Genomic DNA, 57,194 nt, shown 5'->3' on the forward strand with positions numbered 1-57,194 from the left:
GTGGGGGTCGGCCACTCGGCGGCGGTGGTCGCCGCTCCTGCCGGGGAGAGCAGCACGTTGGCGCCGATGGTGGCGCCGGTCAGCAGGAGCGCGCCGCCGGCCGCGCCGACGACGCGGCGTCGGGTGAGGCGGCGCTTGCGGCTCTTGCGGCTCTTGCGGCTCTTGCGCGGTTCGGCTTGTTGCGTGGTCATGGGGACCGCTCTTTCGCTGGGGGGATGACCTTGCGTCTGCTGGTCTCCGCCCGCGTGCGGAAGGTTGCCGGGGTGCGGGAGATTTCCGCGGGGCCCTATGAAGTGCGGGCGAAGTCACCGCGCACCGCCGCCAGTTGGCCCGAAGCGGTCGCCTCGGCCTCCGCCGCGTACGTGTCCTCGCCCGCGTCCCTGCCGCCTTCGGCATGGTTGTACTGGCCCGCGAAGACGTGCTCACCCGCCGGTACGGTCCGGCCCGCCCGCAGCGTCCAGCGGTAGACCAGCTCACCGCCCTGCTCTCGTACGGAGACGGTGAAGTCGTCGGCGGGCAGAGAGCGCCAGTTGCCCGTCTCGGCGACTCCGCCGGTCTGCGCGATCCGTAGTTCGACGGTGAGCGCGGTGAGCGGTCTGCCGGTCTTGAAGGTGAGGGTGCTCTGCGCCCAGAAGTCGTTGCTCTGGGGGTCGACGGAGCCGTCACTCCAGAGGTAGCCGTCCTCGATGCTCCTGGCGTCCGGGGCCACGCGCCGTGGGGCGGGCGGGGGGCCGGACTTCTTGGGCGGCCGGTTCGCGTCCTGGCCCTTGTCCCTGTCCGGCGTGCCCTTCGTGGTCCTGTCCGACGGTTTCGCGGGCTCGGCCGGTGAGCTGGGCCCGGCGTTCTCGTCGTCCGGTGCGGATGCGGAGGGGCTCGGCCCGGACGGGGAGTCGGGGGCGGCAGGCGTGCCCACGGTGCGGGGCGGTGGCTTCTCGCCCTGGACGACGGAGGCGACGGCGTATCCGCCGAGCGCGAGGACCCCGGCCACGGCGGCCGTCGCGCCGGCGATCCGCAGCCAGGGGGCGGGCCGCGGCAACCTGCCGCGGGACGAGGCACCGAGGTCGACGCCGTCGTGCCCCATGCCGCGCTCGACCCGGGCGAGCATCCGCTCCCTGTCGGGCCGGTGCTCGGCCGCGGCATCGCGCAGCTGCTCGCGTACGTCGTCCATCACTGCCTCCCTCCCACGAGTTGCGACGCGGCACGGTCGCCCAGGAGCCGTTGCAGCTCCGCCATTCCCTTGGACGTCTGGCTCTTCACCGTACCGACCGATATGCCGAGGGTGAGCGCGGTGTCCTTCTCCGACAGATCGAAGGCGTGCCGCAGGACCACACAGGCCCGCTTCCGGAACGGCAGCGTACGCAACGCCTCCTGGACGTCGACGACCGCCGGTACGTCGGGATCTTCCACGCTCTCCGGGCGCTGCCCCCAGAACAGGGCCACGCGGCGGCGCTCGCGGACGGCGCTGCGGATGCGGCTGCGCGCCATGTTGGCGACGACGCCCCGGGCGTACGCGGCAGGGTGGTCGGCAGCCCTGACCCGGTCCCAGCGGTTCCAGAGCGCGACCAGGGCGTCCGCCGCCAGATCGTCCGCGGCGTCCTTCTCGCCGGTCAACATGTGGGCGAGGCGGGCGAGTTCGGCGTAATGCCGCTCGAAGAAGTCATGGAACTCCGCGGCGGCTGCGTCATCGACGGCTGTCCCCACAGATGACCTCGTTTCTGTGCTCGCGCGGCTCGCACACGCCAGGTGACCCCCGTGCCGCCGAAGCGCGGTGCGCGAGCATAGCAACGTCTGTGCGAGACATCGAACAACGTACGGAATCCCAGTCGGAGGCGAACGGCAACCTTCCGCGCGCCCCGCGGCGACTCAGCCGCGTAACTGTCCCTCTCCTCGTTCCTCTCCCCGCAGGAGCCCCCATGGCCGAGCACCCGTACACCGAACTCCACCGCCGAAGGGGCCGAAGAGCACGGCGGGCTCGCGGACGGGTTCTGGGCACCGCCTACGTCGCGGGCGCCATCGCCGCCGGTGGGCTCTTCGCCCTGTCGTCGGCCTCGGCCGCGGCGACCGCCCGGCAGGCCGAGGCGCTCGACCGGGGCGTGGTCAGCGTGCACACCGATGCCGGGAATCTGGTCAGCTGGCGCTGGCTCGGCACCGATGACGACGACGTGGCCTTCAACGTCTACCGAGGGGGTACGAAGGTCAACTCCTCCCCGGTCACCGGCTGGTGTGGCGGACGGCGGACAACAAGGCCCTGCGCATCTACTCGACCCCGCACGCGACGAACACGAAGATCACCACGCTGCTCCACGACACCCAGTACCGCACGGCACTCGCCTGGCAGAACGCGGCCTACAACCAGCCACCGCACCCGAGCTTCTCCATCGGCTCCGGCATGGCGAAGGCACCGCGCCCGGTGGTGTCCACTCCCTGAGCCGGGCGCCCACCCCGTATAACAGAATGTCCGTCACCTCGCGCCACCGTCGCGAGGTCCGTGACCGCGAGGAATGGCGCCTGTGATGCTGATCGCCCTGTACCTTCCCGGAGCTGGTGCTCTCCCGCGATGGGCACAGATCACAGTCGGCATCGTGGTCCTGGGTCTGATCGCAGCCCGCCTCTGGCTGCACTTCCGCAGACGGCGGTAGAGACCGCTTCACCAGCTCCTGTTGGCGCCTGTCATTTCGGGGTTGCTCGTTCCCGTCCCATTTCCGTTGCCACAGCGCGACGTTCACCGTTTCCGCTTTGGGCGTGGGCTCTCCTGTGGTTGCGTGCTGTGTGGCTTTCGCTCTTGAGGGACGTGTGTGATGACTGGTCTGTGTCTGGATGCTGCTCGCCGGGTATGTGAGGCGGCGGCGGGTGGTTCGTTGCCAGGGGGTTCGTCGGTGGTGGAGGTGGAGGCGCGAGGTGTTCCGGCCGTGCTTGCGGTGCGGGTGAACGCCGCGGAGGTGGAGCGCCGGGTCCGGGAGGGTGTGGGCCCGCTGCTGGATTTGACGGTGTTGAGCGGGCTGTTGCAGTTGCCGACTGGACTACCGGTGCCGGCGGAGTCGTTGACGTCGAAGGAGCGGTGGCGGCTAAGGCATTGTCCCAAGAACGCGGTGGAGCGGAGTGGCGGACAGTTGGTGCGCCGTCTGGTGTCGCCGCTGGAGGTGGACTTAGCGGTCTCGAGGACGCGGCGGCCGGGTCGGCAAGCGCTGCTGCGGGCGGGCCGCTTCGGGCCCTTCGCCGCATCTGCGGTGTGGCTGGACGGTCCGGCCACCGGGGCAGAGCTGATGGTGATCGAGGCCGGCGTCTACGGTCTGGGGGTGGTACGCCAGTCTGGCAGTGAGGCATCGGAGTTGCTGGTGGCGCCTCGGTCGTCGCGGCGCTTTACACATACGGCTGCTGGCTGGCTGTTCCATGAGCAGGTGTACGAGCGGCTGCTCGCGTCTAGTCGGGGTCTCCTGCCCACACCCTGAGCCAGCGCGGCGTTTCGAGGGCTCCGGGAGCGGCGAGCTGCTCGCGGAGTTCTTGGTGAGCGTTGCGGGCGTCTTGGCAGAGCCGCTGCCATGCTGATCGCCGCGCCGCTCCGGGTTCGGCGTACTGCAGGTCGTCGGCCCAGGGCAGCCAGGTCGCGATGTTGTGCCGGTTGGCTTCCGCCTGGTCGCCGGGGTTGTGGTCGAACCGGAGCAGACTTTCGCCTGCGCAGACGGTGCACTGGCACAGCGGCTCCGGCATCTTGCCGTAGAGCTCTCGGAGCGTGTCGGTCCTGTAGTAGTCCATGAGCTGCGGGTGCAGCACCATCGTCGTGGCGGTGCTCTTCCTGGGCCGGGGCGGCGGTGCGCTGCCCGGCTTTCGGACGTGCCGCATCGCGGTCTGCATGCCGATCGCGGTGAAAAGCGCGCCGTGCGCGTAAACGTCGAGGCCGGCGAGGTCGGTGCGGATGAGGGCGACCCGGTCGAGGCTGCCGACCAAGTTGCGCAGCGCGGTGATGGTGCCCTTGACTGCGAGCGGGTTACGGGCGGCCCCGAGAGCGATGGCTTTGATGTGGTGGACGTCGGCGAGTTCGGTGATGAGGTGGTCGAGATCGCCGGGTTCGCGTAGCCATTGCTGGTCGAGTGGCAGGGTGAGTATGGCCTGCTGTGGGTCGAGGTCGCGGACAGCCCGGACTGCGGCGGCTATCGCGCGGCGGTCTCCGCCGCGGATGTAGCGGGTCGGGGTGAGGCCGGCCACGGTGCCGTTGTGGAGCTGGAGCTGCTGGTGGTGGCGGAGTTCGTCGGCCTCGGTGTCTTCGAACAGGCTGTGTTGGCCGTGGCGGATGTGGCTCTCGAGCTGGAAGGGCTGGTCGGCGGTGGCGAAGTCGCCGTAGCTGTCGGGGTCGACGAGCTGGAGCCGGTGGCGGCCGCCTTGCCGGTGGTGAGTACCTGCGGCCGGTAGGGCGTCGGCGCCGCAGAGGATGATTCCGTCGTGCTCAGCGGTTGAGGCTGTGTGGCTGGTGCCGTCTCTAGTGCCGGCCCTGGTGTGCACAAGGATCGTGTCCTGCAGCAGTTTCCATGCGGGTTCTGTTCGGCGTAAGTGATCGCCTGACTGTTCTGTCATCCGCCCCTCCCCGATTACCGATCGCGAGCTCCCCATTTCAAAGAGTGCAAGCTGCAGCTAGGGGCAGCAAGAGGGCGTTCGCGACGAGATCGGGGCGTGGGCCACGAGTCCGCTCGACGTGTGCAACGGACCGCGGAGGTCGGTGGGCTGCGAGCGCCGCTACCCGTTGGGCGAAGGTCGCGGGGGCGGTGGTCGCCTTCGCGACGTCGAGGTAGATCCTGAAGACTCGTCAGCCTCTCGACCCAGCTGTCACCCCTTCCCCGGACCAGGCCCCGAGCTCCCCCGCACGGTCAACTCCGGTGCGAGCAAGGCGACTTCATCCACGCCCCGCCCCCGCAGCTTGGCGACGACGCGTTCCACCGCCTGTCGGCCCATCTCCTGGGCGGGGATGGCGACGGAGGTGAGCCGCACCGAGGCCTGGGTGGCGACCTGGTCGGGGCAGATGGCGATGACGGATACGTCTTCCGGTATGGCGCGGCCCTGCTGACGCAGGAGGCTCAGGAGCGGCTCCACCGCCGACTCGTTCTGTACGACGAACCCCGTGGTGCCGGGGCGTTCGTCGAAGATCCGGGCCAGGGTCGCGGCGAGCGCGTCGTACGTCCCCTCGCAGGGTCGGTGCAGCACCAGCACGCCGAGCTGCCCGGCCCGCGTGCGCAGCCCGTCCAGGGTGCGCTCCGCGAAGCCGGTGTGCCGCTCGTACACGGCGGGCGCCTCGCCGATCACGGCGATCTCCCGGTGGCCGAGACCGAAGAGGTGCTCCACGCACTGGGCGCCGGTCGCCACGAAGTCGAGGTCGACGCAGGTCAGGCCCGTGGGGTCGGCGGGGAGGCCGATGAGGACGGCGGGCCGGTCGGTCTCGCGGATCAGGGGGAGCCGCTCGTCGTGGAGCTCCACGTCCATCAGGATCATCGCGTCGGCGAGCGCGCTGCCCTCGATGCGGCGGACCGCCTCGGGGCCCTCCTCGCCGGTCAGGAGCAGCACGTCGTACCCGTGGGTGCGTGCGGTGGTGGCGACGGCGATGGCTATCTCCATCATCACCGGCACGTACATGTCGGTGCGCAGCGGCACCATCAGCGCGATGATGTTGGACCGGCTGCTCGCCAGGGCGCGGGCGCCGGCGTTCGGGTGGTAGCCGAGCTCCCGGATGGACCGTTCGACGCGGTCCTTGGTGGAGGCGGAGATGGACCGCTTGCCGCTGAGTACGTAACTCACCGTGCTGGCCGAGACTCCGGCGTGGTGGGCTACCTCGGCGAGGGTGACCATTCAACTCTCCTAGAGGGGCATGGACGGGTCGGGCGGCGGGTGCGAAGCGCTTCGACTCGGGGCCGTCTTGACCTTAGATCGGCCCCCGTGCACTGTCCATAGTTCTGTCGAAGCGCTTCGACTCGCCTTGTCACCCTGGAGAGTTGTCATCCCCGTACACGATGCCACGGCCGTTCGTGGACACGTACACCCGCCCGAAGATCCGGGGATCGCCGGTGATGGCCGCTCCGGTCCAGCCCCACTGGTGGGCGTCGTCGTTGACACGCACCCAGCTCTTCCCGACGTCGGTGGAGCGGAAGATGCCGCGCACCCCGTCGACCTTCGCGCTGGTGTAGAGCGTCTGGTGGTCTGAGCCCGGCGCGGCCTTGCCGAAGCCGATCGTGTCGGCCTCCTCGACGCCCTGGACACGGGTGAAGCTCCCACCGGAGTCCGTCGAGTGCCACAGGCCGTACGTCCCGCCGGCCTTGCCGCCCGCGAGCCAGATGTCGCCCTTGGAGCCGGGTACGGCCTGGAAGCGCACCGCGCCCTCGGCAGGAAGGCCGGTGGCCGTCTTCGCGGTGAAGGCCGCCCCACCGTCCGTACTGACGTAGAACGTCCCGGACTTGAAGCCGTAGAACGTCTTCGGGTCGGCCCGGTCGGACTCGACGACCGCGCCCTGCGGGATGCCGGTGGACGCGGTCCACGACGCGCCCGCGTCACCACTGGTGTGCACGCCCGTGCCGTCCGGGCTCCACACGAAGCGGCTGCCGTCGGCGGACGCGGCGACCGTGCCGCCGCCGGATACCCCCGAAGGCTCTTTGCCCGCCCACCAGTTGGCGCCGTTGTCCCCGGAGAAGGCGATGCGCGGCCCGCTGTCGAGCCGGCCGACGCGCACCACCGTGTCCGGGGCGGACTCGGCGTAGTCGAGGCTGATCGTGGTGGTGAAGTTGGGCGCGGTGTACATCAGGGGCGGCACCTTGGTGACGTCCGTGTGCCGGAAGCCGCCGATGTCGCCGAGCGCACTGAGCAGCGGCGCTCCGGATGCCGGTGTGGCCAGGTCGTGGACCGCGGTCTCCTCCAGGCCCTTCACCATCGGGGTGACAGTGAACTTGCCTCCGCTGTCCCACTGTTGGAGGTTCCTGGTGCCGTGGACGGTGGCCCCGGTGCCATACATCATCCGGTCGGAGTCGAAGGGGTCGATCTCCAGGGCCTCGGTCATCCAGCCGAGCTTCGGGCTCTGTTCGGGCGGCGCCGGGTTCGCGCCCCACGACAGCCAGGGCACGGACGAGATGTCCATGGTGTAGCGGTTGGTGCGCTCGGGGTAGGCGGCGTAGTTCCAGGCTCCTGTCCAGCTGCCGCCGCTGTCGGTGGAGCGGAAGATCTGGGTGTCCGGGAACCACGAGCTGTAGCCGGTGACCATCACGGTGCCCGGCCGCTGCCGGTCGATGCTCAGTCCGCTGTAGCCGTAGTACGTGTCGGCGTCGGTGGCGGGGCTGATGTTCTTCCACTCGCCGGTGCGGGTGGCGTACCGCCACACCTGCCCCTTGGAGCCGTCGTAGGGGCCGCCCTTGTCGCTGTAGGCGAGGTAGAGGTAGCCGTTCTCCGCGTCGAGCACGCCCTTGTGGGCGAGGTGTCCGGTGGGCTGGCCCGCGAGCCGGGACCAGGTGACGCCTGCGTCCGTCGAGCGGTAGACGGCGTTGCTCTTGTCGGCGACGCCGACGTAGACGGTCTTGGTGCGGTTGCCCGAGGTGCCCGTCGACTCGTCGAAGGCGACCCAGGCGATGCCCTGGTTGTCGGAGGCGTAGCCGGTCGAATCGCCCGGATCCTGCTGGTAGTTGCCGGGGTTCGGGAACGCTGCCACCTTCGACCAGGTGGCTCCGGAGTCGGTGGAGCGCCACAGGCCGTGGCCGCTCGGCGCACCGAGGTACAGGACCCGGTTGTCGTGCGGGTCGACGGCGAGGCGTTCGCCCATCCCGCGGCCCGGCATGTTGCCGCCGAGCTTGAAGGGCAGGTCGGCCTTCTCCCAGGTCTCGCCCCGGTCGGCCGAGCGCATGACGGCGCCCTTTCCGGGGTCCCAGTCGTTGGTGTACGTGCCGACGGCCGCGTACACGTTGTCCGGTTCGACGGCATCTGACGCGATGCTGACGACCCCGGTGTGGCCCCAGTCGTCCCAGCCGACCGAGTCGAGCAGCGGGGTCCAGGTCTGCGAGGACTCCTGCCAGCGGTACGCGCCGCCGATGTCGGTGCGCGCGTACGCGAGGTTCTTCTCCGTCCGGTTGAAGACGATGCCGGGTACGAAGCCACCGCCGTCGATACGGACGTTCTTCCAGGTGTAGGCGGCCGCTGTCCTCTCCCTGGCGTCCTCAGCCCCGGAGGACGGGGCGCCCACGAGCAGCAGACCCGGCATCAGGCAGAGGGCGGCGAGCAGTCTCCGGCCGCGCGTCGCGGCGGCGATCACCGCGACCCCGGCCCCGGTTCGAGGAGCTCCGCGTACGCGCCCATGGCGAGCGCGATGTCGGCCTGCGCCCAGAAGCGGTGGTAGGTGAACTGCGGCGCCGCACCTCCGGCCAGATAGGCCTCGACCTTCGGCCAGTCCGGGTCGTCGCGGTAGAAGGAGCGGATGGAGGTGAAGTCCGATCCGGAGTTGATGGAGTCGCCGTTCGGCATGGTGCCGGTCCAGCCGTTCGGGACGTACACCCCGTCGTCGAACCGGTTGTAGTCGGCGCGCGTCTCGGGCACGGCGATGCCCAGGGGGTCCTGGTGGTGCTTCCACATGCCGTCCAGGAGCGCCTTGGCCGTGGTGGCGGCCTGGGTGTGGTGGGTGGCGGCGGCGTAGTACGTGAGGGTCTTGGCGTAGGCGGCGGCCACACCCACGTCGTTCGTGCGGTCGACGACCGTGACGTGAAGTCCCGTGTTGGCGCCGGGGTTTGACGGGACCCAGGGGTAGCCGTTCCTGCCGCCGTGCTCGAACTCGTCGCGGGTGGGGTGCGGGACGGTCTCCCAGACCGACTCCTGGGGGCCGCGCTGGAAGGTGTTGATGTGGACGGGGCCCGCGGCGTCGCCGCCGTAGCCGTAGACGTTGTCGACGTCCTGGAGCCAGTGCATGCCGTAGATGTCGTCGCTGCCGTAGGCGCTCTTCAGCTCGGCGGCGATCGGGTCGGCGCCGGCCTGGACGGCGGGGTCGAGCCGGGCGGGGTACTGGGACGGCTGGTCGTGTTCGGGGGCGTACGTGGCTGGTTTCGCGTCATTGTAGAAACTGTTCGTCGGCTGGTCGGCGTGGGTCGGGATCATGAATTTCTCCATGGCTTCCCAGGCCGAGTTGAAACGTGTCCAGTCGCCGCTGACCTTGCCGTACATGGCCTGCAGCCAGAGAAGATAGCTGTATGCCTCGGATGTCGTCTCGTGCCCGTGGTCCGGGGCTTCGACAATGAGGGTTTCGACGGAGTGGTAGGGAATACCGTCCGGCGAGAAATAGCCGTTCGCGGAATCGGTGATCTTCGCGTACAGGTCGAGGAAGCGTTGTTCGTACTCGGTGGCGGATGACGCGGCCTGGGCGGTTTGACCTGCAGGGTTGAGCGCCACGATGGCGGGAGCCAGTGCGGCTCCGGCACCCAGGGCCAGTAAGTTGCGACGGCTTATTTCCGGTCTGTAGGGGCCGGAGCGGGGGGAACGGGGGAATGCGGACATGCGGAGATGTCTCCTGACGACTCGATGGGGATGGGCTCCGGTCGGGGAGCCGGGGAACCAGTGGGAGCATCAGCGGAAGCGCCAGTGGGAGCACGAGTGGGAGCGCTCCCAAAATTCAGCTGGACGAGCTCGCTGTCAAGAGCCCGCACAGGAAAGGGAGTTGTCGAATGAATTCGACAGCGACGATCCGGAGATTCTGAGAAACCCGCCAACCTTTCTGTTCTCGGCGGCGACTTCCTGCTAGCTTCCACGGCACCAGTGGGAGCGATTCCGGTTCAATCCGAGGAGTCGCTCATGCCCCGCCCCCCGCGTCTGCTCCGCACCCTGCGCTTGCCCCGCCCCCCGCGTCTGCTCCACCCTCCGCGTCTGCCGCGCGCCTTTGCCGTGCCGGCGGTCGCCGTCCTCATCGCCGCCGGATTCGCGATGCCCTCCGCCGTGCCGACGGCGGGCGCGGCACCCGCCGCGACGGCGCCACCGCCCGTGCTGCACGCCGAGGGCAACCGGCTCGTCGACGCCGAAGGCGCCGCGCACCGGCTGCTCGGAGTCAACCGCTCCGGTGGCGAGTTCGCGTGCGTCCAGGGCTACGGCATCTTCGACGGACCCGTCGACGACGCCGCCATCCGAGCCATCGCCGACTGGAAGGCCAACACCGTACGCATCCCGCTCAACGAGGAGTGCTGGCTGGGAACCGACAACATCGACCCGCGGTACGCGGGTGCCAACTACACATCCGCCATCGAGACGTTGGTCCGGCGCGTCCAGGACCACGGCATGACCCCGATCGTCGAACTGCACTGGTCCCACGGCCAGTACACCGGCAACTCGGCGGGATGCTCGGACGTGCACGCGAGCTGCCAGAAGCCGATGCCGAACGCGCGGTACACCCCGGCGTTCTGGACTTCCGTCGCCGACACCTTCAAGGACGATCCGGCCGTCGTCCTCGACCTCTTCAACGAGCCATACCCGGACCGCGCGACGCCTACCGCCGAGCAGGCCTGGGACTGCTGGCGGGACGGCGGCACCTGCCCCGGCATCGACTACGAGGTCGCCGGCATGCAGGACCTGCTCGACGCGGTCCGCGGCACGGGCGCCGAGAACCTCGTGCTCGCGGCCGGCATCGCGTACTCGAACGATCTCAGCGGCTGGCTCGAGCACGCGCCGACGGACCCGGCGGGCAATCTCGCCGCGGCCTGGCACGTCTACAACTTCAACTCGTGTTCCAACGAAAGCTGTTGGGACGCGCAGCTCGCGCCGGTCGCAGCCCAGGTGCCCCTGGTTGCGGGCGAGATCGGCGAGAACACCTGCTCCCACGGCTTCATCGACTCCGTCATGGAGTGGCTCGACGCCTATCAGGCCTCGTATCTCGGCTGGACCTGGAACACCTGGAACTGCTCGTCGGGGCCCGCACTGATCAGCTCCTACGACGGCACGCCCACCGCGTTCGGCGCGGGCCTTCGCGACCATCTGGCCGCGCTCGACACCTGATTCATCCATCCCCGACCGAAGGGACCACCCCCGCCATGAGCCGTACAACCACCCGGCACCGCAGATCCCGCACCCTCTTCCTCGCCGCACTCGCCACCGTCCTGGCCACCACCGGCGGCACCGCGCTCGCCGTGAGCGGCAGCGACAGCGGCACCGGCGCGACCCGGGCAGCCGCCGCCCGCGTCGACAATCCGTACGCGGGCGCCAAGCCCTATGTGAACCCCGAGTGGTCGGCGAAGGCCGCTGCCGAGCCGGGCGGTAGCGCCATAGCGAACCAGCCCACCGGCGTGTGGCTCGACCGGATCGCCGCGATCGAGGGCGCGGGTGACGCGATGGGCCTGCGCGACCACCTGGACGAAGCGCTCCAACAGGGCGCGGGAGTCATCCAGTTGGTTATCTACAACCTGCCGGGCCGGGACTGTGCCGCGCTCGCATCGAACGGCGAGCTCGGCCCCACCGAGATCGGCAGGTACCAGACCGACTACATCGACCCGATAGCGGCGATCCTCGCCGACTCCAAGTACGCGAACCTGCGCATCGTCACGACCGTCGAGATCGACTCGCTGCCCAACCTCGTCACCAACACCGGTGGCCGCCCCACCGCGACGCCCGAGTGCGACGTGATGAAGGCCAACGGGAATTACGTGAAGGGTGTCGGGTACGCGCTGCGCAAACTCGGCGCCGTGCCGAACGTCTACAACTACGTCGACGCGGGCCACCACGGCTGGATCGGCTGGGACGACAACTTCGCCGCGTCCGCCCAGGTCATGCACCAGGCGGCGACCGCCGACGGTGGCAGCGTCGACAACGTGCACGGCTTCATCACCAACACCGCCAACTACAGTGCCCTGAAGGAGAACAACTTCAAGATCGGCGACACCGTCAACGGCCGGTCGGTCCGCGAGTCCAAGTGGGTCGACTGGAACCGCTCCGTAGACGAACTCTCCTTCGCCCAGTCGTTCCGCAACCAGCTCGTCTCCACCGGCTTCCGGTCCGACATCGGCATGCTGATCGACACCTCCCGCAACGGCTGGGGCGGCTCCGCCCGGCCCGCGGGCCCCGGACCCACCACGGACGTCAACACCTATGTGGAGGGCGGGCGTTACGACCGGCGCATCCACATCGGCAACTGGTGCAACCAGTCGGGTGCGGGCCTCGGTGAACGCCCGACGACGGCGCCGGAGGCCGGCATCGACGCCTACGTGTGGATCAAGCCGCCGGGCGAGTCCGACGGGTCGAGCAAGGAAATCCCGAACGACGAGGGCAAGGGCTTCGACCGCATGTGTGACCCGACCTACGAGGGCAATCCCCGCAACGGCTTCAACCGCTCCGGCGCGCTGCCCGACGCGCCGATCTCCGGGAAGTGGTTCTCGGCGCAGTTCCAGCAGCTCCTGAAGAACGCGTATCCCTCGCTGTAAGCGCCGCCGGTTCGCCACCCGCGGGTTCGCGTGGCTGTTCGCGCAGCTCCCCGCGCCCCGCCGGGGTGCCACCGCGCACCGGTAGCGACCAGGACGTGGACCCGGGCACTCGATGCCCGGGTCCAACCGCGCTCCCGTTCGTGCAAGTTGACCGAGCTCGGCCTCCCCCCAGGAAAGGACCCGCGGCCAGTAGCGCTGCCCGCCCTGGTCCGCGTCGCCGGAACCCCGAGGGGCCCCTCAGGCCGCCGTTAGCGCCGCCAGGGCGCGGTCCATCGCGGCGTTGAAATCTTCCGGCGTCAGCGGCAGCCGGGACTTGACGTCCCGACTCCACTGGTCGGCGAGGACCTCGGCGGAGCCCGCCTCGACACCGCCGAGCGCCGCGTCGGCCAGGTCCGACGGCGCGATCTTGTCCACGGGCCAGCCCGCGGCCATGTCGGTGTCGGCCAGGCCGAGGTGCACCGCTGTCACGAGCGTGCCCTGCTCGGCGAGCTCCAGGCGGACGCCGTTGGTCATGGCCCAGGCGGCGGCCTTGGTCAGGTGGTAGGCATTGGCGCCCTTGCCCCCGAACCACGACATGGCGGAGAGCACGTTGACGATCGCGCCCCCGCCGTTCCTGGCGAGCGCCGGCGCGAACTCCCGGATCATTCCCAGGTGGCCGAACACGTTGGTCTCCAGCTCGTGCCGCACCGCGTTCAGCGAACCGGTCACCAGGTCGGTCCCCGTCTGGATCCCCGCGTTGTTGATGAGCAGCGAGACGTCCGGGGCGGCCTCGGCGGCGGCCCTCACGGATGCGGGATCGGCGATGTCGAGGGGCAGCACCTCGACCCCGGGCAGGTCCACGGTCTCCGGTCGGCGGGCCGTCGCGTAGACCTTGCGGGCGCCTCGTTCGAGCAGGCGCTGGGCGAAGGCGCGGCCCAGGCCGCGGTTGGCTCCGGTGACAAGGGCAACTGAGTTGTTGATGTCCATGCCCGGTACGCTAGGACCTGACGTTGACGTCAGAGGCAAGTGCTGGTCGTCAGGGCCGGGTGAGAGGAAGCACCATGACCGTCACAGAGGCCGCGGCCGGGCGGCTGATCCGCATCGGCGAGGTGGCACGGGGTGCGGGCGTCTCGGTGCGCGCCGTGCGCTACTACGAGCAGCAGGGGATGCTCATCGCGGAGCGCAGCCCATCCGGCCAGCGCCTCTACCGACAGGACGCCATCCCCCTGGTCCGCTTCTTCCAGCAGATGTTCGCCGCCGGCCTGACCAGCCGAAGGATCACGGAACTCCTTCCGTGCTGGGACTCCGGGCACACCGACGCCGAGCAACGAGCCATGCTGCACGCCGAGCGCGACCGCATCCAGGCCAAGGTCGACGACCTGCAGGCCGCCCTGGACCGCCTCGACGAGGTCATCGCGATCACGGCCACGCACCCGTAGGCACAGTCGGCACCCGTAGGCACAGTCGGTCGGACGTCGCACCAGCGATCAACGGCGGGAGTATTTGTGCCGCACGCGAGCTCCGTTGGCGAGCACAGGGCCGCCAGAGCCGAAGCTGGCAAACCTCAGTCGTCACACCCGTATCGAGCTCGGCGTTTCAGCCAATTCCCGTCGCAACGCGAGGCCCGAATCACTGAGCTCCCGCGTTCGGAGCCCCGAGGATTCCTGGGTCGAGGGACGACTGGAATCGAGCACGTTCGATTCCCTTGAAGCGTCGTTATGCCGTGCACCGCCGAGCCATCCAGGTGCGGCACGGAACTCTCAGGAGGGATGCAGGTGACTGTGACTGACGCCTCGACCGCTGACAAGGAAGCGCCGCCCCCTCCTCCGCCTGCGGAAATCCGCTACAGCGGCGAATACTCCGTCAACCCGCTCGGCAACGTGTCGTTCACTCTTATGTGCGCCCGCCTGCCGTCCGTGCTGCGCCGCATCTGCCAGATGGCGTGGCAGCTCGATCGCACAGCCGTACTCCTCCTGGTGACCTGCCAACTCGTCACCGGTATCGCCGCCGCTGTCGGCCTGGTGGCGACCGCCCGCGCCATGCGCCCCATCCTCGGCACTGGCACGGTGGTTGACCGTATTCATCAGGCGCTGCCCGCACTGCTCGTCGTGGCCGGTGCGGCGGCACTCGGGCGGCTCTGCAGTGCGCTCGCCTCGTACGCAGGCCGCCGCCTTACCCCGCCACTGACGACCTACGCAGACACCTCGCTGGTCGAAGCGGTGTGCCGAGTCGAAGCCGCCGCCTACGCCCAGGACGGCTTCGCCGACCGGCAGGAAGCCGCCGAGATGGGCGTCACCCGCACGCACGTGATGGTGACCGACGCACAGCGATTCATGGCAGCTCTCATCACCATGGTGGCAGCGAGCGGAGTCCTGTCCGTGCTGCACTGGGCGATGTTGCCCCTGCTCCTCCTCGCGGTGCTGCCCGCCGGAGTCGGAGCGGTTCTCACCGCTCGAGTCGACTACGAGATGCACTACGCGAACGTGTCGGACCGCAACGTGCGCCACATGATGCGCTGGTGGGCCACCACGCCCAAGCACGGCGACGAGGTCCGCGCCAACGGCATGACGGGCTACTTGCTGTTCTGGTACGGCTCGCTGTCCGAGCGAATCGACCGCCGCCTTCTTGCCGTGGCCCCACGGACCTTGCGCATCACCCTGCTGTCCGCGACGGCCGGCGGCGCCTTCCTGCTCTTGACCTGGGCCGCCCTGGCCTGGCTGGCCACCACCGGCCGTATCGAACTCGCCGTGGCCGCAACCGCCGTCATCGCCGTGCAGACCACGCTGGCCGCGCTCTCCCAGGTCGTCATCAACGGGGCCGCTCTGTTCCACACCAGCCTCTATCTCACCGACATGCAGGCGTTCCTCGACGACGCCGCCGAGCGGGCCCCACACCGCGGCGATCTGCCCGCGACCACGACCGTCGAAGAGGTCCGGATGGACAACGTGGTCTACCAGTACCCCGGCAAGGACCGCCCGGCCGTGGACGGCGTCTCCCTCTCGCTGCGACGCGGCGAAATCCTGGCCATCGTCGGCGAGAACGGCAGCGGCAAGTCCACTCTCCTGCGTCTGATCACCGGCATCTATCTCGCGGACAAGGGACGCGTGCTGTGGAACGGAGCAGACCTCGCCACCGTCGACCAGGAAACGGTCTGGGCGCGGACGGGACTCGTGCCGCAACTCTTCGCCCAATGGCCCCTGCGCGTCCGCGAGAACGTCACGCTCGGACAGCCCCGCACCCACGACGACACGGCCGTATGGGAAGCGATCGACGCCGTCGGCATGCGCGAGGCAGTCGAGGCGCTGCCCGACGGCATTGACACGCTGCTGGCCCGTGAAGTCTTCGGCGGCGCCGAACTCTCCGGCGGACAGTGGCAGCGCCTGGCATGCTCCCGCGCGATCTACCGGCGTCCTGAACTGCTCATCCTGGATGAGCCGACCTCACAGATGGACGCCAGGGGCGAACACCAGATTTTCGAGAAGATCAAGCGCGGCGCCTGCGACCGCATCACGATCGTGGTCACGCATCAACTGGAGAACACCCGCCTCGCCGACCGCATCCTCGTCATGGACAAAGGCCGGGTCATCGACCAGGGCACGTACGAGGAACTGGCCGCCGCCGAGGGCCTGTTCGCGGAACTTGTCGCCCTGTCCAAGGACCGGTGAGCCTTCTGCACCCCTTCACCACCGCTAGATCGGCCCCGGCTGCCAGGCGGTGATCAAGGACGCCGACGGCGGCCTACGGGGGCCTCAGCCCAACCGGATCACGTTCCATGACAGCGGCTCCAGGACGGCGCGCAACGTGCCGTCCTGGAGTGCGGTCCCGGTGGCTGCGTGCGGTGCCACGCGCTCCGGGTCCGCGAGGGTGTTCCGGGCTTCCGGGTCCGCGTCGGAGAGGACGCTGTGCTCGATGATGCTCTGCAACTCAAGCCCGTGGAGCGCGACTTCGAGCGGCAGCGGCTCGCTCTGGCTGCGGTTGACCGCGAACACGGTGACGGTGCCGTCCTCGGCTCGCACCGCCGTCGCGTGCAGCAGGGAGACCTCGCCGAACTTCGGCGTCCGATGCGCGGGTGAGTCCACGCGTACGTCGAGGACCTGGCCGCGGCCGTGCCGCGAGGCCTGCGCGAAGGGGAAGAAGGTGGTCTGCCGCCAGGCCGGGCCGCCCGGCTCGGTCAGGATCGGCGCGATGACGTTGACCAGCTGGGCCAGACAGGCGATCGCGACGCGGTCGGCGTGCCGCAGGAGGGCGATCAGGAGCGAGCCGACGACGACCGCGTCGGTGACGGTGTAGTTGTCCTCCAGAAGGCGCGGGGCCTCGGGCCAGTCGCGCGGGCTGTCCTCGGTCTCGGGGTGCGGCCGGGACTGGTACCAGACGTTCCACTCGTCGAAGGACAGGTTGATCTTCTTCTTGGACTTCAGGCGTGCGCCCACGTGGTCGCAGGTGGCGACGACGTTCTCGATGAAGGACTCCATGTCGACGGCGGAGGCGAGGAAGGAATCCCGGTCGCCGTCGGTCTCCTCGTAGTAGGCGTGCAGGGAGATGTGGTCGACAAGGTCGTAGGTCTCGGCCAGGACGGTGGCTTCCCACGCGGCGAAGGTCTCCATGGACTGGCCGGAGCTGCCGCAGGCGACCAGCTCCACTTCCGGGTCGACCTGGCGCATCGCACGCGCGGTCTCGGCGGCCAGGCGCCCGTACTCCTCGGCGGTCTTGTGGCCGGTCTGCCACGGACCGTCCATCTCGTTGCCCAGGCACCACATGCGGATGCCGAACGGGTTCTTGTCGCCGTGCGCGGCACGCAGGTCCGACCACGCGGTGCCGGCGGGGTGGTTGGCGTACTCCTGGAGTTCCAGGGCCTGTTCGACGCCTCGCGTGCCCAGGTTCACCGCCATCATCGGTTCGGCCCGAGGGCCGATCTTGCGCAGGAAGGCGATGTACTCGCGGAGCCCGAAGCGGTTGGTCTCCGTGGAGTGCCAGGCGAGGTCGAGGCGGCGCGGGCGCTCGTCGGCGGGGCCGACGGAGTCCTCCCACTTGTATCCCGAGACGAAGTTCCCGCCGGGGTAGCGCACCGCGGTCACGCCGAGCTCGCGGATCAGTCCGAGCACGTCGGTACGCAGCCCCGCCTCGTCGGCCGAGGGGTGGCCCGGTTCGTATATGCCGGTGTAGACGCAGCGGCCGAGGTGCTCGACGAAGGAGCCGAAGAGCCGGGGGTCGACATCGCCCACGGCGAAGGCGGGGTCGAGGGTGAAGCGGGCGGTGCGGGGGGCCATGGAGAACCTTTCGGCGTGCGATGGGCGGTGGTCACTGTCCGGCCAGGCCGGTGTGGGCCACGCCGCTGACGATCTGGCGCTGGAAGAAGACGAAGACGACGATCAGGGGCAGGCCCGCCATGAGGCCGCCGGCCATCAGCTGCGCCCACTGGATTCCGTAGGAGTTCATGACGGTCGCGATGCCGTTCGGCATCGTCATCAGGTCGGGGTTGTTGGTCACCATGTACGGCCACAGGAAGTTGTTCCAGGACGCGATGAACGTGAAGATCCCGACGGCCGAGAGCGAGGGCCTGGACAGCGGCAGGACGATCGTGAAGAAGACCCGCCAGCGTCCGGCGCCGTCGATGTACGCGGCCTCCTCCAGCTCGTGCGGGATCGCCTGGAAGAACTTGTAGAGGATGTAGACCATCGCGGCGGGCGCGCACTGCGGCAGGATCATGCCCCAGTAGGTGTCGACCATCCCCATGGCCTGGACGGTCGTGAAGAGCGGGACGCCGAGCACCGCGGGCGACACCATCAGGCCCGCCATCACCAGGCCGAGCAGCACGTTCTTGCCCCGGAACTCGGTGCGCGCGAAGCCGTACCCGGCGAGCGCGCTGACGAGGACCACGATGAAGGTGACGCAGACCGAGACGACGACCGAGTTCACGAACCAGTCGGTGATGTTGCCGCTGTCGAAGAGCGCCTTCCACGCCTGGCCCGTCCACTCGTCCGGCACCCAGTGGGTGGGCACCTCGACGGCCTCGGTCTCCGACTTCAGGGACGTGAACAGGGCCCACAGCAGGGGCGTCATCCACAGTGCGGAGACGAGGACGCCGAGCGAGGTGAGCACGATCTGGCTCGGGGTCCACTTCTTCTTCGGGCTCTTGGGGGTGTTCTTCCGTACGACGACGGCCGTGCTCATCGCACGCCCTCCTCACGCTTGCGCAGAAGCCACATCCGGCCGAGGGCGATGGCCGCGATGAGCACGAAGAAGATGATGGAGATCGCCGAGGCGTAGCCCACGCGGTAGGCGGTGAAGCCTTCTTCGAGGGTGTACTGGACGAAGGTCCGGGTGCTTTCCTCGGGACCCGGCCCGAAGTCCTGCATCACCACGGCCTGGTCGAAGACCTGGAGCGAGGCGAGTATCTGGAGAGTGATCACGAGGCCGGTGATGTTGCGCAGCATCGGCAGGGTGATGTGCACCGTCCGCTGCCAGGCGCCCGCCCCGTCGAGCTCGGCTGCCTCGTACAGATGCTTCGGGATGTTCTGCAGCGCCGCCAGGAAGAGCAGGAAGCTGAAGCCGACCGTCCACCACAGCGTGGTGATCACGACGGCGAGCAGGGCGGTGGACTTCTGGGTCAGCCAGGGTGTGTCGAGGCCGAAGACGTGGTTGATCATTCCGGTGGCCGGGTTGAACAGCCACTGCCACAGGTTTCCCGCGACCGTCGACGGCAGCAGGAAGGGGGCGAAGAAGCACAGCCGCCACAGCCATTTCGCGCGCTCGATGTGGTGGGCGAGCATCGCGAGGAGGAACGCGAGGACGACGATGCAGGGCACCACGAGCAGGGTGAAGTACGCACTGTGACCGAGGGAGTCCCACAGGAGCGGACTGTCGAGGGCCTCGCGGTAGTTGTCGAGGCCCACGAAGCGTGCGCCCGTGCCGGAGATGTTGGCGTCGGTGAAGCTCAGCCACAGGCCGCGGCCGATCGGGAGCAGCACGAACAGCGCGAACAGGGTCAGGAACGGGGCGACGAACCAGCCGCCGTGCTGCAGACGACGGGTCAGCCGGGCCCGCAGCGAATCGGCGTCCGCCGCCCGGGCGGACCGTACGGCCGCCGGTGCGAGGGCGGGGTCGGCGGCGGTGTCGGCGGCGGCGTCGACGGCACTCATGCGGCGGTCCCTCCCTCGGTGGCGGAGCGGCCCTGCATCGGGTTCCTCATCGCGACCAGCTGCTCGAGTACGTCCTTCATGCGGCGGGCCGTGGCATCGGGCTTGGCGGAGCCGACGTTCGAGGAGGCGATGACAGGCCCGATGCGCTGGGCGAGGAGGCCGGTGGAACCGGCGAACCAGGCCGACGGTTCGACCGCCATGTGATCCATCGCCGAGACGTACTCGGACTGCGGCTCGAGCGACAGATACGTCTTGTCGTCAAGGGTCGGCAGGTAGGCGGGGATGTGGCCGCCGCGGGCCCAGGCCGTGGCGTTCTTGACGACGTACGCGGCCAGTTGGTGCGCGCCCTGGTCGGCGGCGCCGCCGCGCTGCGACTGGTGCGGCAGGACGAAGCAGTGCGACTCGGTGTGGGTGGCGGGCTTGCCGAAGACGGGCGGCAGCGGGGTCGCGCCGTATTCGAGCTTCGCGCCGCTGAAGACGGGCACGGACCAGTTGCCCTCCCAGGTGAAGGCGGAGCCGTTCACGAAGGCCTCGGCGTCGGCGATGCCGATCGCGGTGGAGTATCCGTCGGTCAGGTGCCGGCGCAGGAACTCCAGGACCTGCGTGGCCTTGTCGGTGTCGAGGGTGACGTCACGGCCGTCGGCGCTGAGACAGGTGCCGCCGAGCTGGGTGTAGAAGGAGAGGAAGAACCACCAGGAGAAGTTCGGTTCGTCGGCCTTGATGCCGATGGTGTGGACGTCGCCCTTGACGGCCTTCTTGGCGGCCTTGAGCGCCTTGAACCAGTCCTCGGGCGAGGTGACCTCGGCCAGATCGCCGCCCGCGTCGAGCAGTCCCGCCTGCTCGCACACGTCCCTGCGGTAGAAGCAGAGCTGGGCGTGGATGTCGAGGGGGAGGCCGAACAGCTCTCCGTCGACGACGGCGCGCTTCCACAGCACCGGGTCGAAGTCCGCTTCGCGCACACCGTACTTGGCGAGCAGCCGCACATCCCAGGGATCGAGTAGCTGTCCGGGAGCGAAGCCGGGTATCCGGCCCAGGTGCATCACCGCGAGGTCGGGGGCGCGGTTCCCCGAGGCGGCCATCGCGAGCTTGGTGTAGTACGGGTTCCCCCACTGGAGGGTCGAGTCCTTGACTTCGACCCCGGGGTTCGCGGCGCGGAAGGCGTCAAGCATCGCGATCATGTTGGCGCCGTCGCCGCCGGAGAACAGATTCCAGTAGCGGACCCGTACGTCCGCGTCCGACGCGATCGCGGAGGCGCTGCGGTTCGCGGCGGCGAGTCCGAAGCTGCCCGCGACGGCGAGCGCTCCGATGGAGCCGAGCACACCTCGTCGGCTCGGGAGGGGTGGTGACATTGCGGCTCACTTCTGTTCGATATTTCGAATGCTGCTCGCAACTTCGAACGGGACCGTAAGGTCGAACGCGGGGCACGTCAACGCTTCGGACAAGGTCGGAGGTGAAGTCCCGTGAATTTCACGGCTGTTGTTCGACATCACGAACCTCAGGGCGCACCTCGGCCGCTTCCTGCGCCATGCGTTGACGCGCCGCTCCTCGTTGCCTAAGTTGCCGTTCGACCCACTGATCAGCGTTCGAAATACCGCACATCCGTCGCACAAGACTGGGGTACGTACGCATGGCACGCAGACGATGGAGGCTCGGGCTCACCCTGGGGGCCCTGCTCGCCGGAACGCTCGCCGCGGGACCCACCACCGCGGCCGAACCCACCGACTACACCATCGACGTCGACACGACCCGCACCGGCGCGAAGATCGACGACTCGATGTACGGCGTCTTCTACGAGGACATCAACCGCGCGGCGGACGGCGGCCTCTACGCCGAGCTCGTCCAGAACCGCTCCTTCGAGTACTCCACCGCCGACAACGCCGCCTACAGGCCTCTGACTTCATGGGACACGTCGGGACCTGCCGAGGTGGTGAACGACGCCGGCCGCCTCACCACCCGCAACCGCAACTACCTCTCCCTGCACGGTGGTTCGTCTGTCACCAACACCGGCTACAACACCGGCATCGCGGTCACCAAGGGCAAGCGCTACGACTTCTCGGCCTGGGCCCGGACGAGCGGTCCGGGAGGCAGCGGGTCGGACAAGGCCCCCCTGACCCTCGCCCTGCGTGACGCCTCCGGCGAACTGGCCCCGGTCCGCCGCGTCACCGCGCGCGGCGGCTGGGCGAAGTACAGGGCCACGTTCACCGCGCGACGCACCTCCGCCACGGGCCGGCTCACGGTCGCCTCGGACACCGCCGTCGCGCTCGACGAGATATCACTCTTCCCGCGCGACACGTACAAGGGCCGTGCGAACGGCCTGCGCAAGGACCTCGCCGAGAAGATCGCCGACCTGGACCCCGGCTTCCTGCGCTTCCCCGGCGGCTGCCTGGTCAACACCGGCTCCCACGAGGCGTACGAGGAGAAGTCCGGCTGGCAGCGCAAGCGCTCCTACCAGTGGAAGGACACCATCGGGCCCGTCGAACAGCGCGCCACAAACGCCAACTTCTGGGGCTATAACCAGAGTTACGGACTCGGCTACTACGAGTACTTCCAGTTCGCCGAGGACACCGGCGCCATGCCGCTGCCCGTCGTGCCCGCCCTGGTGACGGGCTGCGGCCAGAACAAGGCCACCGACGATCCGGCCCTCCTCAAGCGGTACATCCAGGACACCCTGGACCTCATCGAGTTCGCCAACGGCCCGGCGACCAGCGAATGGGGAAAGAAGCGAGCGGCGATGGGCCACTCGAAGCCCTTCGGCCTCACCCACCTCGAGGTCGGGAACGAGGAGAACCTGCCGGAGGAGTTCTTCGCCCGCTTCAAGGAGTTCCGGGCGGCCATCGAGGCGAAGTACCCGGACATCACCGTCATCTCCAACTCGGGCCCCGACGACAGCGGTTCGACCTTCGACAAGGCCTGGCAGCTCAACCGCGACGCGGGTGTGGCCATGGTCGACGAGCACTACTACAACAGCCCGCAGTGGTTCCTGGAGAACAACGACCGCTACGACTCGTATGACCGGCAGGGCCCGAAGGTCTTCCTCGGCGAGTACGCCTCGCAGGGCAACAAGTTCTCCAACGCCCTGTCCGAAGCGGCGTTCATGACGGGCCTTGAACGCAACGCCGACGTCGTCAAGCTCGCCTCGTACGCCCCGCTGCTCGCCAACGAGGACTACGTGCAGTGGAAGCCGAACATGATCTGGTACGACAACGACCAGTCATGGGGCTCGGCCAACTACGAGACGCAGAAGCTCTTCATGCGCAACACCGGCGACGAGGTCGTGCCGTCCACGGCCTCCGACACCCCCGCCGCCTCCGGCCCCATCACCGGCGCCGTCGGCCTTTCCACGTGGGCGACCAGCGCAGCGTACGACGACGTGAAGGTCACCGGGCAGGACGGCGAGACGCTGCTCAGCGACGACTTCTCCGGTGGCGACGGCCGGTGGAACAAGGCGGCGGGCAAGGGCACCTGGACCGTCCGGGACGGTGCGTACGTCCAGTCCGACGAGGCCGCGGAGAACACCCTGGTCACGGCGGGCGACAAGAGCTGGCAGAACTACGACCTGAACGTGAAGGCCACCAAGCAGTCCGGCAAGGAGGGCTTCATGGTCGCCTTCGGGGTGCAGGACACCGGCAACCACTACTGGTGGAACCTGGGCGGCTGGAACAACACCCAGTCGGCCGTCGAGAAGAGCGTCGACGGCGCGAAGCAGACCATGGTCCAGGACGCGACGACCATCGAGACGGGCCGCAGCTACGACCTGCGCGTGGAGGTGCGCGGACGCCAGGTGACGCTCTTCCTCGACGGCGAGAAGTGGGGCTCCTTCACGGACGACAAACCCGCCGAGCCGTTCCGCCAGGTCGTCACCCGCGACAAGGCCACCGGTGACCTCATCGTCAAGGTCGTCAACGCGCAGGGCTCGGATGCGCGCACCAAGATCGCCCTGGGATCGGCCGCGAAGGTGAGGCCGCGCGCCGAGGTGACCACACTCGCCGCCGACCCGGCCGCGGAGAACACGAAGGACGCGACGCCGGTCAAGCCGGTGACCTCGACGTTCCGGGGTGTGTCCGACACGTTCTCCTACACGTTCCCGGCGAACTCGATCACCTTCATGAGGATCAGAACCGGCTGAAGAAGATCCTTTTGCCCGGCGCTCACCTCTGACACAAACGCCATCATGCCTGGTCAAACAGGTAGAGGCAGCCCCTTCGGGGGGTTCGGTTGGCGGGTGGGGACAGGGCAATGACAGGATGAGGACCATGACAATCAAGGCTTATTTCGACATCACCATCGACGGCAAGCCCGAAGGCCGCATCACGTTCAACCTCTTCGACGACGTCGTGCCGAAGACCGTGGAGAACTTCCGCGCGCTCGCCACCGGCGAGCAGGGCTTCGGTTACGCGGGCTCGAAGTTCCACCGCGTCATCCCGGACTTCATGCTCCAGGGCGGCGACTTCACCGCCGGCAACGGCACGGGCGGCAAGAGCATCTACGGCGCGAAGTTCCCCGACGAGAACTTCCAGCTCAAGCACACCAAGCCCGGCCTGCTCTCGATGGCCAACGCCGGCCCCAACTCGAACGGCTCGCAGTTCTTCATCACCACCATCGTCACGAGCTGGCTCGACGGCAAGCACGTGGTCTTCGGTGAGGTCGCGGACGAGGACAGCATGGCCCTCGTCCGGAAGATCGAAAGCTTCGGCTCGCAGTCCGGCGCCACCAAGGCCGAGGTCGCCATCTCCGCCTCGGGCACCCTGTAACACCTTCTGGCACTCCAGCACCTGGTGCATGAGCCCCCGTCCCACCGGGCGGGGGCTCACCCACGCCCGCACAGATGCGGTCGACCTCTCCCCCACGCCGGGCGGCCCACGGTAGCGTCAGCGGCGGCAGCAGATATCCGAACGGCGTTCTGGATATCGAACGCGCACCTGGCACCGAGGAATGGCACGCATGCCCGATCCCACGCCCCCGCACATATCCCCGGGGCCCCCTGGCCTCCAGGGACCGATCCGTCTTCGCGCCCACGCCCACACCGCCCTGCGCCCCGCGGCCACCGCACGGATCACCGGCGGCTTCTGGGCCGCCCGACGGCACACCAACGCCTCGGTGAGCATCCCGCAAGGGCCCGAGCGTCTCGAGCAGGCGGGCAACCTGGCCAACTTCCGTGCGGCGGCGGAGGGTTCGGGAATGTTCGCCGGGGATTTCCCGTTCCAGGACTCCGATGTCCACAAGTGGCTGGAGGCCGCCTCCTGGCAACTGGCCGACGCACCCGGCCCGCCCGGACTCGCCGCCGACGTGCACGCCTCACGTCGCTCGTCGCCGCGGCCCAGGAGCCCGACGGCTACCTCCAGACGTACTACCAGGTCGCCCACCCCGACCGGCGCTGGAGCGAGCTCGACTGGGGCCATGAGCTCTACTGCGCGGGACATCTGATCCAGGCGGGCATCGCCCACCACCGGGCCACGGGCCGGCGCGAACTCCTCGACGTGGCCGTCCGGCTCGCCGCGCACATCGACTCCGTCTTCGGGAAGGACGGCGGGGCGGGCAAGAAGGGCGACGGCATCTGCGGGCATCCGGAAATCGAGACCGCCCTCGTAGAGCTGTACCGCGAGATCGGTGAACGGCGGTTCCTCGATCTCGCCGGGCGCTTCACCGACCGCCGCGGCCACGGACTGCTCGCCGAGGGCATCGACCGCGACCGCGATCCGGGCCCGGCGTACTGGCAGGACCACCTCCCCGTACGTGAGGCGCCGACCGTCACGGGGCACGCCGTGCGTCAGCTGTACCTCCTGGCGGGGGCCACCGACCTGGCCATGGAGACCGGCGACGCGACACTGCGCGCCGCCCTGGAACGGCTCTGGCACACCATGGCGGCCGGCAAGACCTATCTCACCGGTGGCGTGGGCGCGCGCCACGAGGGCGAGGCGTTCGGCGAACCCTTCGAGCTGCCGCCGGACCGTGCGTACGCGGAGACCTGCGCGGCCATCGCCTCCGTGCAGTGGTCCTGGAGGATGGCGCTGCTCACGGGCGAGACCCGCTACTCCGACCTCGTCGAGCGCACCCTCTACAACGGCTTCCTCTCCGGCGTCGCTCTCGACGGCGACCGCTGGCTCTACGTCAACCCGCTCCAGGTGCGCGACGACCACGAAGGCCGCACCGGGGACCGGACAAACCGCCGAACGCCCTGGTTCCGCTGCGCCTGCTGCCCGCCGAACGTCATGCGGCTCCTGGCCTCCCTCCCCCACTACGTGGCGAGCGGTGACGCGGACGGACTGCAACTGCACCAGTACGCGACGGGGACGTACGCGGCGGACGCGGGAAGTGCCGTCACGGTCGAGACGGACTACCCCTGGAAGGGCCGCGTCACGGTCACCGTCGACGCGGCACCGGCCGACCGCGAATGGACGCTTTCGCTGCGTATCCCCTCCTGGTGCGCCGAGTTCACGGTGGCGGCGCCGGACCGGCAGGACCGCACGGATGCCGACGGGGGCTGGTTGCGGATGCGACGCCGCTGGCTTCCCGGCGAGCGAGTCGTCCTGGATCTCACTCTTGACGTGCGGCTCACGGAGCCGGATCCACGGGTGGACGCCGTGCGCGGCTGCCTGGCCATCGAGCGAGGGCCCCTCGTGTACTGCCTGGAGAGCGTCGATCAGCAGGCGGGCCTGCGCCTCGACGATGTGACGCTGACGCCCGCCGCCCGCGTCGCGGCCGAACATCGCCCGGACCTCCTGGGCGGCGTCACGGTCGTCACGACCACCGGACACCGCCGCTCGGACGGGGCTCGGACCGCGCTGACGGCGGTGCCGTACCACGTATGGGCGAACCGGGCGGACGGAGCGATGCGGGTCTGGATCCCACGGAGCTGACGCCCGCTGCGGGTGCCCCTCTTGCCCCGCCGGTTGAGCGCCCCCTCACCCACGCACGTATGTACGGAAGACACCACCCTTCCCCACCCGGAGACCTTCCATGGCAGACGCGGGCAACGTCACCGCTCTCTTCCGCGCGTCCACCGCGCACAGCCCCTCGTACTCCGCGCTGAACAGGGCGGCGGCGGACAGCGGGCAGCCGCTCGTCGACTTCTGCATTCCGTGCAATCCGTACTTCCCCACGCCCGAGATGTACGAGGAGCTCGGCGGGCGGCTGCGGGACATCCTCACGTACTACCCGAGCGGCGCGGACACCATCACCGCCGAGCTCAGTGCCGTGCTCGGGCTCAATCCGCAGACCGTCGTCATGGGCAACGGCTCGACCGAACTCATCACCTGGATCGACCACTTGCTGGTGCGCGACGCGCTCGCGGTGCCCGTGCCGACGTTCGGGCGGTGGACCGATCAGTCGATGGAGACCGGCAAGCGCGTCGACATGTTCCTGCTTCCGGAGGCCGACGGTTTCGTGCTCGAACCGGCGGCCTACGTCGACTTCGTGCGGGCCCGAGGCTCGCGTACAGCGGTCATCTGCAATCCCAACAACCCGGACGGGGGCCTCCTTCCGCGCCGCTCCGTGCTCGCGCTGCTCGACGCGCTGCAGGAGCTCGACCTGGTCGTCGTGGACGAGTCGTTCCTCGAGTTCGCCGACGCGGGACCGGAGTCGAGCATCGTCGACGAGGCGGTCCTGCGGCCCAACGTCATCGTGCTGCGCAGCCTCGGCAAGAACTTCGGACTGCACGGGGTGCGCTTCGGCTATCTCGTCGCCAACCCGGGCCTGGCCGGCAGGGTGCGCGCCGCGCTGCCGAAGTGGAATCTCAACTCCTTCGCGGAGACCGTGGTGTTCATGCTGAGACAGCACCGCAGCGCCTATGAGCTGAGCCTGCGTCAGGTGCGGCGCGACCGCCAGGAGATGATCTGGCACCTCGGTCGCCTTCCCGGACTCACCAGCTACCCCTCGCAAGGGAACTTCGTGTACGTGCGGCTGCCCGACGGCGTCGACGGAGCGGTGCTGCGGGACCGGCTGCTCGCGGAGCACGGCATCCTGGTCCGCGAGTGCGGCAACAAGATCGGCAGCTCGAGCCGCTTCCTGCGCCTGGTGGTCCGCCCTCCGGTCGACGTACAACCCCTGATCAACGGCCTCGAACAGGCGCTGTACGCGGGTGGGGCCACCGGCCTCCTGCCGGCCCCCTACGGCTCGGGGAACCCCGCGGTGGACCGGCTTGTGATGCGGGCGTGAGTCGTGCATGCTCCCCCAGCCGCCGTGCGGAAGGAACTCGAACATGACTGACGCCTTGGCCACCGGCCGGGACGGCGCCGTGACCAACTGGGCCGGGAACATCACCTTCTCGGCCCGCGAGCTGCACCGGCCCGCGTCGCTGTCCGCCCTGCGGGCTCTCGTCGCGGCCGGCAGCCAGGTTCGGGTGCTCGGCAGCGGCCACTCCTTCAACCGGATCGCCGACGTGGACAGCGACGGAGAGGGCATGGTTCTTCTCTCCCTCTCCGCTCTCGATCCGTCCATCGACGTGGACACCGCGAAGCGCACCGTGCGCGTGTCGGGCGGCGTGCGGTACGCCGAACTGGCGCGGCACGTCGCCTCGTTCGGTCTCGCCCTGCCCAATATGGCCTCGCTGCCCCACATCTCGGTGGCCGGTTCGGTCGCCACCGGGACGCACGGCTCGGGCAACGGCAACCAGTCCCTCGCGGAGATCGTGCGCGCGGTGGAGCTGGTGACCGCCGACGGGGAGACCCGCGTACTGACCCGTGGTGACGACGGGTTCGACGGCGCCGTCGTCTCGCTCGGCGCGCTCGGCGTGGTTGTCGCCCTCACCCTCGACCTGGAGCCGGACTACACGGTGAGCCAGCACGTGTTCGCCGAACTGCCCCTCTCAGAGGTGGACTTCGAGGCTGTGTCATCGGCGGCGTACAGCGTGAGTCTGTTCACGGACTGGCGAGGGTCGCGCTTCAACCAGGTGTGGCTCAAGCAGCGCGGCGGGGCCCCCGTCGCCTTCCCCTGGGCGCCGCCCGTCCAGGAGCCCCGCCATCCAGTACCGGGCATGCCCGCCGTCAACTGCACCCAGCAGCTGGGCGTCCCGGGCCCGTGGCACGAGCGACTGCCGCACTTCCGGGCCGAGTTCACGCCGAGCAGCGGGTCCGAGCTCCAGTCGGAGTATCTGCTGCCGCGGGAGCACGCACGGGCCGCCCTGGACGCGCTCGACGCCCTCAGGGGCGAGGTGGCTCCTGTCCTCCAGGTGTGCGAGGTGCGCACGGTCGCCGCCGACACCCAGTGGCTCAGCCCCGCGCACGGACGGGACACCGTGGCGTTCCACTTCACGTGGGTGCCTGACGCGACCGCCGTGCTCCCGGTGATCGCACGCGTCGAGGAACGCCTGGCCCCACTCGCGCCCCGACCACACTGGGGCAAGGTATTCGCCGCCGACCCGGCCGAGCTCGGGGCCCGCTATCCACGCTCGGCGGATTTCGCGGCGCTGGCGGGACGCCTCGACCCGGCGGGAAAGTTCCGCAACTCCTTCGTACAGCGCTTCCTGCGGCCGCTGGTCTAGGACACCCCGGGGGCATCGGCGACGGGGATGCCGAAGTCCGGTGTGCCGTCCGGCTTCCAGCCGAATTCCTGGATGCGGGTGTGGCGGTTGGGGTCGTTCAGCGGGTCTCCGACGATCTCCTTGTACTGCCGGGCGTGGTAGACGAGGACGTCGGTGCGGCCGTCCTCGGCGACGGTGAAGCAGTTGTGGCCGGGGCCGTACTGTTTGGTCGCGTTGTTGCTGGTGAAGACGGGGGTCGGCGACTTGGACCAGGAAGCGGGGTCCATGAGGTCGCTGCGGGCGTCGGCGGTGAGCAGCCCCATGCAGTAGTTGAAGTCGGTCGCGGGCGCCGAGTACGAGAGGAGGACGCGGCCGTTGCGCTGGATGACGGACGGCCCTTCGTTCGCCTTGAAGCCGACGCACTCCCAGCCGTACTCGGGTGTGGTCAGGCGTATCTGAGGACCCTTCAGGGTCCAGGGGTCGGCCATGCGGGACAGGAAGACGCCGGTGTTGTTGTCCATGCCGGGCTCGTACTGCGCCCAGGCCAGATAGCGGCTGCCGATTGGGGTCTCCCCTGCTCGAACGGAGTTGTGAGCTTGGGGAAGCGTGAAGGTGGTGGCGTCGAGGGAGAAGGTGTCCCAGGCCGTGGTGAGCTGCCCTTTCTCCGTCCAACTCCCCTTGAGGGGGTCGGCGTTGGCGTTCTCCAGGACCCAGATGCGGATCTTCCACACGTCGTCGGCCGGGGCCGCGGCGAAGTAGATGTACCACTTGCCGTTGATGTGGTGCATCTCCGGCGCCCAGATGTGCGCGGCCATGTCGCCGCTGGTGTGCCGGCGCCAGATGACGGACTCGTGTGCCCGCGTCAGGCCCCGACGTTCGAGCGGTCGATGTAGGCGATCACGTACAGCAGACCGAGGAACGGCAGCAGTCGCCACGCGGTCTTCTTGAGCACTCTGCGCTCCATGGTGCGAGCGTCCCCTCATGTCGGCGACCGTGGTTTCGAACGCCATTTGATACTCCGAACGCCGAAACGGTAAGGGGGTGTTGGGGCAGGGTCAACGGTTGCGACGAGATGCACCCGCGGGCGCTCAGTCCGCCCTCCCCAGCGCCTCCCCGCACGCCGTGATGTACGCGCTCACCAGCGGGCGGCTGTCCTCGCCCACCCGCCAGGCCAGGGCGAACCGGCTGGGCGTGATACCGCGCACCGGGCGCGTGACGACTCCACCCAGCGTGATCAGGGGCGCGTTGCCCGCGGCGACCAGGCAGACGCCGCGTCCGTCCACCAGCGCCTCGTACGTCTCGTCGGTACTGGCGATCTCCGCGCCGACGCGGGGCGGGCAGCCCGCGCGGGCGTCCAGGGCGAGCCAGTAGGCCCGCAGCGCGCCCGCGCTCTCGGGCAGCGCGAGGAAGGGTTCGTCGACGAGGTCGGCGAAGTCGACCTCGTCCTGGCCCGCGAGGCGGTGCGTCACGGGAAGGGCGACATGACGCGGCTCCTCGGCGACCACCACCCAGCCGTAGCGCTCCAGGTCGGGAAGCGGCAGCCAGACGAAGGCCACGTCCGCCGTACCGTCCGCCAGACCCGCGCTCGCGTCCTCCCAACTCACCTGCCGCAGCCGGATCGTGGCCGCCGGGTGAGCCGCACCGAACCGGGACCGTACCGCCGGCAGGAGGCCGCCGCGGGCCGGACGCGTGCTCATGCCCACGGCGAGCGTCGCCCGCTCCGCGGCCTTCGCGCGCTCCGCTGCCACGACCGCCGACTGCCAGTGTTCGAGCACCTGTTGAGCATGCGGCAGGAGCGCCGCACCCACGGGGGTGAGCCGCACGTCGCGGCGGTCCCGGACGAAGAGCTCAGCACCCAGCTGCCGTTCCAACGCCCGTATCTGCTTGCTCAGTGCGGGCTGGGATACGAAGAGCCGCTCGGCAGCGCGCGTGAAGTGCAACTCCTGTGCCACCGCTACGAAATAACGGAGATCCCTGCTGTGTACGTCCCTGCCGTGAAGGTCCATAACCATCAGCTATCACGGCAAGTCTTGGACGGGCCACCCGATTCGGACGCAGGATGATCCACAGAGCCGGGGACGGAGGAACCGGCCCCCAGTGCAAGGGAGTCCGAGATGACGAAGGTATGGCTCGTGACAGGCGCGAACAGCGGTTTCGGCCGGGCGATCACCGAGGCGGCCGTCGCCGCGGGCGGCGTGGTCGTGGCCACCGCCCGTAACGCGTCGTCCCTGGACGACCTCGTCGCGGCCCACCCCGATCAGGTCGAGGCCCTCACCCTGGACGTGACGGACACGGCCGGCATCGAGGCCGCCGTGCGTGACGTCACCGACCGGCACGGACGCGTCGACGTGCTGGTGAACAACGCGGGCCGCAGCCACGTCGGCGCCCTGGAGGAGGACTCGGACACCGAGCTGCGCGCGCTGTTCGACGTGCACGTCTTCGGCCCGGCCGCGCTGACCCGCGCCGTGCTTGCGCACATGCGGGCGCGGCGCTCGGGAGCGATCGTGCAGATGAGCAGCATGGGCGGACAGATGTCCTTCGCCGGCTTCTCGGCGTACAGCGGCACGAAGTTCGCCCTGGAGGGGATGTCGGAGGCGCTGGCCGCGGAGGTGGGCCCGCTCGGCATCAAGGTCCTGGTCGTGGAGCCCGGCGCGTTCCGCACGAGCCTGTTCGGCAACACCAGCGCGAGCCCAGTCGAGATCCCCGACTACGCCGGGACGGCGGGCGCGACCCGCACGATGGTCGCGGGCGGCGACGGTGGGCAGCCGGGCGACCCGGCCAAGGCCGCTGCCGCGATCATCACCGCGCTCGACGCCGACGAGACTCCGCTGCGCCTGCCGCTGGGTGAGGACGCCGTGGACGCGGTCGTCGGTCACCTCGACTCGGTGCGCGCGGAGATCGCCACCTGGGAGAAGGTGACCCGGGCGACCGCCTTCGACGCCTGAGCCGCCAGCCGCCTCTGAAGCCCCCACCGGCGCCTGAGGCGGTGTCAGCGGTCGCGCTTGACGGCCCGCAGGACCACGAACTTCGGGTCGGATGCGACGACTTGGGAGTTGCCGAAGAGCTTGCGCAGCTTCACGTGGTACCCGAGATGGCGGTTTCCGACGACCCACAGCTCCCCGCCGGGACGCAGCGCCGCGCGCGCCCCGCTGAACATCCGCCAGGCGGTCGCGCCGCTGGTCGCCTGGTGGCTGTGGAACGGCGGGTTGTTCAGGACGAGGTCCACGGAGCCCGCGGGCACGGCCGACAGCGCGTCACCCGCGACGAACTCGGCCCGGGCCGAGTCGGCGGCGTTCGCGCGGAAGGTCGCCTCCGCCGAGGCCACGGCCGGATACGACTCGTCGATGAAGGTGACCGTGGCGCCGGGGTCGGCGACGGCGGCGGCCGTGCCGAGCACGCCGTTGCCGCAGCCCAGGTCCACGATGCGCGCGGCGCCGTCCCCCTCGGGGCCGTTGCCGGTCGGCAGATGGCGCAGGAAGAGGCGGGTGCCGATGTCGAGACGTTCGGCGCAGAACACGCCCGCGTGATTGACGACGGTCAGCCCCGATCCCGCGCCGGAGTCGGCGTCGAGCACATAGCTGCGCGGCCACGGGCTGGGTGCGGTGCCGCGCTCGGGATCCGGCGTGCTGAAGATGAGCCGCGCCTTCTGCCGGGCGAGCGACGTCCTCGTAGGGCCGATGATCCGCTCGAAGAGGTCGAGCGTGGAGGTGTGGATCTCGGTGACCATTCCGGTGCCGACGACGACCGTACCCGCGTGCAGGGCGGGCGCGAGCCGGTGCAGCTGGTCCTCCAGGAGCGCGAGGCTCTTCGGCACACGGACCAGGAGTACGTCGATCCGGCTCGGCGGGGCGTCACCGGTCGTCGAGAGCCGCACCGCGTCCGGCGCGAACCCGGCCCGTGCCACGTTGGCCCGCGTCGCCTCCCGCGCGAGGAACGAGTCGGTGATCAGCGTCGGCCCGTGCTCGGCGAGCGCGGTGGTCAGCGCGCCCCAGCGGTCGCCGACGACCGCCACTGCGCCGGAGAGGTCGACGGGTTTCACCGCCTCCCCCTCCCCCGCCGCCTCACCCGCGGGCTCCGTCTCGCCCGCGAGATGCCGCAGCAGGTAGGCATCGGCGGCGGACCAGGCACGCAGGGGGTCGCGAGGGTCCTCGGGGAATCGTGTGAGGTCGTACGCGCCCCATGACGTGATCAGCCGGTTCATCGTGCCTTCAGGCTATCGCCACTGGTGCGCACACGATCTTCGGGGACGCCTGGTCGCGCGGGGGCGGAAGGGCACGGAAGGAAGCGGCTGCGCCGAATAGCGGCTCTTGTGGTGCGTTCGCGGCCCGTTCTCCTTACCGTCCTTTCGTGGAGCACCCGCGCATCCCACCCCCGAGGAGCCGTCATGCCGGAGTTGTTCATCGGCGGAACATGGACCACTGCCGTGGACGGGCAGGTACGGGAGATCCGCTGCCCCGCGGACAACACCCTGGTCGCGACCGTCGACGAGGCCGGGCCGAAGGACGCCGCGGCGGCGATCGCCGCCGCGCGTGAGGCCTTCGACCGCGGACCGTGGCCCGGCACCCCGGCGGCCGAGCGCGGCCGCCTGCTGCTGCGCGTGGCCGATCTCCTCGAACGCGACAAGGACGCCCTCGCCCGCGCCGAATCCCTGGACACCGGGAAGCGGCTCGTGGAGAGCGAGTACGACATGGACGACATCGCGAACTGCTTCCGCTACTTCGGAAACCTGACGGCGGCGGGCGGCTCCGACCGCGTCGTCGACGCCGGGAGCGCGGAAGTGGACAGCCGGGTGGTGCACGAGCCGGTCGGGGTGTGCGCGCTGATCACGCCGTGGAACTATCCGCTGCTGCAGACCGCCTGGAAGGTCGCACCGGCGCTCGGCGCGGGTAACACCTTCGTCCTCAAGCCAAGCGAGCTGACCCCGCACACGGCCATCATCCTGATGCGCCTGCTCACCGAGGCCGGGCTGCCGGGCGGTGCCGCCAACCTGATCCTCGGAGCCGGCCCCACCGCGGGCGCCCCGCTCAGCGAGGACCCGCGGGTCGACATGGTGTCGTTCACCGGCGGGCTCGTCACCGGGAGGCGCATCATGGCGGCCGCGGCCCCCACGGTGAAGAAGGTCGCCCTGGAACTGGGCGGCAAGAACCCGAACATCGTCTTCGCCGACGCCGACTTCGAGGCGGCGGTCGACTACGCCCTGATGGCGATCTTCCTGCACTCGGGCCAGGTCTGTTCGGCGGGCGCCCGGCTCCTCGTCCAGGACGAACTGCACGACTCGTTCGTCGACGCCGTGGTCGAGCGCGCGCAGCAGATCCGGCTCGGCGGGCCCTTCGACCTGAACGCGCGCACGGGGCCGCTGATCTCCGCCGCGCACCGCGACAAGGTCGAGGCGTACGTGGCGGCCGGCGTCGCCGAGGGCGCGGTGCTGCGGTGCGGCGGCGCACGCCCCGACGACCCGGCGCTGAGGGACGGCTACTACTACCCGCCGACCGTGCTCGACGAGTGCACGCCCGGCATGTCCGTGGTCACCGACGAGTCGTTCGGCCCGGTGCTCACCATCGAGCGGTTCCGTGACGAGGACGAGGCGGTGGCGCTCGCCAACGACACCGTCTACGGGCTGGCGGGAGCCGTCTGGTCGCAGGACAGCGGCAAGGCGCACCGCGTGGCGTCCCGGATGCGTGCGGGAACCGTGTGGATCAACGACTTCCATCCCTACGTGCCGCAGGCGGAGTGGGGCGGCATGAAGCAGTCCGGCTTCGGCCGCGAACTGGGACCGGCAGGACTGGCCGAGTACCAAGAGGCCAAGCACATCTGGCGCAACCTCGCACCGACCCCGCAGAGGTGGTTCGAATGAGTACGGACAACGGCCCAGGACCGGACCCCACCGCTCCGGCGAGGTCCCAGAGCCAGGATGACGACGACGCCCTGGGCGAGCTCGGCTACCGCCCCGAGCTCAAGCGCACCCTGGGCAACTTCCACACCTTCGCGGCGGGGATCAGCTACATCTCGATCCTGACCGGCACCTTCCAGCTGTTCTACTTCGGCGTCAGCTTCGGCGGTCCCGCCTACTGGTGGTCGTGGCCGATGGTCTTCGTCGGTCAGCTGATGGTGGCCCTGTGCTTCTGCGAGCTGGCCGCGCGGTATCCGGTCGCCGGGTCGGTCTACAACTGGGCCAAGACCATGGGCGGCCCGCACGTGGGGTGGCTCGGCGGCTGGATGATGATGACGGCCACCATGGTCTCGCTCTCGGCCGTGGCGCTTGCCTACCAGATCACGCTGCCGCAGATCTCCGACTGGTTCCAGTTCGTGGGCGACGGCAGCGGCGAGAACGACGCGGCGGCCAACGCCGTGCTCCTGGGCGCCGTGCTCATCGCCTTCTCCACGGCGATCAACGCCTTCGGCGTCCAGCTCATGGCCCGGATCAACTCCGCGGGCGTCTTCATCGAACTGATCGCCGCCGTCGGCCTGATCATCTTCCTCGCGGCGCACATCACCCGCGGCCCCAGCAGCGTCCTGACCGAGACGAACGGCCTCGGCAGCGGCCAGCACCTCGGGTACTTCGGCGCGTTCCTGACCGCCTCGCTGGCGTCGGCGTACGTGATGTACGGATTCGACACGGCCGCGTCGCTGGGCGAGGAGTCGCACAACCCCGGGCGCAACGCGCCCCGCGCCATCCTGCGCGCGCTCATCGCCTCGTTCCTCATCGGCGGTCTCATTCTGCTCTTCGCCCTGATGGCGGTGCCGGACCTGCAGTCCAAGGAACTGTCGTCGGGCGGGCTGCAGTACGTGGTCCTCGAAACGCTCGGCTCGACCATCGGCGAGATCTTCCTGTGGTGCGTGGTGGTCGCCATCACCGTCTGCGTCCTGGCCGTGCACGCCGCCGGCATCCGGCTCATGTTCGCCATGGCGCGGGACAACAACCTGCCGGCGGGCACGCATCTGGCCAAGGTCAGTCCTCGCTTCCAGACACCCGTGGTGCCCGCCGTGCTGATCGGTGTCGTGGGTCTCGTCATTCTGGTGATCAACATCAACCAGCCGCAGATCTTCTCGGTGATCACGAGCATCGCGATCATCATGATCTACGTGGCCTACCTCCTGGTCACCGTGCCCATGCTGTTGAAGCGGCTGCGCGGCGAGTGGACGCCCGCCGAGGGGAAGTTCTCGCTCGGCCGGCTCGGCCTTCCGATCAACATCATCGCCGTCCTCTGGGGCGCGGCCATGTCCATCAACCTCGCCTGGCCCCGCGCGGAGGTCTACAACGCGACGGGGCCTCAGCACTGGTATCTGCGCTGGGGCGCGTTCCTCTTCGTCGGCATCGTCGCCCTCGGCGGCTTCGCCTACTACTGGTTCGTGCAACGGCACAAGACGGGCGTGCTCGCCGAGCACCGCTTCGAGGAGGCCGTCGACCCCACCTCTCCGCCGTCACCGCCGGCCGCCCCCTGAACCCCTCTGATCTGGAGTCGTCATGCCCGCTGAGAGTCCCAAGGCCGAGTTCGACTACGTGGTGGTAGGCGGCGGCACGACAGGCGCCGTCGTCGCCGCGCGGCTGACCGAGGACCCGGACGTCAGCGTCTGCGTCCTTGAGGCAGGGCCTTCCGACGTCGGCGACGACAACATCCTCCAACTGGACCGGTGGATGGCCCTGTTGGAGTCCGGTTACGACTGGGACTACCCCGTGGAGCCGCAGGAGAACGGCAACAGCTTCATGCGGCACGCCCGCGCCAAGGTGCTCGGCGGCTGCTCGTCGCACAACTCCTGCATCGCCTTCTGGGCACCCGCCGAGGACCTCGACGAATGGGGCTCGCTCGGCTGCACGGGCTGGAGCGCCGCGGACTGCTACCCCCTCTACCAGCGGCTGGAGACCAACGACGCGCCCGGCGACCACCACGGCCGCTCGGGCCCGGTGAACATCATGAGCGTCCCGCCGAACGACCCGTGCGGTGCGGCCCTGTTGGAGGCGTGCGCGGCGGCGGACATCCCCACCACGCCGTTCAACACCGGTAAGACAGTGGTACGCGGCGCCCACTGGTTCCAGATCAACTCCCGCCCGGACGGCACTCGTTCATCCGCGTCGGTGTCGTATCTGCACCCGATCCTGGGCAAGCGGCCGAACCTCGAGGTGCGCACCGGTCTGCAGGCGAGGCGGTTGCTGTTCGACGAGAACCGGCGCTGTACGGGCGTCGAGTACCTGGAGCCCGACACCGTTCACAGCGGCAGCGTCACCGCGCGCCGCGAGGTGATCGTGTCCTGCGGTGCCATCGACTCACCGAAGCTCCTGATGCTGTCGGGGATCGGTCCTGCCGGGCATCTGCGGGAGTGCGGCGTCGACGTGCGGGTGGACTCCCCCGGAGTCGGCGCCCACCTCCAGGACCACCCCGAGGGCGTGATCATGTGGGAGGCGAAGCAGCCGATGGTCACCTCCTCCACCCAGTGGTGGGAGATCGGCATCTTCGCCAACACCGAACCTGGCCTCGACCGCCCGGACCTGATGTTCCACTACGGCTCGGTGCCCTTCGACATGAACACCTACCGGCGCGGCTATCCGACCACCGACAACGCCTTCTGCCTCACCCCGAACGTCACCCGGGCCCGCTCCATGGGCACGGTCCGGCTGCGCACCCGTGACTTCCGGGACAAGCCGATGGTCGACCCGCGCTACTTCACGCACGAGCACGACATCCGCGTGATGACGTACGGGCTCCGGCTCGCCCGGGAGATCGCGGCGCAGGCCCCGATGGCCGACTGGGCGGGCGCCGAACTGGCCCCGGGACCGCAGGCCACGACCGACGACGAACTCTTCGCCTACATCCGCCAGACCCACAACACCGTCTACCACCCGGCGGGCACCGTGCGGATGGGAGCGACGGACGACGCGGACTCGCCGCTCGACCCCGAACTGCGGGTCAAGGGCGTCACCGGGCTCCGTGTCGCCGACGCGTCGGTCATGCCGTTCCTGCCCGCGGTCAACCCGTGCATCACCACGATGATGATCGGCGAGAAGTGCGCGGACATGATCAAGGCGAGCTGAGCGACAGCGAGGGGCTCAGGAACGGTCGAACCAGGTGGGCTGTTCCTCCGCCATGGCCTGCTTGATCCTGAAGACCCCGAACTCGTGAAGATCGGGCAGTTGGTCCACGGCGAACCAGCCCACTTCGAGCGACTCGTCGTCATTGACGCGGGCCTCGCCGCCGACGGCCCGGCAGCGCAGGGTGATGTCCATGAACTGGCAGGTGTCGCCGTTCGGGTACGTCATCGGCTCCAGGGCCTCGACGAGCACGACGCGCTCGGGCACGCAGTGCACCGCGGTCTCCTCGAAGACCTCGCGCACGGCGCACGCGGCGGGCTGCTCCCCGGGATCCGGGATGCCGCCGATGACCGACCACTTGCCGTTGTCGGAGCGCCGCCCGAGGAGCACTCTGCCCTCGTCGTCGAAGACGATGGCGGTGACTCCGGGGAGCCACAACAGCTGGTGGCCGGCGTCGGCCCGGATCGTGCGGATGAAGTCAGGAGTTGCCATGCCGTCGACCCTAACGGGACCGACGGGCGCGCTTGGCCCGTACGGCGCCCGTCACCACCCATCCGAGACCGCCGGCGGCGATCAGCACGAGGATGCCCTCGGGCAGGACGCCGTAGCGGGTGGCCGGGGTCTGTGAGGACCGCAGCGGCACCTCCTCGACGAGCGAGTCGGCGGTGAACCACTCGGTCTTCTGCGAGACATGGCCGTCCGGCATGATGATCGCGCTGACGCCGCTGGTCACGGGAACGGTGACGGTGCGGCTGTGCTCGACGGCGCGGATCCGCGACATGGCCAGCTGCTGGTAGGTCATCTCGCTGCGGTCGAACGTCGCGTTGTTGCTGGGTACGGAGATCAGCTGCGCGCCGTGGGTGACGGTGTCGCGCACGGCCCAGTCGAACGCGGCTTCGTAGCAGGTGGCGAGGCCCACCTTGGTGCCCGCCATGGTGAAGACGCCGGGCTGTGCGCCCCGGCTGAAGTCCTGACGGACCATGCCGACGTCGCTGCTGAAGAAGCCCACGATGTCGCGCAGCGGGATGTACTCGCCGAAGGGCTGGATCTGCCGCTTGTCGTAGGTGTCCGTGGGGCCCTTCTTCGGGTCCCAGAGGATCTGCTCGTTGAAGAGCTTGCCGTCCTTGGTCTCGACGACTCCGCCCACCGAGATGGGGGCGCCGATCGCCTTGACCGCACGCTCGATGGCCGCGTGGGCGTCGGGATTGGTGAACGGGTCGATGTCGGAGGAGTTCTCCGGCCACAGGACGAAGTCGGGCTGCTTCGCCTTGCCCGCCTTCACCCGGTCCGCGAGCCGCTCGGTCTCGCGCACATGGTGGTCGAGCACGGCGCGGCGCTGGGCGTTGAACTCCAGGCCCGCCTGCGGGACGTTGCCCTGGATGGCGGCGACGGTCGCGGTGCCGTCCTCGGCGTCGTCGCTGACGAGCGGGCGCGCGGCGAAGGCACCGGCGACCGGGACGAGCACGCTGAGCAGGGCCGCGGCCGCCGCACCACGGCGTACGACGCGGGAGCCGTGTGGGTCGCGGGCATCCCGTACCTGCCGGACGACCTCGTACAGGCCGAAGCCGCACAGGACCACGGCGAACCCGAGCACCGGAGTGCCGCCGAGCGCGGCCAGCGGCAGGAAGACGCCGTCCGCCTGCCCGAAGGCGATCTTCCCCCAGGGGAATCCGCTGAAGGGCACGCGCGCGCGTGCCGCCTCACCGGCGATCCAGAGGGCGGCCGCCCAGAGCGGATATCCGGGCAGCCGGGACACAGCGGCCATGCCCGCTCCGACGAGGGCGACGAACATCGCCTCGATGGCGGCGAGCGCCAGCCAGGGCCCCGGCCCGACCTCCACTCCGGTCCACACCAGGAGCGGCAGCAGGAAGCCGAGGCCGAAGAGATAGCCGAGCCCCAGGCCCGCTTTCCCACTGCGGCCGTGCAGACTCCAGGCGAACACCGCGAAGGCCGGCAGGGCCAGCCACCACAGGGTGCGTGGCGGAAAGCTGACGTAGAGCAGCACTCCGGAGAGTGCCGCCGCGGCGGCCGGGACGAGCGCTCGCAGGAAGCGGGCCTTGCGCGAGGCGGGCGCGGGCCGCGGTCCGAGCTGCTCCGACTCGTCTACGGAGGTGGTGGTGGCGGTCACTCGGGGAGTCTACGGCGCGTTACGTGGACAGAGACAGGACGGTCGTGCCCGGCCGCCACCGCCTCGCCCGCCCCCGCGGGCAGTGGTCGCCGGAGGCCTCGTCCACACGATCGACGGATCGTTCCTGCGCAAGATGTCCACATCTCACGGCCCCAGCGACTACGGTGTGCCCGAGTCCCTGACCTGCGGCCGGATCAAGCCACAGCGTTCGGGGCCCGTCATACTGCGGGGGGCGACGGGGTGGGGACAACGGGGACGGCCGCGAAGGCCGGGCCACCAGGGGCGTACGAACGGCGCAGCGCGTCCGACGCGACGGGCTGCGCGCTGCTCGGCGTGTGCGCGGCCTGGACCCTGATCACAGCCGGGGTGCACGGCGGCCGGCCCGAGGGCGTGCTCCTCGCGGTGCTCGCCGTGGCCGCGGGGTACGCGGGCGGGCGGATCTGCGGTGCGCTGCTGCCGGTGGCCGCGCCCTGCGCCGGAGCGCTGGCAGGGGTCGGCCTCGCGGCAGCGGCCCCGCAACTCTCGCCGGGCCCCGTCAGCGCGGCTCCGCTGGGCCACACCGGCGCCACGGCCGCGCTCCTGATCCTGGCGTCGGGGGCGGCCTGCTCCGCGGCGTGGGCGGCGCGGACCCCCTCGACACGGCTCACGATGCGGCTGCTCGCCGTGGGGATCGTGGTGGCCGCCGCGGCGCTCGGCTCGGTGGCCGGCCTCGTCGCGTGCGCCGGGATCCTGCTGTGCTCGCTGGCGACCGCCCTGATGCGGCGCAGAGTGCTCGGCCTCGTCGGTCTCGCTCTGGCGACGGCGGTGGTGACCGGACTGACATGGGCGATCGCCGACGACGTGCTGCCGGAGGGGCTGAGCGCCTCCCTGGAGGGCCAGCTCGACGGGCACCGCGTCCAGCTGTGGCAGGACGCGCTCGCGCTCACCGGCCGGGAACCGGCGCTCGGGGTGGGCCCCGGCCGGTTCGCCGATGTCAGCCCCACGGTCACCGAACACTTCCTCACGGACGGCAAGCCCCATTCGGCGCCGTTGCAGCAGGCGGCCGAGCAGGGCCTGGTGGGTGTGGTTCTTCTCGCGGCGGTGTTCTGCTGGCTGCTGTACGCCCTGTACCGCTCGCCACGCTCCACCCAGGTCGTCCTGTCGGCGGGCGCGGCCCTGACGGCGCTGGCCTCCGTGGCCTCGGTCGGCAACGCTCTGAGCCTCACGGCGGTGACGACGGGTGCGGGGTACCTCGCGGGCATCGCCACGGCGCGACCGCTGGGCGATGAACCGGCTCAGGTCAGGCTGCCGGACGCCCCGCCATGGACAGCCGGGCGCGGATGATGCGTACGGCTGCTTCGGCGTCGTCGACGGTGACGGTGAACGTGCGGCCGTCGCCCAGGCTGAGGACCAGGCCCTCACCCCGCCTGACCACGACGGCGGTGCCGATGTCGGGCCGCGAGCGGTACCCCCAGCCGCCCCACTGCCGGGGGCAGACGACCTGCTCGAACTCGGCCCGCACCACGTGGGAGAGGAGGATGCGGCGGCGCGGTACGCCCATGTGCCCGCAGCGCACTTCCAGGCAGTCCTGGTCGACCTTCACGGCGACATGGACGAAGGCGAGGGTGCCGAACAGGATCAGCAACCCGGCTGCGATGCACCCCACGACGGACATGGCGAGGGCCGCGATCCCGGACGTCCACATGTTGTCGACGGCCAGCTCGATCCCCAGCGCCAGGCAGAGGGCGCCGGCCAGCGCCAGCAGCCACTGCACGCGGTTGGTCGCGCTACCGGTCCAGACTTCCGGCGGGGCGTCGGCAGTGCTGCCCCGCTCACCGTGGGTGTGGTCCCTCATGCGAATGAGAGTACCGACGTTCCGGTGGGAAGGCACGGCATCGCGGAGCGTTACCACTCCGGTTGTACGGGCGGGACCGCTCTGTACGCGGGGTGGGGCAGGGCCCGGCGTGCGGCCCCGTCACGCGTCCGTACGGGGGGCTCAGCGGGCGGGGGTCGCCGCCGCGAGCAGCCTGCCTTCGGCGTACGTGTGGGCGGCGAGGGGCAGCTCGGCGGCGCGGCCGCTCAGGATCACCGTCAGGCCGCCTTCCGTGCCGGTCCCGGGGCCGGGAAGCTCTCCGGTCCTGCGCAGCGCCTGGGCGGCGACTGCTCCGGCGGAGCCGTGCAGGACGAGGGGCGGCGACCCGGGCTGTTGGAGGGCCGCGCGGATGCGCTCCCCGACCAGCTCGTAATGGGTGCAGCCCAGGACGACGGCCCTTACATCACGCGGAGTGAGGGCCGCGGCCGCGGCGACCGCCTTGTCGATGGCCGCCTCGTCGGCGTGCTGCACGGCGTCCGCGAGGCCGGGGCAGGGCACTTCGGTGACGCCGACGCCGCCGGCGAACTCCTCGATGAGGCCGCGCTGGTAGGGGCTTCCGGTGGTGGCGGGGGTGGCCCAGATGGCGATGGGGCCGCCGCCCGCCGCGGCCGGCTTGATCGCCGGTACGGTCCCGATGATGGGCAGGCCGGGCTCGAAGCGGGCCCGCAGGGCTGGCAGTGCGCTCACGGACGAGGTGTTGCAGGCGACGATCAGCGCTTGGGGGTGGTGCGCCGCCGCCGCCTCCGCGATGGCGAGCGAGCGCTCCGTGACGTCCTCGGCGGTGCGCGGGCCCCAGGGCAGTCCGTCGGGGTCCGACGAGAGGACGAGATCGGCGTCCGGCCGCAGACGACGCACCGCTACCGCGGCGGGGAGCAGGCCGATACCGGAGTCAATGAGCGCGATCTTCACCCGGTCACCATAGTCGATGGGCCCGCGGCGCCCGGCGGTGTGGGGCAGACTGCGGCGGATGAGCGCCGTTGTGTTCACCGCCGCCGCATCGCTTGCCGCCTGGCTGTGGCTGCTGTTGGGGCAGGGCTTCTTCTGGCGCACGGACCTGCGTCTGCCGTCGCGCCGTGAACCGGACAGCTGGCCCTCGGTCTGCGTTGTGGTCCCCGCCCGTGACGAGGCCGCCGTGCTGCCCGAGAGCCTGCCCTCGCTGCTTGCCCAGGACTATCCGGGGCAGGCCGAGATCTTCCTTGTCGACGACGGGAGTTCGGACGGCACAGGAACACTGGCCCGGTCCCTTGCCGACCGGCACGGCGGGCTGCCGCTGACCGTCGGTTCACCGGGTGAGCCGCCGCCGGGCTGGACCGGCAAGCTGTGGGCCCTGCGGCACGGAATCGGCCTGGCACGCGCGCGTGAGCCCCGCTATCTGCTCCTGACCGACGCGGACATCGCCCATGAGCCGGACAGTCTGCGGGAGTTGGTCGCAGCGGCGGAGACGGCCGGTTTTGACCTTGTCTCGCTGATGGCCCGGCTGCGCGTCGCGAGCGTGTGGGAGCGGCTCGTCGTCCCGGCGTTCGTGTACTTCTTCGCGCAGCTGTATCCGTTCCGCTGGATCGCCGCGAAGGGTTCGCGCACGGCCGCGGCTGCCGGCGGATGCGTCCTGGTGAGCACGGCCGCCGCCGAGCGCGCGGGGATCCCGGACTCCATCCGGCACGCGGTGATCGACGACGTGACGCTCGCCAGGGCGGTGAAGCGCTCGGGCGGCCACATCTGGCTGGGGCTCGCGGAGCGCGTGGACAGCGTGCGCCCCTACCCCGGGCTCGGCGACCTCTGGCGGATGGTCTCGCGCAGCGCCTACGCCCAGTTGCGCCACAACCCCCTGATCCTGCTCGGCACGGTCCTGGGGCTCGCCCTGATCTATCTGGCGCCCCCGGTCGCGCTGTTCGGCGGCCTGGCCACCGGCAGCGCGGTGCCCGCCGCGCTCGGCGGGGCGGCGTGGTTCGTGATGACGGCGACGTACATCCCGATGCTGCGCTACTACCGGCAGACTCTCTGGCTCGCTCCCCTGCTGCCGTTCACCGCTTTCCTCTACCTCCTCATGACGGTGGATTCGGCGGTGCAGCACTACAGGGGGCGCGGAGCGGCGTGGAAGGGGCGGACTTACACCCGCCCCGATCCCGCTCCCGAACAGCGCTGAATCGCCCCCCCTCGAAGGCGGTTACTTCCTGCCGGGCGTCCAGTTCATGCCCCACTCGTACGCGTAGTCGATGGTGCGCTGCGGGCTCACGCCGCGCTCGGGCACCAGGTAGCGGGCCTCGCGCTGGACGAAGAGGTCGCCGTTGTTGTTCGTGATCAGTGCCAGCGCGCACACCGTGGAGGGCACCGTGCACTCGTCCAGCGAGAAGTCGATGGAGGCGCCGTGCTGCGGCTGCAGGGTGACCGTGGCGTTCAGGTCGGCGAAGCTGCGCGCTCCTTCGTAGATCGTCACGAAGATGACGATGCGCTTGAAGTCCTTGATGTGGTCGAGATTGACCGTGAGGTTCTCGCCGCTGGACACGGCTCCGGTGCGGTCGTCGCCGTCGAGCAGCAGGTACGGGGGCTGGTCAAGGGATCCGAAGGCGTTGCCGAGCGCCTGGACGACACCCTTGCGGCCGTCGGCCAGTTCGTACAGGGCGCACAGGTCCAGGTCGAGGTCCGCGTGCATCGCCACGGCCCGGCCGAGCTTGCTGGCCCAGCCCTTGAACTGCTTGCGCACCTCCCAGTTGAGGTTCACGCGCATCGCGCCTGATGTGCCGCCCTGCTTGGTGAGCGAGACGGAGGGCGCGTCCTTGGTGAGCGTGACCTTGGTGAGGCGCACGGGCTGGCCCGCGGGGGCGGCGGCGGGCGCCTGGGGTGGCGGCGGGGCCTGAACCGGGGTCGCGGGAGCCGCGGGAGGCTGTACCGCGGCCGGAGCGGGCGCCTGCGCCTGCTGCGGTTCGTCCACCGAGATCCCGTAGTCGGTGGCAAGGCCCTGGAGCCCGCTGCCGTACCCCTGTCCGACGGCACGGAACTTCCACGCGCCCTGGCGGCGGTAGAGCTCGCCGAGGACGAACGCCGTCTCCACGGTGGCGTCCTCGCTGTCGTAGCGCGCGATCTCGGCGCCGTTCGCCGCGTCGACGACCCGGATGAACAGGCCGGGGATCTGCCCGAAGGTTCCGCCGTCCGTCGAGGCGGCGAGCACCACGGTCTCGACGGCGGGCTCCACGCGCGCGAGGTCGACCACGAGCGCGTCGGTCACCCGGCCGCCGTCGGCCTTCTTGCCCTCGTGGCGCACCGCACCGGAGGAGTGGACCGCCTGGTTGTAGAAGACGAAGTCGTCGTCCGAGCGGACCTTTCCGGAAGTGGCCAGCAACAGAGCCGACGCGTCGGCGTCCGGCACCCCGGCTCCTGAAGCCCATCCCAATTCGACCCGCACGGCAGGTGCCGGCACGGGAACATTCGATCCTTTAGGCATTGTCATGTCCGCCCCCATCACAAGTTCGCATCACAAGTTCGCATCGCAAGCCGCCACTTCCGGCCGGGCCGCCGTCCCGTTCATGACCAACCTATTACCCGGACCCCCGGGAGGCCCATGTCCATCGCCGACACCCCCGCCGCACGGCCTTCTCGTCAACCGTGCGTCAACCGCCGGTAACCCGTACGGAGCTCGGCTTTTACAGGATCCCTACACCGTCGCGCGACCGATTTTTCCTAAGTTCGCTCGCATTGGGGATGCCAGGTCACTACCGACACGTAAAACAACCCTCTTATCGGTCTCCCCAACCAGCACATCAAGGGCTTAACTTATGTGTCATGACCTCCCCCCGCTCCACCTATGGCGGCGGTTACTACTCCGCGCCGTCCTTCCCGGACACTCCGATCTACGACTCCCTTGTCGCCGAGCGGGGTACTCCTCAGATCGCCCCGATCCGGGTCCCCTCCGCGTACGACACGGGCAGTCACCTGCCCGCGCTCCCGGCAGCCGCCCTGCCCGCCCTGCCGGCGGCCCCGTCCCACCACAACCCCGCGTACGGCTACGCGCAGCAGCCCGCTCCGCTGCAGCAGGCGCCCGCGCCGTACATCCCGCAGCAGCCCTCGGCGCCGCGCGGCTACCCGGGCCCCCAGCAACAACAGCGCCCCCCGGCCGGAACGGGCTACGAGGCCATGCGCCCCGCGGCACCCCGTCCCGCCCCGGCGACGTACGAGGATCCGTACAACCGCCCCTACCGCGGCTACTGACTCGCCCGCATGCGTCCCTGTCAGTGGCTGCTGGCAGGATGGCGGCATGCCGAATCCAGCGCTGCACTCGATCCACTTCTACCCGCTCAAGGCGGTCGGGGGACACGCTCCGCGTGAGGCCGTCGTCGAGCCCTGGGGGCTCGCGGGTGACCGACGGTGGATGCTGGTCGACAGCGCGGGACGAATCATTACGCAACGGCCGCATCCGAGGCTGGCGTTGGCCGCCGCCGAGCTCCTGCCCGGCGGCGGCATACGCATGTCCGCGCCCGGCCGGGAGCCGCTGACGGTCGCCGTGCCGCCCTCCGGCGAGACCGTCACGGTGGAGATCTGGAAGGACAAGGTCGAGGCGGTGCCCGCCGACGCGGCGGCGCACGCCTGGCTCAGCGCCTATCTGGACACGGACGTCCGGCTCGTCCACCTCGACGACCCCGCCACCCGGCGCCCCATCGACCCCGCGTACGCCGAGGAGGGCGAGACCGTCTCCTTCGCCGACGGGTATCCGCTGCTCCTGACCACGCTCTCCTCCCTCGACGCCCTGAACTCGCTCATCGCGCAGGGCGATCACTCCGACGAGGGGCCGCTCCCCATGAACCGTTTCCGGCCGAATGTGGTCGTGGACGGGACGGCACCCTGGGCGGAGGACGACTGGTCGCGCGTCGCGATCGGCGACGTCACCTTCCGGGTGGCCAAGAAGTGCGGTCGCTGCGTCGTGACCACCACCGACCAGCGCAGCGCGGAGCGCGGCAAGGAGCCGCTGCGGACGCTCGCCAAGCACCGCCGCTTCGGGGACCAGCTGGTCTTCGGCCAGAATCTGGTGCCGGAAACGACCGGATCGGTCCGGATCGGCGACCCGTTCACCGTCCTCGGCTGACGGGTCGGTTGAAGGTCCGCGGGGAGGGGAACTCGAAGGCCCGGCACGGACGTTGAGCGGGGATGAGAAGGGTGATCTGCCTCTCTCTTCTCCCCGTCGACGCGTGATCCGTGCCGTACGCGGTTATGACGGACGCGGAAGGCGGAAGGGGGTGCAGGACTGTGCGAGCACTCGTCGGACTCTGGCGCTGGCGGCACAATCCGCTGCGCCGGAAAACCGACCTCGTCGAAGCCTGGGTGGCCTGTGCGGCCGTGCTGCTCATCGCCGTCGCCGCGCCGCTGGCCGGCTTCGCGATCGGCGGTGCCTCGCGGGACACCCTGCTGCGGTCGGTGCGCGAACAGCACGAGGTGCGTCACGAAGTCACCGGCACGGTCGTGAAGAAGGTCTCCGGACCCCCGGTCGACCCCGACCCCGAGACGTCGTCCGCGCGCGACCGGCACAGCCGTGTACTCGCCGAGTGGACCGCTCCGGACGGCACGGCACACTCCGGCACGGTGGTCGCCGCCCTCCAGTCCCCCGACCCGGGCGACCGCTTCCGGCTCTGGACGGACGAGCGCGGCCAGGTGGTCGGCCGCCCGCTGGACGACGCGACCGCGAGCACGCACGCGGCACTGGCCGGAATAGGTGCCGCCGTGGCGGTCGCCGGACTCGTCGAAGGGGCCAGGCGACTCGTGGTCTGGCGGATCGTCCTGCGGCGCTACGACCGCTGGGACCAGGCGTGGGACAAGGCAGGGCCGGACTGGGGACGGACCGGCACCGGCTCCTGAGACGCCGAGGCCGAGCCTTCGGACCGGTGAGAGACCGGCGATGACCAGGTGAGAGCCTGGCGATCGGGTCAACTCGCCCTCGCCGCGCGCGCTACGGTGGACCGGCCGAACTCTTCGGCGCCTTGCGCGAGGTCGTGAGGTCCCGCGTACGACAAGGTGGGGGCAGAGCAACTCCATGGCACAGGGCACGGTCCAGGTGACGCACACCGGCACCTCGCGGTGGCGGCGCCGCACGGGTGAGTACGTATCGCTCGCTGCCGCCTTGGAGGCCGCGAGCGACGGGGACGTCCTCACCATCGCCCCCGGCACGTACCGCGAGAATCTCGTCGTCCAGCGGACGGTGACGCTGCGCGGCCCCGAGGGTTCACCCGGCTCCGTGCGCATCGCGCCCTCGGACGGGGTGCCGCTCACCGTCCGGTCGTCCGCCGTGGTGCAGGACCTGCACGTCGAGGGCCAGGACTCCGCCGCGCCCGCGCTGCTCATCGAGGACGGGGCGCCCGAACTCGTCGACGTGCGCGTGGTGACACGTTCCGCGACCGGCATCGAGGTGCGCGGCGGAGCGCGCCCGACCGTGCGGCGCTGCACGGTCGACAACCCCGGCGGCATCGGCATCGCCGTGCTCGACGGTGGCGGCGGCGTCTTCGAGGAGTGCGAGGTCGTCTCCGCCGGGCAGTCGGGCATCGCCGTGCGCGGCGGCGCGCACCCCCGTTTCGAGCGCTGCCGGGTGCATCACGCGTCCGGCGCGGGGCTCTCGGTGACCGGTGAGCACTCGGGGCTCGAGGCGATCGGCTGCGAGGTGTACGAGGTCAAGGGCTCGGGCGTGCAGATCACCGGCCGGGCCGCGGCGCACCTGACGGACTGCGACGTGCACCGCACGACATCGGACGGCGTCACGCTCGACACGGACGCCGTGCTCACGCTCGCCGACTGCCGCATCCACGACATCCCGGAGAACGCGATCGATCTGCGTTCCCGCTCGGTCCTGACCCTGACCCGTTCCACCGTGCGGCAGTTCGGGCGCAACGGCCTCTCGGTGTGGGACCCGGGCACGCGTGTGGACGCCAACCAGTGCGAGATCCACGACAGCACGGGCGACTACCCCGCGGTCTGGGTCAGCGACGGCGCGACGGTCGTCCTGGAGTCCTGCCGGGTGCACGACGTGCCGGACGCGCTGTTCGTCCTCGACCGCGGTTCACGTGCCGACGTCGTCGACAGCGATCTCTCCCAGGTGCGCAACACGGCGGTGTCCGTGAGCGACGGCGCCACGGCGCAGCTGGACGACTGCCGCATCCGCGACGCCGCCACCGGCGCGTGGTTCCGCGACCACGGCAGTGGCGGCACCCTGGCCAACTGCACGGTCGACGGCGTCCAGACGGGCGTCATCGTCACCAAGGGCGCCGACCCCACCATCGAGCGCTGCACGGTCACTTCACCCGCGGAGGCGGGTTTCTACGTCTCGGCGGGCGGCCGCGGCAGCCTGCACGGCTGCCGGGTGACCGACAGCGGTGGCTACGGCTTCCACGTCATCGACGGTTGCCGTACGACGCTGAAGAAGTGCCGTACGGAACGGTGCGCACGCGGCGGCTTCGAGTTCGCGGAGGACGGCCCGCTCGTCGAGGACTGCACCAGCGACGAGAGCGGCGGGGTACGGACCGCGGCCACGGCGCAGGAGGCCGCCCCGCAGACGGCCACGCAGTCCGTGGGGCTGCTCGGCGCGATCCCCGGGCAGCGAACGGACCAGGCACCCTCGAAGAACACGGTCCCCGAGCCGCCGTCCCGTTCCTCGAAGGACGTGCTCGGTGAACTCGACGCGCTGGTCGGCCTGGACAGCGTCAAGCGCGAGGTGCGCGCCCTCACCGACATGATCGAGGTGGGGCGGCGCAGACAACTCGCGGGCCTCAAGGCCGCTTCCGTGCGCCGCCATCTGGTGTTCACCGGCTCCCCCGGCACCGGCAAGACGACCGTGGCTCGGCTGTACGGCGAGATCCTGGCGTCGCTCGGTGTCCTGGAGAGCGGGCATCTGGTCGAGGTGTCGCGGGTCGACCTGGTGGGCGAGCACATCGGGTCGACGGCGATCCGCACCCAGGAGGCGTTCGACCGGGCGCGCGGCGGTGTGCTGTTCATCGACGAGGCGTACGCGCTTTCGCCCGAGGACTCCGGGCGTGACTTCGGCCGCGAGGCCATCGACACGCTGGTCAAGCTGATGGAGGACCACCGTGAGGCGGTGGTGGTGATCGTCGCGGGCTACACGGCGGAGATGAAGCGCTTCCTTTCCGTCAACCCCGGTGTGGCGTCCCGCTTCTCACGGACCATCACCTTCGGCGACTACTCCCCCGAGGAACTGCTGCGGATCGTCGAGCAGCAGGCCGACGAGCACGAGTACCGCCTGGACACGGGGACGGGCGAGGCCCTCCTGAAGTACTTCACGGCACTTCCGAAGGGCCCCGCCTTCGGCAACGGCCGCACCGCGCGCCAGACGTTCGAGGCGATGGTGGAGCGGCACGCGGGGCGCGTCGCCCAGTTCGACGAGCCGAGCACGGACGACCTCACCCTGCTGTATCCGGAGGATCTGCCGGAGTTGCCGTGACCGTCGCGGCGGGCCCGGCAGCTCCATCGGCGGTCTGCGGGCGTGGGGCGGGCACCGCGGGCTTGAGGCGGGCGAGCAGCCGGGCGCGTTCCTCGGCGAAGGCGGGATCGGCTTGGTAGTCCCCGTGGCCCAGGATCGGTGCGGGCAGCGGGTGTTCCTCCGTGCGGCCGTAGACCAGGGGGTCCTTGAGGGCGTCGCGGTCGACCTGCGGCCCGTCCCCGTCGGGCAGGACCCGGACGGGGCCGCCGATGGGGTCGGTGGTGCGATGGAGGTTCCGCCAGCAGTCGACTTCGCGGTGCAGGGAGCTGAGGGCGGCCGGACCGAAGTGGGCCGGGAACCACCGTCCGTAGAGGCGCTCCAGAGGTGAGCCGTACGTGAGGAGGGCGACCCGCTTGCGGACGGATGGCCACAACTGCCAGGCAGCGGCGGCGGCCAGGACGCTGCCCTGCGAGTGCCCGGAGATGACGAGCCTGCCGCCCGTGGCGCGCGTCGCGCGGGTCCAGGTGTGCATGCGCCAGGTGAGGTCGGGGACGGCACGCTCGGCGTAGCAGGGCGGGGCGAAGGGGTGGGCGGCACGCGGCCAGAAGGTGCCGACGTCCCACAGGATGCCGATGGTGCGGCGTGCGGACGGATCGCGGTAGGCGCGGCGGCCCCACGTCACGAACAATATGAAGCCGAAGCCGATCAGCCAGGAGCCGAGCGCCTGCGAGGTCTCGGCAGCCCCTTCGAAGAACAGGGGCAGCCCCTGCGCGGCCTCGCTCGGTACTCTCTCACTGGCCCAGGCGCCGACGAGCGCACCCGCGCCGAGCAGCAGCGTCGCCGCCGACGTGATGCCCACAAGCAGCGGAGCACGGTCGGTGAGGGCGGCACGCGCGCGCGTGCCCGCGATGCGGCGGCTGCGGGCCGTGTCCTTCGGCTCGCCCGGGTATTCGAGCGGGATGGTCGCGCGGTCGCGGCGTGCCCGCCGCCAGGTGCGGACGCCGAGCCAGCCGCAGAGCGCCGCGAGGACCACGAGGAGGGGCGGGATCACGGACGCCTGCCAGGTCAGGAGCACGGGTGGGCCGTCGATGGTGCCGCCGGAGCCGGGCTCCCCCGCGCCGTCGAGCCAGTCGGCGACGCGCTGGGCACCGCCGCCGGACATCACACCGCCGAGCGCGCAGGACAGCATCGCGACCGCGGGTCCCGCGAAGCCCCGCAGGGCGGTGCGCGGGTCGGGTGCCGTGCGGTAGAGGACGCGGGCGACCACCGCGAGGGCGATGACAAGGAGCCCTTGGCCGAGGGCGATGGCTCCGAAGGTCGCGTTGCCCGGCAGCCTGCCCTCGGAGGTCCAGTCGGGGCGAGACCACCCTGCGTACAGGAGAGTCAGGACGAGCAGGGTGAGCGCGCCCAGGGGCAGCCTGCGGATCAGTTTCTCGTCGAGGTGCCGGTCCAGCTTGTTCTCGCTGCGGCCCCTGCGCCAGACCACCAGGACGACGAAGGCGCCGCCCAGGACGAGCGTCACATCCAGGATCCAACCGACGGCATCGAGCAGCGCGGGCCCGCCGGTGCGCCGGTCGTGGCGCGCGGCCGAGGTGCCGACCGCGGCGGCCACCGTGAGGAACCCGGCGGCTGTGTGCGCGGCACGCAGCCGGGCCACGAGACGGCGCCCGTACCAGAAGCCGGGCTTGCCGAGCGCGGTGCGTCCGGCCTCCTCCTCCGGGTCGGCCTGGTGGGGCAGCGGCGTCTGGGACTCGTATGCGCTCCAGGTGCGCTGGGACAGGTACCAGAGCAGCCCGGTGAGGGCGGCGGGCAGCAGGGCGGCGAAGGCGAGGCGGCGTCCCGGCTGGCTCCACCATCCGCCGTTTCCGGAGGCGTCGGTCGCCAGGAAGCCGAGCCAGGAACGGTCGGCGGAGCACGCGGGAATGCCGGCGCACTGCCAGGCCGTCAGGTCGATGGCGACCTCACAGGCGGCGGCGACGAGCAGGACGGTGAGGGTGAGTCCGGTCAGGCGCACCAGAAGGCCGTACATGCGGACGGTCTTGCGCATGCGCCGCGAGGTGGGGCGCATCCAGTGCGCGAGGTTGACCACCATGAACGGCAGCAGCAGGAGCCACAGGGCCCGCGAGCCGTTCCCCGAGGTCAGGTTGCACCAGACGTACGCCTCCGGTACCGGCTTGCCCCGGTAGTCGTCCGGGCGCTTCTCGGCGTCGGCGTCCTCGGTGCGGCGGAACACGGCCGCCGTCCCGTCGCCGGAGACGCGGACGGTCCTGGGGTCGCCCAGCATCTCTTCGGGTGTGGTGCCCCCCACTCCGTGGACGAGGAGTTCGAGAGCCGTCTCTTCTCTGTGCTCAGCTGCCACTGTTCGCTTCCCCCGATGTGCGCGTGTTCCCCCGAACGTGCGCGTGGTCAGGGAGGAAGGATCTCCACTCCACGCCCTGTCCACACCCACCGTCACGTAATCTCCCCGTTCCGGGTGAGCGCACGGACTCGGGCGGTGGGCCGCCTGTCGGTGGCACATGCGAGGATGAGGCAGCGCCATGGACAGGCGCGACGGGTGTGACGAGGCAGAAGGGCCGGGACGGACGTGAGTGAGAATCAGAACCTCCTCGCGGAGCAGCGCCGCGCCTTGATCCTCGATGAGGTACGCCGCAGGGGCGGGGTCCGTGTCAATGAACTGACCCGCAAGCTGGGTGTGTCGGACATGACGGTCCGCCGCGATCTCGACGCCCTCGCCCGCCAGGGCGTGCTGGAGAAGGTGCACGGCGGCGCCGTCCCGGTGGTGGAGGCGAGCACGCACGAGCCGGGGTTCGAGGCCAAGTCGGGCCTGGAGCTGAACGCCAAGGAGGACATCGCGCGCACCGCGGCCTCCCTGGTGGCGCCGGGCACGGCGATCGCGCTCTCCGGCGGCACGACGACGTACGCGCTGGCCCACCACCTCCTGGACGTGCCGGACTTGACGGTGGTGACGAACTCGGTGCGCGTCGCGGACGTCTTCCACTCCGCGCAGCGCACCTCGGGCCGGCGTCAGGGAGCGGCCACCGTCGTCCTCACGGGCGGTGTGCGCACTCCGTCGGACTCGCTGGTCGGCCCGGTCGCCGACCAGGCGATCGGCGCCCTGCACTTCGATGTGCTCTTCCTGGGTGTGCACGGCATTTCGGCAAAGGCCGGCCTGTCCACGCCGAACCTCGCGGAGGCGGAGACCAACCGGCGTCTGGTGCAGTCGGCGCGGCGGGTCATCGTGGTCGCCGACCACACCAAGTGGGGCACGGTGGGCCTCAGTTCGTTCGCCACCCTGGATCAGGTCGACACACTGGTGACGGATGCGGGTCTGCCCGCTCAGGCACGGGTGGAGATCTCCGAGCGTCTGCGGCGCCTGGTGGTCACGGGCGAGCGCGAGGAGCCGGGGGCCGACGAGCAGGGTGAGCAGGACGAGAGCGTTGGGCAGGCGGGGAACACCGGGAGCACCGCAGACATCTGACGGACCGCCAGCTATGGTGTCCGTGCCCGGTCAACGACCCGATCCCGCTTGGGGGCTGAGTTCGATGGCACGCCGACTGAGGCCCGTGGGGCTCGAGTTCACCGAGTCCGCTCCGCTGCGTCTGGTCTTCGCACGCGAGGTGAGCGCCTCCCCGGAGGCGGTGTACCGCGCGCTCGCCGACGACATGGCCGGCTGGCCCGAGTGGTTCACGGCGGTCACGCTGTGCCGGCCCACCGACGGCGCGGACGGCAGCAAGGGCCGCGAGGTCCGGCTCAAGGGCGGCACGCGCTTCTGGGAGACGGTCGTCGCGACGGACGCGCCGGAGCGGTACGCCTACCGCGTCGACGAGACGAACGCCCCGGGCCTGCGCGCCCTGCTCGAGGAGTGGCGGCTCACCCCGGCCGGGACCGGCACCCGCGTGCAGTGGACGTTCGCCGCGGACGGCGCCGCGCCCTTCCGATTCTTCCTGAAGCTCGGCAGGGCGGGCATGGGCCGGGCCTTCCGCGACGCCGTCACGGCCCTGGACCGACGTCTGGCGGCGGCCAACGCCTGACCCCTGTGCGGCCGTTGCGGGTTTCTAGGTCCACGTGCCGTTCGCCAGAAGGGACTTGATGGCAGCCGCGTACGGCGTGATGTCCAGCCCCTGTTCGGCCAGCCACGCGTCCGAGTAGTACTTGTCCAGATAGCGGTCGCCCGGGTCGCAGATGAGCGTGACGACACTGCCCGTGCGACCCTCGGCCACCATCTCGGCGACGATCTTCAGGGAGCTCCACAGACCGGTGCCGGTCGAGCCGCCCGCCTTGCGGCCGATCGCCTGCTCCAGGGCGCGCACGGCGGCGACACTCGCCGCGTCCGGCACCTTCATCATGCGGTCGATCGCGCCGGGCACGAAGCTGGGCTCCATGCGCGGCCTGCCGATGCCCTCGATGCGGGAGCCGCAGTCGCTGGTGGCGTCCGGATCGTGGTTGGTCCAGCCGTCGAAGAAGCACGAGTTCTCGGGGTCGGCGACGCAGAGCCGGGTGTCGTGCTGCATGTAGTGGACGTAGCGGGCGATGGTCGCCGATGTGCCGCCCGTGCCCGCCGTGGCGACGATCCACGCGGGCTCCGGGTAGCGTTCCAGCCTCATCTGCTGGTAGATCGACTCGGCGATGTTGTTGTTCCCTCGCCAGTCCGTCGCCCGTTCCGCGTAGGTGAACTGGTCCATGTAGTGGCCGCCGGTCTCGACGGCGAGGGCGGCCGACTCGGCGTACATCGTGCGTGAGTCGTCCACGAAGTGACACTGGCCGCCGTGGAATTCGATCAGTCGGCCCTTCTCGGCGCTGGTCGTGCGCGGCATCACCGCGATGAAGGGCACCCCGACCAGCTTCGCGAAGTACGCCTCGGAGACGGCTGTCGAGCCGCTGGAGGCCTCGATGACCGGCCGTCCTGGCCGGATCCAGCCGTTGCACAGGCCGTAGAGGAAGAGCGAGCGGGCGAGGCGGTGTTTGAGGCTGCCCGTCGGGTGGGTCGACTCATCCTTGAGATACAGGTCGATGCCCCACTGTTCCGGCAGCGGGAAGCGCAACAGGTGCGTGTCGGCGGAACGGTTGGCATCCGCCTGCACTTTGCGTACGGCTTCTTTGAGCCAGGCCCGGTACTCCGCGTCGCTGCGGTCCACGTCGAGCGTGGTCATCGGCTCGTCGGCTTGATCCTGCTGTGTGGTGCTCACCGCGCGGCTCCTTGGCGTCAACCTGGCCGCGCTCGGAGCGGGCCGGACGCCTCGATCATAGGCACCTTCCACACGCTTCTCACCTGCATAAACACACCTTTGAGCACCTCAAAGCCACACCTGGCGCAGTCGGTGGGCACCGAGGCGCGGCACACTGGGGAGGAAACGTGGTCCACTGGTGACCGCGTCTCCATACGCACTGGTGCTCGCCTTCTCATGCGTGCAGACTGCACCGCACGGGAAGGCGGTCCCGTACGGACGACATATCGAAGCTCAAGGGGGCGGAACGTCATGGCGGAGCCGGAGTTCACGGCCACAGGCGTGCGGATCGGACGACGACTGCGCTCCCTCACCCGGGCGGGTCAAATCCGTATCACCGACGGCAGGTTCGAGCTGCTGACCAGTTACGGCAGCGAGATCGACAGCGCGCCGGTGCAGACGGTGCGGGCCGGCAAGCCATGGTTCGCCGCCGACGACCGCGCCCTTGCCGAACTGAACGGCACGCGCTATCGACTCACCCTCGCCGATCACGAGCCCGCGCCCGGCAAATCGGGACCGCCCACGGTGCGCAGGTTCATCGACGCGGTACGCAGGGCCAAAGGCAACAGGGCGCACGCCTGAGGAGCCATCGCGCACCCGGCCGGGGTGGCGCGAGTTGCACGCCCGCACCCCCTGAGTCACTCTGGTCACACATCACTCTGGGTTCACCGGCGATGACGCTGCGAACCAGCCCGCCGGCCGCGAACAGCAGCCGGCAGACCCCGCGGCCGCTGCTGGATCCGATCGTCGTCTTCTTCCGGACCGCAATTCGGGGAGTCGCAGCCGTGATCAGCCAGCCAAGCAGGTATTGCACGGTGGAGCTTCAGGCTCTGCCGTCGCGGATCGGCCAGGTACGCAGAATCGTATCGGCGCAGTTGCGCTACTGGCATCTCGATCCGTTGATAGACCAGGCCGCGCTCGGTGTGACCGAGCTCCTGACCAACGTGCACCGGCACGCACAGCCGGACAAGGCGTGCACTGTGGAGATCGAGCTGCTGCTCGACCGCCTCACGGTCTCCGTGCACGACCACGACCCCCGCCTGCCCGAGGTCCACGACGCCGAGGCGTTCGCGACCTGTGGCCGCGGCCTCGCCATGGTCGCCGCCGTCAGCGAGAGCTGGGGGGTACGCCCCGACGGCGATACGGGCAAGGTCGTCTGGTTCACTCTCCCGGCCCCTACACCCGTCGGCGCACTCGCGCCCGCATTCCCGGCGTACGGCGCGGCCACCACGGGCCCCTTCGCGGACCTGGGCGCCGGACCGCGGTCCCTCGCCGACGGGCACGCGCCCGGACATGCTCCCGCCCGGTCGGCCGTTGTCGGCTGACCGGGCGGTGACAGGCCCCGCGGGGCGGGCGTGCTACGTCACTCGGTGGCGATGGCACGCAGCACGTCCAGGCGTGCGGCCCGTCGTGCCGGGCGCAGACCCGCGAGGGCTCCCGCCGTCAGGCCCACCAGGACGACCACCGCAAGCTGAACGGGTGGCACCGCGAACGCGAAAGCACTGCTCGTCGCGCCGTCCGAGGCCTTGACGAGCACCCAGCCGAGGAAGCCGCCGAGCACCAGGCCACCGGCCGTACCGA

The 57,194-nt window shown here is 70.2% G+C and carries 44 protein-coding genes and 5 pseudogenes (2 of these 49 cut by a window edge); 26 read left to right on the forward strand and 23 right to left on the reverse strand.

Going from position 1 to position 57,194, the window contains the following annotated elements; genetic code table 11:
- From ACZ5WE_RS10265 to ACZ5WE_RS10275, 3 genes are all read right to left on the reverse strand, one after another.
- Positions 1–191, reverse strand: partial view of a pectate lyase gene (locus ACZ5WE_RS10265; RefSeq protein WP_467683925.1) — the beginning only. It extends 670 nt beyond the left edge of the window; only the first 191 of its 861 coding nucleotides appear in the window; its start codon is at positions 189–191; the stop codon falls past the left edge of the window.
- Between the two features lie 95 nt (positions 192–286).
- Positions 287–1,168 carry a hypothetical protein gene (locus ACZ5WE_RS10270; RefSeq protein ID WP_467683923.1) on the reverse strand — a complete coding sequence of 294 codons (882 nt, stop codon included), beginning with the start codon at positions 1,166–1,168 and terminating at the stop codon, positions 287–289.
- Entirely contained in the window at positions 1,168–1,701 is a 534-nt protein-coding gene (locus ACZ5WE_RS10275) for a SigE family RNA polymerase sigma factor (RefSeq protein ID WP_467683921.1), read from the reverse strand. Before ACZ5WE_RS10275 ends, ACZ5WE_RS10270 begins: the two co-directional genes overlap by 1 nt.
- Before the next feature lie 212 nt (positions 1,702–1,913).
- On the opposite strand from ACZ5WE_RS10275, the pseudogene ACZ5WE_RS10280 reads away from it, so the two are divergent.
- The 3 genes and pseudogenes from ACZ5WE_RS10280 to ACZ5WE_RS10290 form a co-directional block, all read left to right on the forward strand.
- Positions 1,914–2,219 (forward strand): annotated as a pseudogene (locus ACZ5WE_RS10280) (rhamnogalacturonan endolyase family protein); the annotation flags it as partial.
- Positions 2,219–2,428: pseudogene (locus tag ACZ5WE_RS10285) on the forward strand (rhamnogalacturonan lyase family protein); the annotation flags it as partial. The pseudogenes ACZ5WE_RS10280 and ACZ5WE_RS10285, both read left to right, overlap by 1 nt.
- 448 nt (positions 2,429–2,876) lie before the next feature.
- On the forward strand, positions 2,877–3,449 hold the full coding sequence (locus ACZ5WE_RS10290) for a hypothetical protein (protein ID WP_467683920.1): 573 nt from the start codon (positions 2,877–2,879) through the stop codon (positions 3,447–3,449).
- On the opposite strand, the gene ACZ5WE_RS10295 is transcribed toward ACZ5WE_RS10290, so the two are convergent.
- From ACZ5WE_RS10295 to ACZ5WE_RS10310, 4 genes and pseudogenes are all read right to left on the reverse strand, one after another.
- A complete protein-coding gene (locus ACZ5WE_RS10295; protein ID WP_467683918.1) occupies positions 3,421–4,569 on the reverse strand; it encodes a hypothetical protein in 1,149 nt (382 codons plus the stop codon). The two genes, ACZ5WE_RS10290 and ACZ5WE_RS10295, sit on opposite strands and share 29 nt — an antisense overlap.
- A 249-nt stretch (positions 4,570–4,818) precedes the next feature.
- Entirely contained in the window at positions 4,819–5,832 is a 1,014-nt protein-coding gene (locus ACZ5WE_RS10300) for a LacI family DNA-binding transcriptional regulator (protein ID WP_467683917.1), read from the reverse strand.
- A gap of 130 nt (positions 5,833–5,962) precedes the next feature.
- A complete protein-coding gene (locus ACZ5WE_RS10305) occupies positions 5,963–8,218 on the reverse strand; it encodes a WD40/YVTN/BNR-like repeat-containing protein (RefSeq protein ID WP_467685138.1) in 2,256 nt (751 codons plus the stop codon).
- Positions 8,219–8,265: 47 nt separating this feature from the next.
- Positions 8,266–9,423: pseudogene (locus tag ACZ5WE_RS10310) on the reverse strand (glycoside hydrolase family 48 protein); the annotation flags it as partial.
- Between the two features lie 369 nt (positions 9,424–9,792).
- On the opposite strand from ACZ5WE_RS10310, the gene ACZ5WE_RS10315 reads away from it, so the two are divergent.
- Positions 9,793–10,983: a glycoside hydrolase family 5 protein gene (locus tag ACZ5WE_RS10315; RefSeq protein ID WP_467683915.1), complete on the forward strand. Its 1,191-nt coding sequence runs from the start codon at positions 9,793–9,795 to the stop codon at positions 10,981–10,983.
- Positions 10,984–11,018: 35 nt separating this feature from the next.
- The gene (locus ACZ5WE_RS10320) at positions 11,019–12,401 is read left to right on the forward strand and encodes a glycoside hydrolase family 6 protein (protein WP_467683913.1); all 1,383 of its coding nucleotides are present in this window, start codon (positions 11,019–11,021) and stop codon (positions 12,399–12,401) included.
- Between the two features lie 237 nt (positions 12,402–12,638).
- On the opposite strand, the gene ACZ5WE_RS10325 is transcribed toward ACZ5WE_RS10320, so the two are convergent.
- Positions 12,639–13,367: an SDR family oxidoreductase gene (locus ACZ5WE_RS10325; protein ID WP_467683911.1), complete on the reverse strand. Its 729-nt coding sequence runs from the start codon at positions 13,365–13,367 to the stop codon at positions 12,639–12,641.
- 74 nt (positions 13,368–13,441) lie between these two features.
- Between ACZ5WE_RS10325 and ACZ5WE_RS10330 the strand changes: the two genes are divergently transcribed.
- Both ACZ5WE_RS10330 and ACZ5WE_RS10335 read left to right on the forward strand, forming a co-directional pair.
- Positions 13,442–13,819, forward strand: coding sequence for a MerR family transcriptional regulator (locus ACZ5WE_RS10330; RefSeq protein ID WP_467683909.1), 378 nt, complete (start codon positions 13,442–13,444; stop codon positions 13,817–13,819).
- A 330-nt stretch (positions 13,820–14,149) separates the two neighbouring features.
- A complete protein-coding gene (locus ACZ5WE_RS10335) occupies positions 14,150–16,045 on the forward strand; it encodes an ATP-binding cassette domain-containing protein (RefSeq protein WP_467683907.1) in 1,896 nt (631 codons plus the stop codon).
- Positions 16,046–16,129: 84 nt separating this feature from the next.
- Here ACZ5WE_RS10335 and arfA read toward each other — a convergent pair whose 3' ends face one another.
- The 4 genes from arfA to ACZ5WE_RS10355 are packed head-to-tail and all read right to left on the reverse strand — an operon-like array spanning position 16,130 to position 20,868.
- A complete protein-coding gene (gene arfA / locus ACZ5WE_RS10340) occupies positions 16,130–17,647 on the reverse strand; it encodes an arabinosylfuranosidase ArfA (RefSeq protein ID WP_467683905.1) in 1,518 nt (505 codons plus the stop codon).
- A 31-nt stretch (positions 17,648–17,678) separates the two neighbouring features.
- Positions 17,679–18,551 (reverse strand): carbohydrate ABC transporter permease, encoded by an 873-nt coding sequence (locus tag ACZ5WE_RS10345; RefSeq protein WP_467683903.1) that lies wholly within the window; start codon positions 18,549–18,551, stop codon positions 17,679–17,681.
- Entirely contained in the window at positions 18,548–19,519 is a 972-nt protein-coding gene (locus tag ACZ5WE_RS10350; RefSeq protein ID WP_467683901.1) for a carbohydrate ABC transporter permease, read from the reverse strand. Before ACZ5WE_RS10350 ends, ACZ5WE_RS10345 begins: the two co-directional genes overlap by 4 nt.
- On the reverse strand, positions 19,516–20,868 hold the full coding sequence (locus tag ACZ5WE_RS10355) for an extracellular solute-binding protein (protein ID WP_467683899.1): 1,353 nt from the start codon (positions 20,866–20,868) through the stop codon (positions 19,516–19,518). Before ACZ5WE_RS10355 ends, ACZ5WE_RS10350 begins: the two co-directional genes overlap by 4 nt.
- Positions 20,869–21,146: 278 nt before the next feature.
- Here ACZ5WE_RS10355 and ACZ5WE_RS10360 point away from each other — a divergent pair, with 278 nt between their 5' ends.
- The 5 genes and pseudogenes from ACZ5WE_RS10360 (at position 21,147) to ACZ5WE_RS10380 (ending at position 28,997) form a co-directional block, all read left to right on the forward strand.
- Positions 21,147–23,645, forward strand: coding sequence for an alpha-L-arabinofuranosidase C-terminal domain-containing protein (locus ACZ5WE_RS10360; RefSeq protein ID WP_467683897.1), 2,499 nt, complete (start codon positions 21,147–21,149; stop codon positions 23,643–23,645).
- Positions 23,646–23,772: 127 nt separating this feature from the next.
- Entirely contained in the window at positions 23,773–24,270 is a 498-nt protein-coding gene (locus tag ACZ5WE_RS10365) for a peptidylprolyl isomerase (protein ID WP_467683895.1), read from the forward strand.
- 190 nt (positions 24,271–24,460) lie between these two features.
- Positions 24,461–26,376: pseudogene (locus tag ACZ5WE_RS10370) on the forward strand (glycoside hydrolase family 127 protein).
- A gap of 100 nt (positions 26,377–26,476) precedes the next feature.
- On the forward strand, positions 26,477–27,673 hold the full coding sequence (locus ACZ5WE_RS10375) for a pyridoxal phosphate-dependent aminotransferase (RefSeq protein WP_467683893.1): 1,197 nt from the start codon (positions 26,477–26,479) through the stop codon (positions 27,671–27,673).
- 43 nt (positions 27,674–27,716) lie between these two features.
- Positions 27,717–28,997, forward strand: coding sequence for an FAD-binding protein (locus tag ACZ5WE_RS10380; RefSeq protein ID WP_467683891.1), 1,281 nt, complete (start codon positions 27,717–27,719; stop codon positions 28,995–28,997).
- Here ACZ5WE_RS10380 and ACZ5WE_RS10385 read toward each other — a convergent pair.
- Positions 28,994–29,854: pseudogene (locus ACZ5WE_RS10385) on the reverse strand (glycoside hydrolase family 43 protein); the annotation flags it as partial. The gene ACZ5WE_RS10380 and the pseudogene ACZ5WE_RS10385 overlap by 4 nt on opposite strands.
- Positions 29,855–30,064: 210 nt before the next feature.
- Positions 30,065–30,988 carry a LysR family transcriptional regulator gene (locus tag ACZ5WE_RS10390; protein WP_467683889.1) on the reverse strand — a complete coding sequence of 308 codons (924 nt, stop codon included), beginning with the start codon at positions 30,986–30,988 and terminating at the stop codon, positions 30,065–30,067.
- 102 nt (positions 30,989–31,090) lie between these two features.
- Here ACZ5WE_RS10390 and ACZ5WE_RS10395 point away from each other — a divergent pair, with 102 nt between their 5' ends.
- Positions 31,091–31,921, forward strand: coding sequence for an oxidoreductase (locus ACZ5WE_RS10395; protein ID WP_467683887.1), 831 nt, complete (start codon positions 31,091–31,093; stop codon positions 31,919–31,921).
- A gap of 44 nt (positions 31,922–31,965) precedes the next feature.
- Here ACZ5WE_RS10395 and ACZ5WE_RS10400 read toward each other — a convergent pair whose 3' ends face one another.
- Positions 31,966–33,177 carry a methyltransferase gene (locus ACZ5WE_RS10400; RefSeq protein WP_467683885.1) on the reverse strand — a complete coding sequence of 404 codons (1,212 nt, stop codon included), beginning with the start codon at positions 33,175–33,177 and terminating at the stop codon, positions 31,966–31,968.
- Positions 33,178–33,360: 183 nt separating this feature from the next.
- On the opposite strand from ACZ5WE_RS10400, the gene ACZ5WE_RS10405 reads away from it, so the two are divergent.
- The 3 genes from ACZ5WE_RS10405 to ACZ5WE_RS10415 are packed head-to-tail and all read left to right on the forward strand — an operon-like array spanning position 33,361 to position 38,004.
- A complete protein-coding gene (locus ACZ5WE_RS10405) occupies positions 33,361–34,830 on the forward strand; it encodes an aldehyde dehydrogenase family protein (RefSeq protein WP_467683883.1) in 1,470 nt (489 codons plus the stop codon).
- Positions 34,827–36,419 (forward strand): APC family permease, encoded by a 1,593-nt coding sequence (locus ACZ5WE_RS10410; RefSeq protein ID WP_467683881.1) that lies wholly within the window; start codon positions 34,827–34,829, stop codon positions 36,417–36,419. The genes ACZ5WE_RS10405 and ACZ5WE_RS10410 overlap by 4 nt, the downstream gene beginning before the upstream one ends.
- 22 nt (positions 36,420–36,441) lie before the next feature.
- Entirely contained in the window at positions 36,442–38,004 is a 1,563-nt protein-coding gene (locus tag ACZ5WE_RS10415) for a GMC family oxidoreductase (protein WP_467683879.1), read from the forward strand.
- A gap of 15 nt (positions 38,005–38,019) precedes the next feature.
- On the opposite strand, the gene ACZ5WE_RS10420 is transcribed toward ACZ5WE_RS10415, so the two are convergent.
- Positions 38,020–38,493 carry an NUDIX hydrolase gene (locus tag ACZ5WE_RS10420; protein WP_467683878.1) on the reverse strand — a complete coding sequence of 158 codons (474 nt, stop codon included), beginning with the start codon at positions 38,491–38,493 and terminating at the stop codon, positions 38,020–38,022.
- 10 nt (positions 38,494–38,503) lie between these two features.
- Positions 38,504–40,129 (reverse strand): apolipoprotein N-acyltransferase, encoded by a 1,626-nt coding sequence (gene lnt, locus ACZ5WE_RS10425; protein ID WP_467683876.1) that lies wholly within the window; start codon positions 40,127–40,129, stop codon positions 38,504–38,506.
- Between the two features lie 240 nt (positions 40,130–40,369).
- Between lnt and ACZ5WE_RS10430 the strand changes: the two genes are divergently transcribed.
- Positions 40,370–41,452, forward strand: coding sequence for an O-antigen ligase family protein (locus ACZ5WE_RS10430; RefSeq protein ID WP_467683874.1), 1,083 nt, complete (start codon positions 40,370–40,372; stop codon positions 41,450–41,452).
- Here ACZ5WE_RS10430 and ACZ5WE_RS10435 read toward each other — a convergent pair.
- Complete coding sequence (locus ACZ5WE_RS10435; protein ID WP_467683872.1) at positions 41,409–41,963, reverse strand: hypothetical protein; 555 nt, start codon at positions 41,961–41,963, stop codon at positions 41,409–41,411. The two genes, ACZ5WE_RS10430 and ACZ5WE_RS10435, sit on opposite strands and share 44 nt — an antisense overlap.
- A gap of 141 nt (positions 41,964–42,104) precedes the next feature.
- Positions 42,105–42,890, reverse strand: coding sequence for a glutamate racemase (locus ACZ5WE_RS10440; protein ID WP_467683870.1), 786 nt, complete (start codon positions 42,888–42,890; stop codon positions 42,105–42,107).
- A gap of 58 nt (positions 42,891–42,948) precedes the next feature.
- On the opposite strand from ACZ5WE_RS10440, the gene ACZ5WE_RS10445 reads away from it, so the two are divergent.
- On the forward strand, positions 42,949–44,124 hold the full coding sequence (locus ACZ5WE_RS10445) for a glycosyltransferase (protein ID WP_467683868.1): 1,176 nt from the start codon (positions 42,949–42,951) through the stop codon (positions 44,122–44,124).
- A 21-nt stretch (positions 44,125–44,145) separates the two neighbouring features.
- On the opposite strand, the gene ACZ5WE_RS10450 is transcribed toward ACZ5WE_RS10445, so the two are convergent.
- Positions 44,146–45,438 carry a TerD family protein gene (locus ACZ5WE_RS10450; protein ID WP_467683867.1) on the reverse strand — a complete coding sequence of 431 codons (1,293 nt, stop codon included), beginning with the start codon at positions 45,436–45,438 and terminating at the stop codon, positions 44,146–44,148.
- A gap of 320 nt (positions 45,439–45,758) precedes the next feature.
- Between ACZ5WE_RS10450 and ACZ5WE_RS10455 the strand changes: the two genes are divergently transcribed.
- From ACZ5WE_RS10455 to ACZ5WE_RS10470, 4 genes are all read left to right on the forward strand, one after another.
- Positions 45,759–46,184 (forward strand): DUF6643 family protein, encoded by a 426-nt coding sequence (locus ACZ5WE_RS10455; RefSeq protein WP_467683865.1) that lies wholly within the window; start codon positions 45,759–45,761, stop codon positions 46,182–46,184.
- Between the two features lie 46 nt (positions 46,185–46,230).
- A complete protein-coding gene (locus ACZ5WE_RS10460; RefSeq protein WP_467683863.1) occupies positions 46,231–47,055 on the forward strand; it encodes an MOSC domain-containing protein in 825 nt (274 codons plus the stop codon).
- Positions 47,056–47,216: 161 nt separating this feature from the next.
- Positions 47,217–47,822: an Rv1733c family protein gene (locus tag ACZ5WE_RS10465; protein ID WP_467683862.1), complete on the forward strand. Its 606-nt coding sequence runs from the start codon at positions 47,217–47,219 to the stop codon at positions 47,820–47,822.
- Positions 47,823–47,997: 175 nt separating this feature from the next.
- Positions 47,998–50,409, forward strand: coding sequence for a right-handed parallel beta-helix repeat-containing protein (locus tag ACZ5WE_RS10470; RefSeq protein ID WP_467683860.1), 2,412 nt, complete (start codon positions 47,998–48,000; stop codon positions 50,407–50,409).
- On the opposite strand, the gene ACZ5WE_RS10475 is transcribed toward ACZ5WE_RS10470, so the two are convergent.
- Positions 50,369–52,672 carry a hypothetical protein gene (locus ACZ5WE_RS10475; RefSeq protein WP_467685136.1) on the reverse strand — a complete coding sequence of 768 codons (2,304 nt, stop codon included), beginning with the start codon at positions 52,670–52,672 and terminating at the stop codon, positions 50,369–50,371. The two genes, ACZ5WE_RS10470 and ACZ5WE_RS10475, sit on opposite strands and share 41 nt — an antisense overlap.
- Before the next feature lie 300 nt (positions 52,673–52,972).
- Here ACZ5WE_RS10475 and ACZ5WE_RS10480 point away from each other — a divergent pair, with 300 nt between their 5' ends.
- Entirely contained in the window at positions 52,973–53,866 is an 894-nt protein-coding gene (locus ACZ5WE_RS10480; RefSeq protein WP_467683858.1) for a DeoR/GlpR family DNA-binding transcription regulator, read from the forward strand.
- 64 nt (positions 53,867–53,930) lie between these two features.
- Positions 53,931–54,419, forward strand: a complete 489-nt coding sequence (locus ACZ5WE_RS10485; RefSeq protein WP_467683856.1) for an SRPBCC family protein — start codon at positions 53,931–53,933, stop codon at positions 54,417–54,419.
- A gap of 24 nt (positions 54,420–54,443) precedes the next feature.
- On the opposite strand, the gene cds1 is transcribed toward ACZ5WE_RS10485, so the two are convergent.
- Positions 54,444–55,538 carry an L-cysteine desulfhydrase Cds1 gene (gene cds1, locus ACZ5WE_RS10490; RefSeq protein ID WP_467685134.1) on the reverse strand — a complete coding sequence of 365 codons (1,095 nt, stop codon included), beginning with the start codon at positions 55,536–55,538 and terminating at the stop codon, positions 54,444–54,446.
- A 327-nt stretch (positions 55,539–55,865) separates the two neighbouring features.
- Here cds1 and ACZ5WE_RS10495 point away from each other — a divergent pair, with 327 nt between their 5' ends.
- Both ACZ5WE_RS10495 and ACZ5WE_RS10500 read left to right on the forward strand, forming a co-directional pair.
- Complete coding sequence (locus ACZ5WE_RS10495; protein ID WP_467683854.1) at positions 55,866–56,195, forward strand: hypothetical protein; 330 nt, start codon at positions 55,866–55,868, stop codon at positions 56,193–56,195.
- A 203-nt stretch (positions 56,196–56,398) separates the two neighbouring features.
- A complete protein-coding gene (locus ACZ5WE_RS10500; RefSeq protein ID WP_467683852.1) occupies positions 56,399–56,938 on the forward strand; it encodes an ATP-binding protein in 540 nt (179 codons plus the stop codon).
- A gap of 38 nt (positions 56,939–56,976) precedes the next feature.
- Here the strand turns inward: ACZ5WE_RS10500 and ACZ5WE_RS10505 are convergent, their stop codons facing one another.
- Positions 56,977–57,194: the 3' portion of an ABC transporter permease gene (locus ACZ5WE_RS10505; protein ID WP_467683850.1), read on the reverse strand. The gene runs 2,353 nt beyond the window's last position; the window shows 218 of its 2,571 coding nt (coding positions 2,354–2,571); the start codon falls outside the window, past its right edge; its stop codon occupies positions 56,977–56,979.

The organism is Streptomyces sp. NPDC033180 (genome assembly GCF_055577645.1).

Bases quoted from the DNA above. Each gene is read 5' to 3' on its own strand.
- ACZ5WE_RS10335 (WP_467683907.1), top strand. From the start codon at position 14,150: ATGCAGGTGACTGTGACTGACGCCTCGACCGCTGACAAGGAAGCGCCG.
- ACZ5WE_RS10295 (WP_467683918.1), bottom strand. From the start codon at position 4,569: ATGACAGAACAGTCAGGCGATCACTTACGCCGAACAGAACCCGCATGG.
- ACZ5WE_RS10460 (WP_467683863.1), top strand. From the start codon at position 46,231: ATGCCGAATCCAGCGCTGCACTCGATCCACTTCTACCCGCTCAAGGCG.
- ACZ5WE_RS10435 (WP_467683872.1), bottom strand. From the start codon at position 41,963: ATGAGGGACCACACCCACGGTGAGCGGGGCAGCACTGCCGACGCCCCG.
- ACZ5WE_RS10305 (WP_467685138.1), bottom strand. From the start codon at position 8,218: ATGCCGGGTCTGCTGCTCGTGGGCGCCCCGTCCTCCGGGGCTGAGGAC.
- ACZ5WE_RS10350 (WP_467683901.1), bottom strand. From the start codon at position 19,519: ATGAGTGCCGTCGACGCCGCCGCCGACACCGCCGCCGACCCCGCCCTC.
- arfA (WP_467683905.1), bottom strand. From the start codon at position 17,647: ATGGCCCCCCGCACCGCCCGCTTCACCCTCGACCCCGCCTTCGCCGTG.
- ACZ5WE_RS10420 (WP_467683878.1), bottom strand. From the start codon at position 38,493: ATGGCAACTCCTGACTTCATCCGCACGATCCGGGCCGACGCCGGCCAC.
- ACZ5WE_RS10455 (WP_467683865.1), top strand. From the start codon at position 45,759: ATGACCTCCCCCCGCTCCACCTATGGCGGCGGTTACTACTCCGCGCCG.
- ACZ5WE_RS10395 (WP_467683887.1), top strand. From the start codon at position 31,091: ATGACGAAGGTATGGCTCGTGACAGGCGCGAACAGCGGTTTCGGCCGG.
- ACZ5WE_RS10390 (WP_467683889.1), bottom strand. From the start codon at position 30,988: ATGGTTATGGACCTTCACGGCAGGGACGTACACAGCAGGGATCTCCGT.
- ACZ5WE_RS10320 (WP_467683913.1), top strand. From the start codon at position 11,019: ATGAGCCGTACAACCACCCGGCACCGCAGATCCCGCACCCTCTTCCTC.
- ACZ5WE_RS10470 (WP_467683860.1), top strand. From the start codon at position 47,998: ATGGCACAGGGCACGGTCCAGGTGACGCACACCGGCACCTCGCGGTGG.
- ACZ5WE_RS10325 (WP_467683911.1), bottom strand. From the start codon at position 13,367: ATGGACATCAACAACTCAGTTGCCCTTGTCACCGGAGCCAACCGCGGC.
- ACZ5WE_RS10380 (WP_467683891.1), top strand. From the start codon at position 27,717: ATGACTGACGCCTTGGCCACCGGCCGGGACGGCGCCGTGACCAACTGG.
- ACZ5WE_RS10495 (WP_467683854.1), top strand. From the start codon at position 55,866: ATGGCGGAGCCGGAGTTCACGGCCACAGGCGTGCGGATCGGACGACGA.
- ACZ5WE_RS10330 (WP_467683909.1), top strand. From the start codon at position 13,442: ATGACCGTCACAGAGGCCGCGGCCGGGCGGCTGATCCGCATCGGCGAG.
- ACZ5WE_RS10485 (WP_467683856.1), top strand. From the start codon at position 53,931: ATGGCACGCCGACTGAGGCCCGTGGGGCTCGAGTTCACCGAGTCCGCT.
- ACZ5WE_RS10400 (WP_467683885.1), bottom strand. From the start codon at position 33,177: ATGAACCGGCTGATCACGTCATGGGGCGCGTACGACCTCACACGATTC.
- ACZ5WE_RS10445 (WP_467683868.1), top strand. From the start codon at position 42,949: ATGAGCGCCGTTGTGTTCACCGCCGCCGCATCGCTTGCCGCCTGGCTG.
- ACZ5WE_RS10410 (WP_467683881.1), top strand. From the start codon at position 34,827: ATGAGTACGGACAACGGCCCAGGACCGGACCCCACCGCTCCGGCGAGG.
- ACZ5WE_RS10405 (WP_467683883.1), top strand. From the start codon at position 33,361: ATGCCGGAGTTGTTCATCGGCGGAACATGGACCACTGCCGTGGACGGG.
- ACZ5WE_RS10345 (WP_467683903.1), bottom strand. From the start codon at position 18,551: ATGAGCACGGCCGTCGTCGTACGGAAGAACACCCCCAAGAGCCCGAAG.
- ACZ5WE_RS10360 (WP_467683897.1), top strand. From the start codon at position 21,147: ATGGCACGCAGACGATGGAGGCTCGGGCTCACCCTGGGGGCCCTGCTC.
- ACZ5WE_RS10365 (WP_467683895.1), top strand. From the start codon at position 23,773: ATGACAATCAAGGCTTATTTCGACATCACCATCGACGGCAAGCCCGAA.
- ACZ5WE_RS10315 (WP_467683915.1), top strand. From the start codon at position 9,793: ATGCCCCGCCCCCCGCGTCTGCTCCGCACCCTGCGCTTGCCCCGCCCC.
- ACZ5WE_RS10475 (WP_467685136.1), bottom strand. From the start codon at position 52,672: ATGCTGGGCGACCCCAGGACCGTCCGCGTCTCCGGCGACGGGACGGCG.
- ACZ5WE_RS10450 (WP_467683867.1), bottom strand. From the start codon at position 45,438: ATGGGGGCGGACATGACAATGCCTAAAGGATCGAATGTTCCCGTGCCG.
- cds1 (WP_467685134.1), bottom strand. From the start codon at position 55,538: ATGACCACGCTCGACGTGGACCGCAGCGACGCGGAGTACCGGGCCTGG.
- ACZ5WE_RS10375 (WP_467683893.1), top strand. From the start codon at position 26,477: ATGGCAGACGCGGGCAACGTCACCGCTCTCTTCCGCGCGTCCACCGCG.
- ACZ5WE_RS10415 (WP_467683879.1), top strand. From the start codon at position 36,442: ATGCCCGCTGAGAGTCCCAAGGCCGAGTTCGACTACGTGGTGGTAGGC.
- ACZ5WE_RS10270 (WP_467683923.1), bottom strand. From the start codon at position 1,168: ATGGACGACGTACGCGAGCAGCTGCGCGATGCCGCGGCCGAGCACCGG.
- ACZ5WE_RS10355 (WP_467683899.1), bottom strand. From the start codon at position 20,868: ATGTCACCACCCCTCCCGAGCCGACGAGGTGTGCTCGGCTCCATCGGA.
- ACZ5WE_RS10300 (WP_467683917.1), bottom strand. From the start codon at position 5,832: ATGGTCACCCTCGCCGAGGTAGCCCACCACGCCGGAGTCTCGGCCAGC.